General features: G+C 65.6%; 56 protein-coding genes and 1 pseudogene (1 of these 57 only partly in view). 38 read left to right on the forward strand and 19 right to left on the reverse strand.

Features of this window, described 5'->3' with window-relative positions:
- Window positions 1-426: PLP-dependent transferase (locus ACFTWF_RS21035; protein WP_378463120.1), on the forward strand; the 426-nt coding region annotated here is incomplete at its 5' end.
- Between the two features lie 97 nt (window positions 427-523).
- Here ACFTWF_RS21035 and ACFTWF_RS21040 read toward each other — a convergent pair.
- The 5 genes from ACFTWF_RS21040 to ACFTWF_RS21060 all read right to left on the reverse strand — a co-directional run bounded on the left by ACFTWF_RS21040 (window position 524) and on the right by ACFTWF_RS21060 (window position 7,133).
- The gene (locus ACFTWF_RS21040; protein WP_378463121.1) at window positions 524-1,291 is read right to left on the reverse strand and encodes a DeoR/GlpR family DNA-binding transcription regulator; all 768 of its coding nucleotides are present in this window, start codon (window positions 1,289-1,291) and stop codon (window positions 524-526) included.
- An 11-nt stretch (window positions 1,292-1,302) separates the two neighbouring features.
- On the reverse strand, window positions 1,303-3,531 hold the full coding sequence (gene pdxA / locus ACFTWF_RS21045) for a 4-hydroxythreonine-4-phosphate dehydrogenase PdxA (RefSeq protein ID WP_378463122.1): 2,229 nt from the start codon (window positions 3,529-3,531) through the stop codon (window positions 1,303-1,305).
- 76 nt (window positions 3,532-3,607) lie between these two features.
- Window positions 3,608-4,294, reverse strand: coding sequence for an SDR family NAD(P)-dependent oxidoreductase (locus tag ACFTWF_RS21050; protein WP_378463123.1), 687 nt, complete (start codon window positions 4,292-4,294; stop codon window positions 3,608-3,610).
- Window positions 4,291-5,517, reverse strand: a complete 1,227-nt coding sequence (locus tag ACFTWF_RS21055; protein WP_378463124.1) for an exo-alpha-sialidase — start codon at window positions 5,515-5,517, stop codon at window positions 4,291-4,293. The genes ACFTWF_RS21050 and ACFTWF_RS21055 overlap by 4 nt, the downstream gene beginning before the upstream one ends.
- A 41-nt stretch (window positions 5,518-5,558) precedes the next feature.
- On the reverse strand, window positions 5,559-7,133 hold the full coding sequence (locus ACFTWF_RS21060) for an ABC transporter substrate-binding protein (RefSeq protein ID WP_378463125.1): 1,575 nt from the start codon (window positions 7,131-7,133) through the stop codon (window positions 5,559-5,561).
- A gap of 289 nt (window positions 7,134-7,422) precedes the next feature.
- Here ACFTWF_RS21060 and ACFTWF_RS21065 point away from each other — a divergent pair, with 289 nt between their 5' ends.
- From ACFTWF_RS21065 to ACFTWF_RS21090, 6 genes are read left to right on the forward strand one after another with little or no spacing between them, the layout of a single operon-like run.
- Window positions 7,423-8,463, forward strand: coding sequence for an ABC transporter permease (locus tag ACFTWF_RS21065; protein WP_378463126.1), 1,041 nt, complete (start codon window positions 7,423-7,425; stop codon window positions 8,461-8,463).
- Entirely contained in the window at window positions 8,460-9,404 is a 945-nt protein-coding gene (locus tag ACFTWF_RS21070; protein ID WP_144285097.1) for an ABC transporter permease, read from the forward strand. Before ACFTWF_RS21065 ends, ACFTWF_RS21070 begins: the two co-directional genes overlap by 4 nt.
- A gap of 1 nt (window position 9,405) precedes the next feature.
- Complete coding sequence (locus ACFTWF_RS21075) at window positions 9,406-10,221, forward strand: ABC transporter ATP-binding protein (RefSeq protein ID WP_378463127.1); 816 nt, start codon at window positions 9,406-9,408, stop codon at window positions 10,219-10,221.
- Window positions 10,218-11,075 carry an ATP-binding cassette domain-containing protein gene (locus tag ACFTWF_RS21080; RefSeq protein ID WP_378463128.1) on the forward strand — a complete coding sequence of 286 codons (858 nt, stop codon included), beginning with the start codon at window positions 10,218-10,220 and terminating at the stop codon, window positions 11,073-11,075. The genes ACFTWF_RS21075 and ACFTWF_RS21080 overlap by 4 nt, the downstream gene beginning before the upstream one ends.
- Window positions 11,075-12,031: an aldo/keto reductase gene (locus ACFTWF_RS21085; RefSeq protein ID WP_378463129.1), complete on the forward strand. Its 957-nt coding sequence runs from the start codon at window positions 11,075-11,077 to the stop codon at window positions 12,029-12,031. Before ACFTWF_RS21080 ends, ACFTWF_RS21085 begins: the two co-directional genes overlap by 1 nt.
- Before the next feature lie 15 nt (window positions 12,032-12,046).
- Window positions 12,047-12,811, forward strand: coding sequence for an HpcH/HpaI aldolase/citrate lyase family protein (locus tag ACFTWF_RS21090; RefSeq protein ID WP_378463130.1), 765 nt, complete (start codon window positions 12,047-12,049; stop codon window positions 12,809-12,811).
- A gap of 94 nt (window positions 12,812-12,905) precedes the next feature.
- Here ACFTWF_RS21090 and ACFTWF_RS21095 read toward each other — a convergent pair.
- Window positions 12,906-13,289, reverse strand: a pseudogene (locus tag ACFTWF_RS21095) (zinc-binding dehydrogenase); the annotation flags it as partial.
- Window positions 13,290-13,603: 314 nt separating this feature from the next.
- Between ACFTWF_RS21095 and ACFTWF_RS21100 the strand changes: the two are divergent.
- Genes ACFTWF_RS21100 through ACFTWF_RS21110 form a run of 3 tightly spaced genes read left to right on the forward strand, consistent with a single transcriptional unit; the run spans window position 13,604 to window position 15,679 of the window.
- A complete protein-coding gene (locus ACFTWF_RS21100) occupies window positions 13,604-14,926 on the forward strand; it encodes a cytochrome P450 (RefSeq protein ID WP_378463131.1) in 1,323 nt (440 codons plus the stop codon).
- 5 nt (window positions 14,927-14,931) lie between these two features.
- Window positions 14,932-15,249, forward strand: coding sequence for a 2Fe-2S iron-sulfur cluster-binding protein (locus tag ACFTWF_RS21105; protein ID WP_378463132.1), 318 nt, complete (start codon window positions 14,932-14,934; stop codon window positions 15,247-15,249).
- A gap of 1 nt (window position 15,250) precedes the next feature.
- Window positions 15,251-15,679: a DUF2834 domain-containing protein gene (locus tag ACFTWF_RS21110; protein ID WP_378463133.1), complete on the forward strand. Its 429-nt coding sequence runs from the start codon at window positions 15,251-15,253 to the stop codon at window positions 15,677-15,679.
- 53 nt (window positions 15,680-15,732) lie between these two features.
- On the opposite strand, the gene ACFTWF_RS21115 is transcribed toward ACFTWF_RS21110, so the two are convergent.
- Window positions 15,733-17,121: an NlpC/P60 family protein gene (locus ACFTWF_RS21115; protein WP_378463134.1), complete on the reverse strand. Its 1,389-nt coding sequence runs from the start codon at window positions 17,119-17,121 to the stop codon at window positions 15,733-15,735.
- Between the two features lie 308 nt (window positions 17,122-17,429).
- Here ACFTWF_RS21115 and ACFTWF_RS21120 point away from each other — a divergent pair, with 308 nt between their 5' ends.
- The 15 genes from ACFTWF_RS21120 (at window position 17,430) to ACFTWF_RS21190 (ending at window position 33,271) form a co-directional block, all read left to right on the forward strand.
- On the forward strand, window positions 17,430-18,533 hold the full coding sequence (locus tag ACFTWF_RS21120; protein ID WP_378463135.1) for an NAD(P)-dependent alcohol dehydrogenase: 1,104 nt from the start codon (window positions 17,430-17,432) through the stop codon (window positions 18,531-18,533).
- Between the two features lie 55 nt (window positions 18,534-18,588).
- Window positions 18,589-19,383 carry an MlaE family ABC transporter permease gene (locus ACFTWF_RS21125; RefSeq protein ID WP_378463136.1) on the forward strand — a complete coding sequence of 265 codons (795 nt, stop codon included), beginning with the start codon at window positions 18,589-18,591 and terminating at the stop codon, window positions 19,381-19,383.
- A 132-nt stretch (window positions 19,384-19,515) separates the two neighbouring features.
- Window positions 19,516-20,301, forward strand: a complete 786-nt coding sequence (locus ACFTWF_RS21130; protein ID WP_252190200.1) for an ABC transporter permease — start codon at window positions 19,516-19,518, stop codon at window positions 20,299-20,301.
- Window position 20,302: 1 nt separating this feature from the next.
- On the forward strand, window positions 20,303-21,466 hold the full coding sequence (locus ACFTWF_RS21135; protein WP_378463137.1) for an MCE family protein: 1,164 nt from the start codon (window positions 20,303-20,305) through the stop codon (window positions 21,464-21,466).
- Entirely contained in the window at window positions 21,466-22,473 is a 1,008-nt protein-coding gene (locus ACFTWF_RS21140) for an MCE family protein (RefSeq protein WP_378463138.1), read from the forward strand. Before ACFTWF_RS21135 ends, ACFTWF_RS21140 begins: the two co-directional genes overlap by 1 nt.
- Window positions 22,473-23,474: an MCE family protein gene (locus ACFTWF_RS21145; RefSeq protein WP_378463139.1), complete on the forward strand. Its 1,002-nt coding sequence runs from the start codon at window positions 22,473-22,475 to the stop codon at window positions 23,472-23,474. The genes ACFTWF_RS21140 and ACFTWF_RS21145 overlap by 1 nt, the downstream gene beginning before the upstream one ends.
- Window positions 23,475-23,491: 17 nt before the next feature.
- A complete protein-coding gene (locus ACFTWF_RS21150) occupies window positions 23,492-24,688 on the forward strand; it encodes an MCE family protein (protein ID WP_378463140.1) in 1,197 nt (398 codons plus the stop codon).
- A complete protein-coding gene (locus tag ACFTWF_RS21155; RefSeq protein WP_378463141.1) occupies window positions 24,685-25,824 on the forward strand; it encodes an MCE family protein in 1,140 nt (379 codons plus the stop codon). The genes ACFTWF_RS21150 and ACFTWF_RS21155 overlap by 4 nt, the downstream gene beginning before the upstream one ends.
- Complete coding sequence (locus tag ACFTWF_RS21160; RefSeq protein ID WP_378463142.1) at window positions 25,824-27,311, forward strand: MCE family protein; 1,488 nt, start codon at window positions 25,824-25,826, stop codon at window positions 27,309-27,311. Before ACFTWF_RS21155 ends, ACFTWF_RS21160 begins: the two co-directional genes overlap by 1 nt.
- Window positions 27,287-27,868, forward strand: a complete 582-nt coding sequence (locus tag ACFTWF_RS21165; protein ID WP_378463143.1) for a hypothetical protein — start codon at window positions 27,287-27,289, stop codon at window positions 27,866-27,868. The genes ACFTWF_RS21160 and ACFTWF_RS21165 overlap by 25 nt, the downstream gene beginning before the upstream one ends.
- Complete coding sequence (locus tag ACFTWF_RS21170) at window positions 27,865-28,395, forward strand: hypothetical protein (RefSeq protein ID WP_378463144.1); 531 nt, start codon at window positions 27,865-27,867, stop codon at window positions 28,393-28,395. The genes ACFTWF_RS21165 and ACFTWF_RS21170 overlap by 4 nt, the downstream gene beginning before the upstream one ends.
- 56 nt (window positions 28,396-28,451) lie before the next feature.
- Window positions 28,452-29,492: an ABC transporter ATP-binding protein gene (locus tag ACFTWF_RS21175; protein ID WP_378463145.1), complete on the forward strand. Its 1,041-nt coding sequence runs from the start codon at window positions 28,452-28,454 to the stop codon at window positions 29,490-29,492.
- 66 nt (window positions 29,493-29,558) lie between these two features.
- Window positions 29,559-31,004: an aldehyde dehydrogenase gene (locus ACFTWF_RS21180; RefSeq protein ID WP_378463146.1), complete on the forward strand. Its 1,446-nt coding sequence runs from the start codon at window positions 29,559-29,561 to the stop codon at window positions 31,002-31,004.
- A 200-nt stretch (window positions 31,005-31,204) separates the two neighbouring features.
- A complete protein-coding gene (locus ACFTWF_RS21185; protein WP_378463147.1) occupies window positions 31,205-32,872 on the forward strand; it encodes an AMP-binding protein in 1,668 nt (555 codons plus the stop codon).
- Window positions 32,873-32,950: 78 nt separating this feature from the next.
- Window positions 32,951-33,271 carry a 2Fe-2S iron-sulfur cluster-binding protein gene (locus ACFTWF_RS21190; protein ID WP_378463370.1) on the forward strand — a complete coding sequence of 107 codons (321 nt, stop codon included), beginning with the start codon at window positions 32,951-32,953 and terminating at the stop codon, window positions 33,269-33,271.
- A gap of 1 nt (window position 33,272) precedes the next feature.
- Here the strand turns inward: ACFTWF_RS21190 and ACFTWF_RS21195 are convergent, their stop codons facing one another.
- A complete protein-coding gene (locus ACFTWF_RS21195) occupies window positions 33,273-34,397 on the reverse strand; it encodes a response regulator transcription factor (RefSeq protein ID WP_378463148.1) in 1,125 nt (374 codons plus the stop codon).
- Window positions 34,398-34,441: 44 nt separating this feature from the next.
- On the reverse strand, window positions 34,442-35,296 hold the full coding sequence (locus ACFTWF_RS21200) for a response regulator transcription factor (RefSeq protein ID WP_378463149.1): 855 nt from the start codon (window positions 35,294-35,296) through the stop codon (window positions 34,442-34,444).
- On the opposite strand from ACFTWF_RS21200, the gene ACFTWF_RS21205 reads away from it, so the two are divergent.
- The 5 genes from ACFTWF_RS21205 (at window position 35,282) to ACFTWF_RS21225 (ending at window position 39,613) form a co-directional block, all read left to right on the forward strand.
- Window positions 35,282-35,563, forward strand: a complete 282-nt coding sequence (locus ACFTWF_RS21205) for a hypothetical protein (protein WP_378463150.1) — start codon at window positions 35,282-35,284, stop codon at window positions 35,561-35,563. The genes ACFTWF_RS21200 and ACFTWF_RS21205 overlap by 15 nt on opposite strands.
- A 298-nt stretch (window positions 35,564-35,861) precedes the next feature.
- Window positions 35,862-36,842 (forward strand): zinc-binding alcohol dehydrogenase family protein, encoded by a 981-nt coding sequence (locus tag ACFTWF_RS21210; protein WP_378463151.1) that lies wholly within the window; start codon window positions 35,862-35,864, stop codon window positions 36,840-36,842.
- A 55-nt stretch (window positions 36,843-36,897) separates the two neighbouring features.
- On the forward strand, window positions 36,898-37,428 hold the full coding sequence (locus tag ACFTWF_RS21215) for a MarR family winged helix-turn-helix transcriptional regulator (RefSeq protein WP_378463152.1): 531 nt from the start codon (window positions 36,898-36,900) through the stop codon (window positions 37,426-37,428).
- Between the two features lie 205 nt (window positions 37,429-37,633).
- Window positions 37,634-38,788 (forward strand): acyl-CoA dehydrogenase family protein, encoded by a 1,155-nt coding sequence (locus tag ACFTWF_RS21220; protein WP_378463153.1) that lies wholly within the window; start codon window positions 37,634-37,636, stop codon window positions 38,786-38,788.
- 27 nt (window positions 38,789-38,815) lie between these two features.
- Window positions 38,816-39,613 carry an SDR family NAD(P)-dependent oxidoreductase gene (locus tag ACFTWF_RS21225; protein WP_378463154.1) on the forward strand — a complete coding sequence of 266 codons (798 nt, stop codon included), beginning with the start codon at window positions 38,816-38,818 and terminating at the stop codon, window positions 39,611-39,613.
- 66 nt (window positions 39,614-39,679) lie between these two features.
- Here the strand turns inward: ACFTWF_RS21225 and ACFTWF_RS21230 are convergent, their stop codons facing one another.
- Together ACFTWF_RS21230 and ACFTWF_RS21235 are read right to left on the reverse strand one after the other, a co-directional pair.
- The gene (locus tag ACFTWF_RS21230; RefSeq protein ID WP_378463155.1) at window positions 39,680-40,741 is read right to left on the reverse strand and encodes an extradiol ring-cleavage dioxygenase; all 1,062 of its coding nucleotides are present in this window, start codon (window positions 40,739-40,741) and stop codon (window positions 39,680-39,682) included.
- 120 nt (window positions 40,742-40,861) lie between these two features.
- On the reverse strand, window positions 40,862-41,677 hold the full coding sequence (locus ACFTWF_RS21235; RefSeq protein WP_378463156.1) for an IclR family transcriptional regulator: 816 nt from the start codon (window positions 41,675-41,677) through the stop codon (window positions 40,862-40,864).
- 195 nt (window positions 41,678-41,872) lie between these two features.
- On the opposite strand from ACFTWF_RS21235, the gene ACFTWF_RS21240 reads away from it, so the two are divergent.
- From ACFTWF_RS21240 to ACFTWF_RS21275, 8 genes are all read left to right on the forward strand, one after another.
- Entirely contained in the window at window positions 41,873-42,967 is a 1,095-nt protein-coding gene (locus ACFTWF_RS21240; protein ID WP_378463157.1) for an amidohydrolase family protein, read from the forward strand.
- Window positions 42,954-43,937 (forward strand): alpha/beta fold hydrolase, encoded by a 984-nt coding sequence (locus tag ACFTWF_RS21245; RefSeq protein WP_185727638.1) that lies wholly within the window; start codon window positions 42,954-42,956, stop codon window positions 43,935-43,937. Before ACFTWF_RS21240 ends, ACFTWF_RS21245 begins: the two co-directional genes overlap by 14 nt.
- Before the next feature lie 137 nt (window positions 43,938-44,074).
- Window positions 44,075-45,271, forward strand: coding sequence for an NAD(P)/FAD-dependent oxidoreductase (locus ACFTWF_RS21250; protein ID WP_378463158.1), 1,197 nt, complete (start codon window positions 44,075-44,077; stop codon window positions 45,269-45,271).
- A 10-nt stretch (window positions 45,272-45,281) separates the two neighbouring features.
- On the forward strand, window positions 45,282-45,569 hold the full coding sequence (locus tag ACFTWF_RS21255; protein WP_185727636.1) for a hypothetical protein: 288 nt from the start codon (window positions 45,282-45,284) through the stop codon (window positions 45,567-45,569).
- Complete coding sequence (locus tag ACFTWF_RS21260; RefSeq protein ID WP_378463159.1) at window positions 45,566-46,879, forward strand: Rieske 2Fe-2S domain-containing protein; 1,314 nt, start codon at window positions 45,566-45,568, stop codon at window positions 46,877-46,879. Before ACFTWF_RS21255 ends, ACFTWF_RS21260 begins: the two co-directional genes overlap by 4 nt.
- 60 nt (window positions 46,880-46,939) lie before the next feature.
- Window positions 46,940-47,443: an aromatic-ring-hydroxylating dioxygenase subunit beta gene (locus tag ACFTWF_RS21265; RefSeq protein WP_378463160.1), complete on the forward strand. Its 504-nt coding sequence runs from the start codon at window positions 46,940-46,942 to the stop codon at window positions 47,441-47,443.
- A gap of 41 nt (window positions 47,444-47,484) precedes the next feature.
- On the forward strand, window positions 47,485-47,808 hold the full coding sequence (locus tag ACFTWF_RS21270; protein WP_378463161.1) for a non-heme iron oxygenase ferredoxin subunit: 324 nt from the start codon (window positions 47,485-47,487) through the stop codon (window positions 47,806-47,808).
- A 45-nt stretch (window positions 47,809-47,853) separates the two neighbouring features.
- A complete protein-coding gene (locus tag ACFTWF_RS21275; protein ID WP_378463162.1) occupies window positions 47,854-48,636 on the forward strand; it encodes an SDR family NAD(P)-dependent oxidoreductase in 783 nt (260 codons plus the stop codon).
- Window positions 48,637-48,797: 161 nt separating this feature from the next.
- Here ACFTWF_RS21275 and ACFTWF_RS21280 read toward each other — a convergent pair whose 3' ends face one another.
- From ACFTWF_RS21280 to ACFTWF_RS21315, 8 genes are all read right to left on the reverse strand, one after another.
- Window positions 48,798-49,766, reverse strand: a complete 969-nt coding sequence (locus ACFTWF_RS21280) for a zinc-binding dehydrogenase (RefSeq protein ID WP_378463163.1) — start codon at window positions 49,764-49,766, stop codon at window positions 48,798-48,800.
- A gap of 45 nt (window positions 49,767-49,811) precedes the next feature.
- Window positions 49,812-50,651, reverse strand: a complete 840-nt coding sequence (locus tag ACFTWF_RS21285) for a mycofactocin-coupled SDR family oxidoreductase (protein ID WP_378463164.1) — start codon at window positions 50,649-50,651, stop codon at window positions 49,812-49,814.
- Window positions 50,652-50,702: 51 nt separating this feature from the next.
- Window positions 50,703-51,080, reverse strand: a complete 378-nt coding sequence (locus ACFTWF_RS21290) for a nuclear transport factor 2 family protein (RefSeq protein ID WP_378463165.1) — start codon at window positions 51,078-51,080, stop codon at window positions 50,703-50,705.
- Between the two features lie 22 nt (window positions 51,081-51,102).
- Window positions 51,103-52,695, reverse strand: a complete 1,593-nt coding sequence (locus ACFTWF_RS21295; RefSeq protein WP_378463166.1) for an FAD-dependent oxidoreductase — start codon at window positions 52,693-52,695, stop codon at window positions 51,103-51,105.
- Between the two features lie 555 nt (window positions 52,696-53,250).
- Window positions 53,251-53,847 carry a hypothetical protein gene (locus tag ACFTWF_RS21300; RefSeq protein ID WP_378463167.1) on the reverse strand — a complete coding sequence of 199 codons (597 nt, stop codon included), beginning with the start codon at window positions 53,845-53,847 and terminating at the stop codon, window positions 53,251-53,253.
- A 504-nt stretch (window positions 53,848-54,351) separates the two neighbouring features.
- Window positions 54,352-54,624 carry a nuclear transport factor 2 family protein gene (locus ACFTWF_RS21305; protein ID WP_378463168.1) on the reverse strand — a complete coding sequence of 91 codons (273 nt, stop codon included), beginning with the start codon at window positions 54,622-54,624 and terminating at the stop codon, window positions 54,352-54,354.
- Between the two features lie 669 nt (window positions 54,625-55,293).
- On the reverse strand, window positions 55,294-56,457 hold the full coding sequence (locus tag ACFTWF_RS21310) for an acyl-CoA dehydrogenase family protein (protein WP_378463169.1): 1,164 nt from the start codon (window positions 56,455-56,457) through the stop codon (window positions 55,294-55,296).
- Window positions 56,458-56,593: 136 nt separating this feature from the next.
- Window positions 56,594-56,841, reverse strand: the 3' portion of a protein-coding gene (locus ACFTWF_RS21315; protein ID WP_378463170.1) for a 3,4-dihydroxy-2-butanone-4-phosphate synthase. The gene runs 394 nt beyond the window's last position; only the last 248 of its 642 coding nucleotides appear in the window; its start codon lies beyond the right edge, outside the window — the gene reads right to left on this strand; it ends in the stop codon at window positions 56,594-56,596.

Consider the following 56,841-nt stretch of genomic DNA (forward strand, 5'->3'; position numbering starts at 1 on the left):
GCCTTCCTCACCCTCCGCGGCATCAAGACGCTGTCCCTGCGCATGGAGCGGCACAGCGACAACGCGGAGAAGGTCGTCGAACTGCTCAGCGGGCATTCCGCGGTGTCGCAGGTGATCTACCCCGGGCTCGAGTCGCACCCCGGCCACAAGGTCGCCGAGAAGCAGATGCGTCGCTTCGGCGGCATGATCTCGGTCCGTCTCGCCGGTGGCAAGCAGGCCGCGCTGGACTTCTGCTCGCGCACCGAGATCTTCACCCTCGCCGAGTCCCTCGGCGGCGTCGAGTCGCTGATCGAGCACCCGGGCGCGATGACCCACGCCTCCACCGCCGGTTCGCTGCTCGAGGTCCCGGACGACCTGGTGCGCCTGTCCGTCGGCATCGAGGACGCCGCCGACCTCGTGGGCGACATCGAGCAAGCGCTCAAGTAGCAGGCGGCTCCGCCGCCCGTGCGTGGTTAACGAGTCTCTGGACTCGCCAACCACGCACGGGGCGCGGATCACCCTGCGGTGGTGCGGGTTTGAGCCCTCAGACCCGCACGACCCGCATTCCGGCGGAGTCGAAGGGTGCCGTCTGTTCGTGATCGGCCGAGTCGTCGGTGACGATCGTCGTTCCCGGTGGGATCGGCGCCCACGCATGGAACGGGCGGCGCCCGAGTTTGGCCGCGTGCGCGAGCACGTACACCTCGTCGGCGCGTTCGATCATGATCTCCTTGAGGCGGGTCTGTTCGAGTTCGGCCTCGCAGATGCCCAGATCCGCGGTGACGGCGTCCGCTCCGAGGAACGCGCGGTCGAAGGTGACGCGCTGGAGCGCGGCCTCGGCGAGCGGGCCGACGAACCCCTGGCTGAGGTGGCGGAGGGTGCCGCCGATGCACTCGACGCGCACGGAGTCGGCGTCGGCGAGCGACTCGAGGGCCGTGAGTCCGGCCGCGATGACGGTGATGTTCTCGATCTCGCGCAGGAACTCCCCCATCGCGCCCACCGTGGTGCCGGCGTCGAGGAGGATCGTCTCCCCCGGGCGCACCTGGTTCGCGGCCCATTCGGCGATCGCGCGCTTCGCGTCGAAACCCTCGAGGGCACGCTGGCGGAGTGACGACTCCTGCTGAGGATCGAGCGCGATCGCACCGCCGTACGTCCGGGCGATCAGCCCCTGAGACGTGAGCTGGCTCAGGTCCCGCCGGATGGTGGAGGCCGTGACACCGAACTGCGCCGACAGGTCCTCGACGCTGGCCAGCCCGATCGACCGGGCCAGTCGCACGATCTCGGACCGGCGTGCTTCCGACTCACGAACCGCCATGTTTCGTCCCCCTACTTCACAACCGCTGTGCTGGTTGCCAATTCGGCAGCCTGACGAAGAGCTTCGACCATACTACCGGCCTCCGCAATACCCTTGCCCGCGATGTCGAACGCGGTGCCGTGGTCGACGGAGGTCCGGATGACGGGCAGTCCCACCGTGATGTTGACGCCCGCCTCGATGCCGAGGACCTTCACCGGCCCGTGCCCCTGGTCGTGATACATCGCGACGATGAGGTCGTAGTCGCCGCGTCCCGCGAGGAAGAACGCCGTGTCCGCGGGCAACGGTCCGTGGACGTCGATGCCGTCCGCCTTCAGCAGCTCGACCGCGGGAATGATCTTCTGCTCTTCCTCGCCGTAGCCGAACAGTCCGTGCTCGCCGGCGTGCGGGTTGATGCCGCACACCCCGATCTTCGGTTCCGCGATCCCGGAGCGCACCAGCGCCTCGTGTCCCCGCCGGATGGTCCTTTCGACCAGGCCGGGTTCGATCTTGGCGACGGCGTCGAGCAGACCGATGTGGGTGGTCACGTGGATCACCTTGAGTTTCGGCGTCGACAGCATCATCGACACCTCCTCGGTGCCGGTGAGATGCGCGAGGAGTTCGGTGTGCCCCGGGAAGATGTGGCCTGCGGCGTGCAGCGCCTCCTTGTTGAGCGGGGCGGTGCAGATCGCCTGAACCTCCCCGCGCACGGCCAGTTCGCTGGCGACGCGGATGTACTCGTACGCGGCGTGACCGGCGACCGGCGACAGTTCGCCCCACGGCAGGTCGTCGGGCAGGAGGTCGAGATCGATGACGTTGACGCGGCCGGGCACCGACTGTGCGTCGGCGATCGACTCGACGGTCACGATGTCGGCGTCGATGCCGAGGACGTTCGCCGCGAGACGCAACCGCTTGGCGTCACCGATGACGACGGGGTTGCACCATGATCGGGTGGCCTCGTCCAGCAGTGCGGGGACGATCACCTCGGGGCCGATTCCGGCACCGTCGCCCATGGTGACGGCGACGGCGGGAAGGTTGGCGGTATCGGTTGACGCGCTCATGTGGGGTCCTCGCTGTGTGGGAGTGGGGGTGGGCGGCTGACCGCCGCGCAGGTAGGCCGCGATCGCGGAGAGGCTGGTGGCGTCGCCGAAGCTGCCGGGTCTGGTGACGACTCGCCGTCCGTCGGACGCGACGGAGGCGACGGCGCCGTGGTGGACTTCGTGGACCGGGCGAAGGGACGTGATTCCCAGCGCGTCGACGACGGCCCGCGCCGTCTCTCCGCCGGTGAGCACGAGATCGGATCGGCGGCCGTGTTGCACGGCGGCGACGAGCCTGCCCAGGGCGGCCGACAGACTCCGGGAGTTCGACGGGTCCACGTCACCGGTCACCGTCACCACGGCCTGACCGCTGTCGAGGGCGCGGCGCAGGGGCGCGGTGTCGACGGCGCCGAGCACAAGCGTCCGGGCGTCGAGGGGAACGTGCCGGGCTCCGTCGGCGACGAGTACGGCGACCTGTTGCACGGCAACGGGTTCCGCCGTCCCGACGACGGTGAGCACGGATTCGGGGTGGGCGGTCGCCGGGGCGGGAACGTCGCGGCGGGGCAGTGTGCGCGCCACGGCGGCGGCGAGGGCGGACGTCCCGATCAGTCGCACCCCGGGGAGCGCGCGGCAGGCCAGGACGATCGAGTCGAGGTCGGCATCCGTCTCGACGTCGCAGATCGCGAGGGCGCCGTCGGACGCCGCGCGGGCCAGCGTCTCGGCGACATCGCCACCGCGGGGCACGTTCCGGACGGGTCGGCCCGGGAAGAGAGCCGCGATCGACTCCGGGGGCGGCGCGGATTCCGCCGACCAGGCGCCGGCGGCGTGGAGCGGTGTCGAACCGAGGTGCACGATGCCGCCGCGCACGGTCCGGTCGACCGCAGGCAGGCCGGCGGCGACAACCACCGGACCGGTGTCGGCGAGGACACCCACCTCGGCGCCGATGTTGCCGCGCAGAAGTGAGTCGATCTTCTTCACCACGAGCGTGCCCACGGGAAGGCCGGCGAGTGCGTGCCGCGTCGCCCGGGCCGCCTCCGCCCCGCTCATCGACCGCGTGTCGAGATCCGCGACCACGACCCCGCCCGGTTCGTGCGCCTCGGCGGCGCCGAGAAGCAGCGAGACGGCCGCGCTCCGGCCGAGGAAGGCGCTCGCCACTTCGGCCGCGCCGGACAGGTCGTCGGCGAGGACCGCGACGGTCGGATCGGATCCGATCGATTTCGGTCTCATCGTGCCGCCTCTGCCCGATTGTATGCGCGTTTCGTGCACGTAATACTAGCAAAATTGCGCGTTGCGCGCAGCGCGTTCACAGGGACGCCCCCGCGCACTGCACGATCGCCTGACCCGTGATGCTCCCGCCGTGCGGACCGAGGAGGAAGCCGATCAGTCCCGCCACCTCGTCCGGTGCGATGAAGCGGCCGAGCGGCGGAACCTTCGGCGGGGTCGACGTGCGTGCCGGATCGTTCAGCATCGGAGTGTCCGTCGGGCCCGGCGCGACCACGTTGACCGTGATCGCCCGGTCCACCAACTCGGCGGCCCAGGACCGGGACATCCCCACGAGGGCCGACTTGGTGGCGGCGTATTGGCTCTTGCCCGCCGCTCCCGACATCGTGCGGCTCCCGACCAGGACCACCCGGCCGCCGTCGCGGATCGACGGCGCGAGCGTGTTGACGAGGACCTCGGCGGCGGCGACGTGGATGCGCCACATGTCCAGGCCGTCCTCCACCCGCAGTTTGCCCAGGGGCGCGGACGACTGCAGGCCGGCGGCGTGCACGACGGCGTCCACCGCACCGACCGCCGTCGCCTGCTCGGCCACCGCGTCGAGATCGCTGAGGTCGACGGGCACCCAGTCGAATCGGTCGTGTTCGATGCCGGGGTCGCGCCGGCTGAACCCGGTGACCGACCATCCGTCGTCCAGAAGCCGCTGCGCGGCGGCGGCGCCGATGCCGGAGCTGACTCCGGTCACGACCGCCCGCTTCGAATCCCCCGTCACGACCGGCCCCCGTCGGCAATCCAGCCCGCTTCGAGTTCGACGTATTCGATCGCCTGACGGAACCGGGTGAACGCCACGTGCAGGCGGCCGTCGTTCCCGCTGGTGATGCTGGGGTACGAGTACTCGCGGTTCAGGCCGTCGCGGGAGTTGTTGGACAGGCAGTACCCGTCCCCGGTCTCGAGGTCCCTGCGAAGCGGCCACGTCCGGCCGCCGTCCTCGGAGATCGCCAGCGTCATCGGCGCGCGGGGCGCGCCCCAGAACGCGCTGCGGCTGTCGCCGTCGTCGAGGGGTTCCGGTTCCGCGTCCGCCGCGGGCGCGGCGTCGGCGAGTCCGTCGTCGTCGATCTCGTCGTAGAGGGAGGTGCGCCGGGCGGTGGCGTCGGCGGCGCTGGACTCGTTGAACACCAGGGCGAGCCGGTCGCCGGGCAGGACGACGAACTGGACGGACGAGTTGTTGTTGGGAAGTTCGGTGGCCACCGGCTCGGTCCACGTGTCACCGTCGTCGGTGGAGGTGCTGCGGTAGATCGAGTCCGCCCAGCGGCTGCGGTACAGGGCGACGAGCGTGCCGTCGGCGAGGCGGCCGATGTTCATGTGCACACAGCCGACGCTGCCCGGCACGACCACCTCGCGCCAGGAGTCGCCGTCGTCGTCGGAGATCATCACGCTGCTGTAGTCGCGATCGCCCACCCATTTGCGGCCCTCGATGCGGACGCAGTGGAACACGGGAAGTAGGAGCCGTCCGGTGGGGAGCGCGGTCACCGGTTGGCGGACGAACACGCCCCCGGCCTCGGTCTCCGGCAGCAGCACGTGCGCCTCACCCCACGTCCGGCCGCCGTCGGCGGAGATGCGCCGCATGACCCGCGCCGTGTCCTGGTTGCCGGCGTGCTGCGAGGTCCACAGCAACCAGACCGCCCCCGACTTCGCCACGTGGAGAACGGGATTCTGCTCCGACCTCGTCGGATCATGGGACAGCTGCACGGGTTCCGACCAGGTGCCCGCGCCCTGCGCGAGCCGGGAGAACCACACGCTGATGTCCGGCACACCCTCCTGGGTACCCGCGAACCACACACAGGCGAGGGATCCGTCCGGCAGGACCGTGAGATTGGCGGCGTGATTCTGCACCTGCGGTGCGGGAAGCAGGGCGTCGCGGCGGCCACTCTCCGCGGCGGGACGAACGACGCCGTCGGCGGATCGGGTGTCGGTTGCGGGACTCGGTGTGGTCATCTGCGTCTCCAGTGCGTCGAATGGGCGGGGCGAGTCGTCGGTCAGGCGTGCAGCGCCGCGACGCTCAGGTCGTAGGAGTTGGTGGGGCGCAGCGCGACGCCGTCGATCCGCGAGCGCCGCGCGAGAACGGCTTTCGGGACGAACGACCACAGGCACGGGCACGTGTCCCAGATCTGCCGTTGCGCGTCGGCGAGGAGTGCGGCCCGCCGGGCGGCGTCGGCCTCCTCGGAGGCCTGGGTGATGATCCGGGTGATCTCGGGAAAGATGTACCCGTGGTAGGTGTCCCGCGTCGTTTCCTTCTCCGCGGTGCCCGCATACATGCCCTGCATGATGGTGAGGGCCAGACCCGTCGGGCTCGGGAAGCCGTTGCCCAGCACGTCCCAGTCGCCCGCCTTGCCCTGACGCCACTGCGAGATGTCGCCGCCGGGTTCGAACTGCTGCAGACTGGTGCGCACGCCGACCGCAGACAGCATCTGCAGCACCGATTCCATGATGTCGGTGTCGGCAGCGAATTCGCCCGTCTCCCAAATGATTTTCAGCTGGAGGTCGCGGACCCCGAGTGCGTCGAGTTCGCCGCGGGCCCGGGCCGGGTCGTAGGTGTACTCGCCGGTCTCGACGGCGCCGTCGAGGGTGAGGGGGATGACGCCGCGCGAGGGGGTGGCGGAGCCCTGGAGAACCTGGGCGGCGAGGGCGTGCCCGTCGATGGCGTAGGTCAGGGCCCGGCGCACCCGCGCATCGGCCAGCGGGTGTCCCTGCGGTTTCCGGAAATTGAAGAACAGCTGATTCAGCCGCACTCCGTCGATCCGGTCGATCGAGACACCCGACAGTCCGGCGAGCTGATCGGCGGCATCCGGGGTGATGGAGTCGATGACGTCGACCTCGCCGCTGCGCAACGTCACCACGCGGTTCGACTCGTCGGGCACGAAGCGGACGCGCACCGATTCGATCTGCGCCGGCGTTCCCCAGTAGTTCTCGTTGCGCACCAGGGTGTAGTTTCCGGTGCCGCGGTCGCTTTCCGTCACGACGTACGGTCCGGTCCCCACACCGGACTGCAGCTCTTCGGGGACGTTCGCGGCCGCCGGGGTGACGAGGATGTTCGACATGAGGTAGTCGAGCACCGGGACGGGGCGTTCGGTGTTCAGCGTGAAGCTGGTGTCGTCGATCTGGTCGACCGTGGGCCATTCGGGGAAGAAGCCGCCGACGAAGGATCCGTCGACCTGGCTGTACATCTGCAGGGCGGTCGCGACGTCCCGGACCTGCACCGGGCTGCCGTCCGAATAGCGGATTCCGGGACGCAGGTGCACGAACCACTGGGTGGGCGAGACGAGCTCGAACCGGTCGGCCAGGACCAGCTGGGGCCGCAGGTTCCGATCGATCTCGGTGAGGGCCTGCCGCACGCCGCGTTGCACGGTGAGAGCGGCGTCGAACTGGTTCAGCTTGTTGTCGAGGCTCACGAGCGATCGGTTCAGGGCCAGGCTCACGGTCCTCGGTCCGGGCGTTCCGGTCGGGGTCGCGCATCCAGCGGCGGATCCGAGCGTGAGGCCGGCACCGAGGAGCAGACCCGACCGGAGCAGCGTTCTCCTCGAAAAACGCTGTTCGAAAAGAGAATTGGTCATCGTCGACCTCTCGGGACTCAGGGTGTGGGGCGCGGCGATCCGGTACGGCGCGAGATGGTTGCCCACCACGCGATGTGATCGCCGGCACATCAGAACTCTACTCAGAGTTGCTTGAGATGCGCAAGATGAGGTCGAGACTTGCGCACAACGCGCATTAGTGCGATTGTGAGCTGAGTTACAAACGAAGCTGCTGTACCCGACACGCCGCGGTGTCGACACCTCCCATCGCCGGCGTTATCGAAAGGTCGACGATGACCCCTCACGCAGACACCGAACGGCCGGTGACCGAATGACGCAGCACGCCGCCGACACGGCATTTGCATCCCAGCCCCCGGGGTCGGCCTCCTCGGCGCCCCGCCGGACCTCCCATGTCCCGAGAGTGCTGACGGCGGCCATGCCCCGCTACGTCGCAAAACGACTCGGACAGAGCGCGCTGGCCGTCTTCCTGACCCTGACCACCGTGTTCGTCCTCATCCGGATGGCGCCCGGCGACCCCGCCTACTCGATGGCCGGGCCGCTGGCCACCACCGACGATCTCGCCCGCATCCGAGCGGACATGGGCCTCGACCAATCCGTGTTCACCCAGTACCTGCTGTATCTGCGCGGCCTGCTCCACCTCGATCTCGGGACGTCGTACTCGTTCCAGGCGCCCGCCTTCGACGTCGTCCTCGCCCGACTCCCCTACACGATCACCCTCGCCGTCTCGGCGATCGTGCTCACCACCCTGGTGTCCATTCCGCTCGGTGTGTGGATGGCCCGCCGCGCCGACACGAGACGCGAGCTCGGTGCCAACGTCGTCACCATCGCCGGTCAGTCCATGCCCGACTTCTGGACCGGCCTCATGCTCATCACCCTGTTCGCCGTCCTGATCCCGGTGTTTCCCGCCGCCGGCTTCACCACCTGGTCGAGCCTGGTGCTGCCGACGGTGACCGTGGCGGTGCTGCAGATCGCCCTCATCTCCCGCATGGTGCGCCGCGAAATGGTCGGCGCGTTCTCCTCCCCGTACATGACCGTCGCCCGCGCCCGAGGCGTCTCGGAACGCGAACTGATCTGGCGGTACGCCCTGCGGAACTCGGCGATCCCGGTGCTGACCGCGCTGGGCACGCGGTTCGCGTCCATGCTCAACGGTGTCGTCGTGGTCGAGGTCGTCTTCGCGTGGCCGGGCGTCGGCTCGCTGGTGGTGCGGGCACTCGAGACCCGGGACTACCCCCTCATCCAGGCCACCGTTCTGGTGACCGCGGTGCTCGCCGTCCTCGTGCAGCTCGTCGTCGATCTCTGTTACCCGCTTCTCGACCCGCGCGTCCGCCTCGGAAAGGGAACGAACAAATGACCACCGTCATCGATCCCCCGGCACAGGCGCGGCCGAGCGCCGTCACCGCCCGGGACATCGCCCGGGCCGGCGCCACCCGCCGGGCCCGCGACAGTCGCGTGAAGATCTGGGTGGGCAGCATCTGCGCCCTCGCCGTCATCGCGCCCGTCGCACTGGCGCAACTGCTTCCGCTTCCGTCGCCGGACGCCACCGACCTCTCCCAGCGCCGCCTTCCGCCGCTGACGGACGGGCACCTGTTCGGCACCGATCAACTCGGCCGCGACCTGCTCTCCCGCGTCCTCTACGGCGGTCAGGTGTCGCTGACGATCGGCATCCTCGCGGTCGTCGTGTCCGGGCTGATCGGACTGTGCTTCGGTGCCCTCGCCGGGTACCTCGGCGGCTGGACCGACACCGTCGTGAGCCGGCTCCTCGAGGCGCAGCTGTCGCTGCCGCTGCTCATGATGCTGCTGCTCGTCGTGGCCCTGTTCGGCCCGTCGATCCCCGTCATCACGTTCGTCATCGCGATCGCCCAGTGGCCGGAGATCGCCCGGCTGACCCGCTCACTCGTCCTCGTCGAACGCGAGAAACCGTATGTGGCGGCGTCCCGGGTGCTCGGGCTCGGACGCACCGCCATCCTGTTGCGCCACGTCGTCCCCAACGTCATCAAGCAGGCCTCGCTCGTCGTGCTGCTGCTCCTCGCGCAGGCCGTGCTCCTCGAGAGCGCGCTGAGCTACCTCGGGGCCGGGCCGCAACGCCCGTTCGCCACCTGGGGCCGGATCATCTCCGACGGCCAGGACTACATCACCACCTCCTGGTGGCTCGTCACCCTGCCCGGTCTCGTCATCGTGCTCCTCGTGATCGGGGTGAACCTGCTCGGCGACGGACTCCGCGACCGGCCGAAGTCGGTGCGACTGCAACCGGGTGTGCTGCACAAACTCCGGACGCGGAAGGGACGTGCCTGACATGGACAACCTCCTCAGGGTCGACGAACTGCAGATCGAACTCATCACCGCGCGCGGTGTCATCCGCGCCGTCGACGGCGTCTCCTTCGCCATCGACGCCGGTGAAACCGTGACGATCATCGGCGAATCCGGGTCGGGCAAATCGACCACCGCGATGGGCATCCTCGGTCTGCTCCCCGATGACCTCGCCGTCCTCTCGGGCGCGGTGCGGTTCAAGGACTGCGACCTCCTCGGGAAACCGAAGGCGCTCGCCAAGGTCCGGGGCCGGCACATCGCCCTGATCCCCCAGGACCCGATGACCGCGTTGAGCCCGGTGCACACCATCGGATCCCAGCTGCGGGAGGCCGTCCGCCACAGCGGCATCACCGGCCGGTCGAAGGAAACCGCGCGAGCCGTGGAACTTCTCGAGCAGGTGCGGATCCAGGACCCGGCGGGACAACTCGGGAAGTACCCGCACCAACTGTCCGGTGGGATGCTGCAGCGCGTGCTGATCGCCTGCTCGCTCGCGTCGAGCCCGGAACTGATCGTCGCCGACGAACCCACCAGCGCCCTCGACGTCACCGTGCAGGCGAGCATCCTCGATCTGCTCCTCGAACTGCAGGAGCGCACCGGCGTCGGCATGCTCGTCATCACCCACGACCTCGGTGTCGCCCGGCTGATGTCGGACCGCATCTACGTCATGAAGGACGGCCGCTTCGTCGAGAACGGCGACGCCGAAGACCTCGTTCGCCATCCCGGCAGCGCCTACACCAAGAAACTGCTCGACGCCGTCCCCCGGCTCGGCGACTACACCACGACCGTAGGAGCGTCGACATGAGTGCACCTCTGCTGTCCGTCGAAGATCTCGTCGTCGAATACCCGGTCCCCGACGGGGTGTTCCGTGCGGTCGACACCGTCAGCTTCTCGGTGGACAAGGGGGCGACGCTGGCCGTGGTCGGGGAATCCGGGTGCGGCAAGTCGACCATCGCGAAGTCGATCGTCCGGCTGCTCACCCCCACGTCCGGCCGCATCCTGGTGGACGGGACCGACATCGCGCAGCTCTCCGAGAAGGCGCTGCGTCCCTTCCGTTCTCGCGTGCAGATGGTCTTCCAGGATCCGTACGGGTCGCTCGATCCGCATCTGACGGCCGTCGACATCGTGGGCGAACCGCTACGCCTGCAGGGCGTCCGGAGCAAATCCGAGCGGGCCCGCCGGGCGGCGGCGCTGATCGACCGGGTCGGTCTGCCCGCGTCCGCGCTCCACCGCAGGCCCGCCGAGTTCTCCGGCGGTCAGCGGCAACGCATCGGCATCGCCCGGGCCCTGGCCAGCGACCCGGAACTGCTCGTGTGCGACGAGGCCACCAGCGCGCTCGACGTGTCGGTGCAGGCGCAGGTCCTCGACCTCCTCCGCGAGATCCAGCAGGACACCGGCCTGACCTACGTCTTCATCTCCCACAATCTCGGCGTGGTCCGCGAGATCAGCGACACCGTGATCGTCATGTCGCGCGGACAGGTGGTCGAAAGCGGTTCCACCACAGACGTTCTCGAACACCCCGCCGAGCCGTACACCCAGGCCCTGCGCGCCGCCGCGCTCGACCCCACCACCATGGTCGGGATCAAACCCCGCCACCTCGTCTCGCGCCTGTCCGGCGCGACCGAGGGTCCCCGCACCGCATCCCGAGGAGTAGCTTGATGCCCGAACTCGACCTGACCTCACTCGTGCTCGGCACGATGACCTTCGGCGACACCGTCGACTTCGACGGCGCCGCAGCCATGGTCGACGCCGCGCTCGATGCGGGAATCACCCACATCGACACCGCCAACGGGTACGCCGGCGGGGAATCCGAACGGATCCTCGCCCGGCTGCTGGCCGGCCGGCGCGACCGCGTCACCCTCGCCACCAAGGCGGGGATGCCCCACCCGGACGCGGGCGACAACTCCCCGCTCTCGCCCGCAGGCCTCCGGTCGAGCGTCGAGGCGAGCCTGAAGAGGCTGGACACCGATTACGTCGACCTGTTCTATCTGCATCAGCCCGACCGGGCCACACCACTCGCCGACACCCTGTCCACCGTCGCGGATCTGGTGTCGGAGGGCAAGATTCGCGCCCTCGGCGTCTCCAACTTCGCGGCCTGGCAGATCGCGGAGGTGAATCACACCGCCGACACCGTCGGCGCACCCCGCCCGATCGTGGCGCAGCAGCTCTACAACCTCCTGGCCCGGCGGATCGAGGAGGAGTACGTCGAGTTCGCGGCGGTCACCGGCCTGATCACGATGGTCTACAACCCCCTCGGTGGCGGTCTGCTCACCGGACGGCACTCGTTCGACACGAATCCCGCCGACGGCCGTTTCGGTGATTCGCGGCTCGCGCAGATGTACAAGGAGCGGTACTGGAACACCGCGATCTTCGACGCCATCACCCAGCTGTCCGTGATCGCGGACAAGGCCGGCATCCCCCTCACCGAACTCGCCCTCCGCTGGCTGGTGTCCAAGCCCGCCGCCGGCCCCGTCCTCCTCGGCGGATCGAAGGTCGCGCACCTGCAGTCGAACATCGCCGCCGTCGCGAAGGGCAGACTCGACGACGAACTGATCGACGCGTGCGACGAAGTGGGCAGCGCCCTGCGCGGACCCATGCCCAACTACAACCGCTAGGAGAAACACCCCCTCATGAGCGCCCAGGAATTCGCGGCCCGACTCCGCGGCCGGGAACGGATCGTCGGCTACTGGTCCGTCATCGACAGCCCGGTCTCGACCGAATGGCTCGCCCACGTCGGCTGGGACTACATCGCCCTCGACCTCCAGCACGGCCTGATCGGGTACTCCGGGATGGTCGCGGGACTCACCGCGATCGACGCGTCCGGCTCCTCCGTGGGAATGGTCCGCGTCGAGTCGAACGATCCGACACCGATCGGCCGAGCGCTCGACGCCGGTGCGGCGGGAGTGATCGTTCCACTGGTGAACACGGCCGAGGAGGCCGCCCGCGCCGTCGCGTCGGCCACCTACCCGCCGGCCGGAATCCGCTCGTACGGTCCGATGCGCTCCCAACTGCGGATCGGCCCGACACCGGCGGACGCCAACCGCGACACGGTGCTCGTCGTGATGATCGAGACCCCGCAGGGCCTCGCGAACGTCGAGGAGATCTGCGCCGTCCCCGGACTCGACGGCGTCTACGTCGGACCGTCCGACCTGCGCCTCGCCGTCGGCGGCGCCCACCCGAACGATCCGAGCGTCGACAACGAATTCGAGGCCGCCCTCGTCCGGGTCCGGGAAGCCGCCGCCGCAGCCGGCATCGCGGCGGGCATCCACACCCCCGACGGATCCGTCGCGGCACGCCGACTCGCCGAGGGCTACACCTTCGCCACCGTCGCCTCCGACCTCACCCACCTCAAGGCCGTCTCCGCCGCGCACCTCAAAGCAGCGACCGGGGGGTAGATCGGTCACCAACGGTCGACGCGCCGTCCGCATCGCCCCTCGAGGTGATGCGGGCGGCGCAACTACTCGTGCACCAGTGGCACACGTGCGCGGGTCAGAACCGAAGGAGGACCTTGCTCGACGAGGACGCATCCTTGGCCAGCGCGAAGGCGGTGAGCGCATCCGCGACGCCGTACTCGGCCGTGACGATCGGATCGACCACCAGCGAGCGGTCGGCCAGCGCGGCCACGACCTCGTCGTTGAACCGGAACGAGCCGACCAGGTCCAGTTCCCGGGTGATTGCAATCGACACGGGTACCGGCTGATCCCCGGAGGAGAGCAACCCGACCATGACGACGCGGCCGCCGCGTGCCGTCCCGTGGATCGCCGACGTCAGACCGCGATGGTTGCCGGAGCATTCGATGGTGACATCTGCCGCAACCGCTGCGATCCCGTCGGCGTCGGTGGCGGTGAGTGTCCGGTCCGCGCCGACTTCACGCAGGCAGTCGTCGACAGCAGGCACACAGGCGAAACGTGCTGCGAGGAAGTCGATCGCACCCTGTCGCTTCCGTCAGTGAGCATTCTGCCACCAAATACGGTCGAAGTATAGATATTGTCTGACCAAAATAGGCGCGTGTCGACTCACGCGCATTCAGCACCGCTCAACCCCTCCGAAGCGGGATCAAAACACCTCATCCGGGTGACGCACCAGCCTCCGGCATGCGTGAGACTCGAGTCACAGAGCATCAGGACGTCGAGGGTGACACTCGAGCGTCCGACTCTCTTCAGCCCACACCAGAGAGAAGGTTGATCATGACGACGGTCGAATCCGCCGACACCACAACAATTCCCGACGACATAGGCAGGCAGATCGTTCTCCCCGAGGGACACAGCGACGACGCGAAACTGCACGAGGCCTACCGGTGGCTTCGCGAGAACCAGCCCCTCGGGCAGGCGCGGGTCGAGGGGTACGACCCTCTCTGGCTGGTCAGCAAGCACGCCGACCTGATGGAAATCGAGCGACAGCCAGAGATTTTCAGCGCCGGCGGTGGCGAGAACAAGGGCTCGCACAACCCGATTCTCAGCAATCAGGCCGGTGACGAGTTCACGAAGACACTCACCGGAGGCAGTCTCCGCATTCTCGACGCGCTGCCCTACCTCGACCCGCCGGAACACACCACGATCAAAGATGTTGCGTTCGACTGGTTCCGCCCGGCGAACCTCAAGAAGTGGGAAGACCGCATTCGCGAGACCGCGCGTGAATCCGTCACGCGCCTCGTGTCCGGAAAGCAAGACCTGGATGCCGTGCACGAGTTCGCCGTGTTCTTTCCGCTGCACGTCATCATGTCACTCTTCGGTGTTCCTGTGGAAGACGAACCACGCATGATGGCGCTGACGCAGGACCTCTTCGGGGTCGCCGACCCGGATGCGAAGCGCGACGACATCGAAACCCTGTCCCCCGACGCCGCGGCACAGCAGTGGGCGGCAGCGATCGCGGACTTCTACGCCTATTTCGATGTTCTCGTCGAGAGCAGACGCGCCGAACCGCGCGATGACCTGGCTACTCTCATCGCCGTCGCGAAGGACGCGAGCGGGGAATACTTCCCCAAGACCTTCGCCTACGGATGGTTCGTGGCCATCGCCACCGCCGGCCACGACACCACGGCCAGCACCCTCGCGGGATGCCTGCAACAGCTGGCTGCGCGTCCCGACATCCTCGAGCGCGTCCAGGGCGACCTCACCCTGGTTCCGCACCTCGTGAACGAGGCACTGCGGATCGTGTCGCCGGTGAAGCAGTTCACCCGTGTCGCTCTCAGCGATTACGAACTTCGGGGACGCACCATCAAGGCCGGTGACCGCCTGATGCTCCTGTTCCAATCCGGCAACCGCGATGCCGAGGTATTCGACAATCCGGACACCTTCGACGTCGACCGACGCCCCAACAAGCAGATCGCCTTCGGCTACGGTCCGCACATGTGCATCGGACAGCATCTCGCCAAGCTCGAGATGAAGGTCATGCTCGAGGAGCTGCTGCCCGCACTCCGGCGTGTGGAGGTGACCGGCGATCCCAAGATGATCCAGACGAACTTCGTCGGCGGACTCCGGCGTCTCCCTGTCCACCTGACGTTCGCGTGAGAATCATGAGCAAAGTTACGTACCATCTTCCCGACGGGACGACCGAGCGGGTCGACGTCGAACCCGGCGAGACGCTCATGAACGCATCGCTCCGCAACAATCTCCCCGGCATCGTCGCCGAATGCGCCGGCAGCTGCGCCTGTGCCACGTGCCACGTTCATCTCCCGAAGGAGTACACCCACTTCTTCGCCGAACCGAGCGACGAGGAGTTGGATCTGATCGCATATCTGGATGCGGCGGACGGCGATTCCCGCCTGTCCTGCCAACTCGTCGTCGGTGACAGCGACGCCGAGATCCACGTCCGAGTCGCAGACAGCAGGTGACATGGTGACGACGCCACTACACGGCAGCACGGCGATGAACGTGCGGCATGCGTGCTACCTCGTCGCCGGGATCGCGGCACTACTCCTGACGTGGCCGTTCGCGTTCGACTGGATCGGCGACGGCGGCAACATCATGAACCCGGTCGCGTTCTTCGGAGACGGCATCGAACCGGGCGGCACGGCAGCATTCCTGAGCATCGACATGCTGATCGCGTGGGCGGTCTTCATCGTGTGGGTTCTCACCGACACCGTGCGGATCGGAATGGGCCGCAAATGGGGCGTGGTCTTCGTTCTGTTGTCCTACATCGGCGTCTCGATGGCCTTTCCGTTCTATCTCATTGCTCGCGAGCGGTTCCTGTCGAGTCACGCTCCCGGACAGCCGGTGTCGGCGTCGAACGGCCGCGAATCGAGTGCGTCGACGAGCACGTAACAGCTGTAGTTGCCCGACACGCTAAGTGCGCCAGGACCTCGGTCCTGGCGCACTTAGCGTTCCGTCACGATGCCGAGGTGCCGTTCACACAGCCGGCGGGCCTTCATTCCCTCGAATACCGGCGCGACGCGGACCACGTCGCCGGTTGTCGGGGCGTGGACCATCTGCCCGTTTCCCACGTAGATCGCGACATGCCCGGGTCCCGACGGGCCCCAGTTCCCGAACAACAGATCTCCCGGCCTCGCGTCAGCGAGCGGTACCTCCACACCGACATTCCATTGCATCTCGGAAGTGCGTGGAAGGGACAACCCCGCTGTGGCCGCGTGGACGGCATAGGACGTCAGCACGGAACAGTCGAAACCTCCCGCCGAGGGACCGTCGACGTCCCCGCCGCCCCATACGTATGGGAGACCGAGGTACCGGACAGCGGCTTCGACGATCTTGCCGCCGATGCCGTCGGCCCCGCCTCCGAAAATTCCGAGTAGGGAGGCATATCGCGACTCGGATGCGCGGATCTTCGCGACGTAGGGCTTCGTCTGATTCTCGTAATCTGCCGCACCTGAGGGCATACCGCGACTGTTTCGGACTGCGCCCACACCTGCGTTGTACCCCGCGATCGTGAGGTCGAGCGTGTCGCCGACCACCTCTCCCTGCGATTTCCACTGTTCGATCTGGTCGTACATGTCGCAGAGCAGGTGACCGGACGCCATGACCGAGTCTGCGACGTCGAGGATGTCGGCCTTCCCGTCCCCGTCGGCGTCCTTGCCATATCTCGCCCAGGTGGCGGGCATGAACTGCCCCGGACCGCGAGCGCCGGACGGTGACACCGGAGCGGCTGCGCCGTAGCGAAACCCGTTCTCCGCCGAGTACAGCGCAGCGAGAACGGGTGCCTTCACGCCGTCGCAGATGGCGCCCGCCTTCTGGAACCACGGAACGAAGACGGCGATCGAACCGATAGCCGACGAAGTTGCTGCGGAAGAATCGAGCACCGACGGCACCCATTGCGACAGCGCGCCGTCACTCTCCCCCTGCGCAAGTGCATCATCCATCGTCCGTGACGGCCACCACGACGGGGAATACGGCTCCGTCGCGACCGGCCCGGCGGACTGCGAACTCGAGTCGGCCTCAGCGCGGGGATCCCGAGGCGGCAACGGGTCCTGCGGGAACGCGGGTTCGGGCACGGGCGGCAGATAGGGTGCTACTGCATCCTGCACTGCAACGGCCGCGGCATCGACTGCTCGACGAACCGAATCCTGAGCTTCTCGGGGCAGGTTCGCGATGGACTCGTCGATCTGCGTGTCCAACTCCGGCGCGGCCTCCACGATCGATTGAACCTGTTGCGTCGCAATGCCTTGCGCGGGCTCTGGCAAATCGGCGCCATGCACGAAGCCCCCGATTGCCGCGGCTACCCCGACGATGATCGCCGAAGGGTCAACAGACATTGTTTCCTCCTGAAGTATGAGCCAGGCCAACGAAACTCATGAGATGTGACTCGAGTCTCTCCCGCGCGCTTTCCTCGCCGCGTCGCACCAGAGGGTGGTTCGGGTACTTCATCAGAGCTACGGACCGACCCGCAGCGACAGGGCCGCCGATCGCCATCTCCCCCCACCGGGGGAGCGAAGGGGGAGATTCGAGCGAACTTGCCCTTTTCCCCTACTTTTCGGCCTTGTGACCTACATAACATCACCTGTGCGCAAGTGATGCCCGACAACGGGCACATCCGGCAATACATTCGAAGCTAGGAGCAACCGTGCAGATCAGCGCCGCCGTAGTCCACGACGTCTCGGGTGACTTCGCGATCGAGACCGTGTCTCTGAGCGAACCGACCGAACACGAAGTCCTCGTCGAGATCGCCGGCGTCGGTCTCTGCCATACCGACGTGGCCGTCAAGGAGGGCCACCTCCCATTCCCCCTCCCGGGCGTCGTCGGCCACGAAGGCAGCGGCACCGTCGTGAGGGTCGGGTCCGGTGTCACAAAGGTGGCAGAGGGCGACAGGGTTGCCATCAGCTTCAACAGTTGTGGCGAGTGTGCCCACTGCGGCAAGGGCGAGCCTGCCTACTGTCACAATTTCATGGCGTTCAACTTCGGGGGCGTACGTCCGGACGGCAGTTCGGCGCTCACCGTTGGTGATACGCCGCTCGGCGGCAACTTCTTCGGCCAGTCCTCCCTTGCGACACATGCCATCGCTCACGAGCGCAACGTCGTGAAGGTTGCGGACGACGCCCCGCTCGAACTCGTCGGTCCGCTCGGCTGCGGAATCCAGACCGGCGCGGGCGCGGTGTTGAACTCACTCGACGTCGCTCCGGGTTCGTCACTGGTCGTCGTCGGGGCAGGTTCGGTCGGCCTTGCCGCCGTGCTCGCCGCAGTGGTCCGCGAGGTCGGCGCGATCATCGTCGTCGAACCTCATCAGTCGCGGCGCGATCTCGCGCTCTCCGTAGGCGCGACTCACGTCATCGATCCCGCGACGGGTGCCCTCTCCGAACAGATCCGGGCAATCGTGCCCGACGGCGTCGACTACGCCATCGATACGACAGCCCTACTTCCCGTGCTGGACCAGATCCTGCAGTCACTGGGTGTCCGGGGCTCCCTCGGCCTCATCGGAGTCCCCGCCGACCCGACTGCCACGATCCCCCTCGGCATGATGTCGACGCAGCTCTTCGGTCACACGATTCGCGGGATCGTCGAGGGAGATGCCGACCCCGACACGTTCATTCCTTACCTTCTAGATCTCCACCGTCAGGGCAAGTTCCCGTTCGACAAGTTGATCACGACGATGCCGTTCTCACAGATCAACGAGGCTGTGGCCGTGCAGCATCGAGGTGAGGCGGTGAAGGTCGTCCTCGTTCACGAGTGATGGCCAACCCTGCTTGCCCGTCGGATGCTCCGGATACAGTGAGAAAGGCTGTTCGATGTCAGTAGATCTGAAAGCACGCCCGCCGAAGGCGAGCGCTGTCCGGAAGGCCGTCCAGGTCGCGCCGACGGCCGTCGGCGCGTTCTACGCGACGTCGATGGAGACCTTCCGATGCATGTTCAAGCGCCCCTTCCACGCTCGCGAGTTCATTCAGCAGGCGTGGTTCATCGCCGGTGTATCGATCATGCCGGCGCTGCTGATGGCGATTCCCTTCTGCATGATGTTCGTCTACCAGATCAACATCCTGCTGGCCGAGATCGGCGCCGTCGACCTCAGTGGCGCCGGCGCCGGCGTCGCGATCATCCGGGAAATCGGCCCGGTTGTCACGGTTCTCGTCGTGGCAGGCGCCGGCTCGACCGCGATCTGCGCCGACCTGGGTTCACGGACGATTCGTGAAGAGATCGACGCGATGAAAGTGCTGGGGATCGATCCGATTCAACGCCTCGTTGTGCCGAGGGTGCTGGCGTCGACTTTGATCGGGATGTTCCTGAACGGCCTCGTTTCGGCGGTCGGCCTGGTGGGCGGCTATATCGCGACGGTGTACATGCAGGGTGCGTCGCCGGGCCAGTACGTCACGGCGATCTCGATCCTGACCAAACTGCCCGACTTCCTCGTCAGCGAGGTGAAAGCGGCGGTGTTCGGTCTGCTTGCAGGACTCGTCGCGTGCCATTTGGGACTCAACGCGAAGGGCGGACCCAAGGGCGTGGGAGACGCAGTGAACCAGACCGTCGTGTTCAGCTTTCTGCTGCTTTTCCTCGCCAACTCGGTTATCACGACTCTCGCGCTGCACTGACAGCGCTCCACCTCTGGCCGCGAAGACGGCTGTCAACGGGAGAATTCTGTGTCGAAAGCTACTCGGGCCACCGGCGCGAGACCCAGGGTTGCCACGGTCGCGCTCAGCGTGGTCGATGCACCGATCGGCCACATGGAGGAGATGGGGCGACAGCTCCACTTCTACAGCCATGCTGTCACCGCGATTCCGCGCACTTTCCGGCGGTACCGGAAGGAAACGCTTCGGCTACTCGCCGAGGTCAGCATGGGCACCGGCGCCCTCGCGGTCATCGGGGGAACTCTCGTCGTCATCTCTCTGCTCACCACCGCGGTCGGATACGAAGTGGGCCAGCAGGGTGCTACCTCGATGGGGCGCATCGGGATCGGCGCGCTGTCCGGATTCATCTCGGCGTTCTTCAATACCCGGGAGGCCATTCCGGTCATCGCGGGTATTGCGCTGACGGCGACGGTCGGTGCGGGTTTCACCGCGCAACTCGGCGCGATGCGCGTGAGCGAAGAGATCGATGCCATGGAGACCATGTCGATTCCGTCGCTCCCCTACCTGGTGACGACCCGGGTGATGGCCGGAATCATCGCGGTGATTCCGCTGTATGCGGTGGCGTTGTTCGTCGGATACGTCGCCACCCAGCTTGTTACCGAATACCTCGGCGAGGCGAGCGGAACGTACCAGCACTACTTCAACGTATTCCTCGTGCCCAGCGACGTCGCGTGGTCGATGGTGAAGGTCCTCGCGATGTCGGTGGTGGTGATGTGTGTGCACTGCTACCACGGTTACAACGCGAAGGGCGGGCCGGCGGGAGTCGGCGTCGCCGTCGGTCGGGCCGTGCGCACCTCCTTGATCGCGATCATGGTCATCGACCTGCTCGTCGGAATCGCCGTCTACGGTGGCTCCGCCGGCGCCGTGAAAGTGGCGGGCTGACATGGGTGGCCATATCGAAGAGCGAAGCCGCCTGGTGTACGTGCTCCTGGGTGTGTGTCTGGTGACGCTGTTCGCGATCGCGACCGCGGTATCCGTCGGCATCTATCGCGGATCGTTCGCCTCGACCGTCCCGGTGACGTTGTATTCGGCGCGGTCGGGTCTCATGCTCGAACCCGGATCCGATATCAAGATGAGAGACGTCGTCGTCGGCCGGGTCTCGAAGGTGCAGCTGGTGGACGACCAGGCCCAGATCACCATGGACATCGACGAGAGCCGGACGTCGGCGATACCGGAGAACATCACGGCCGTGATCGATCCGACCACGTTGTTCGGCCGCAAGTTCGTCACGCTCGTGCAGCCGGAACATCCCTCGGCGACCACTGTGTCGGCGGGCTCGGTGGTTCGGGGCACCGGCGTGGCCACCGAGGTGAACGACCTCCTCGACTCGCTGGTGACGGTGCTGCGCACCGTGGAACCGCAGAAGGTCAACGCGACGCTGAGTGCGTTGTCCACGTCGCTGCAGGGCCGCGGCGACCAACTCGGCGACATGATGGTCGAGCTCGACACTTACCTGTCCGAGTTCAACGGCAGCCTTCCCACGTTGCAGCGCGATCTGGTCAAGGGTGCGGAGGTCTCCGACGTCCTCGCCGACGCCGCTCCGGACCTCCTTCGAACCGTGGACCATGTCATCACCACCGGAGACACGGTGACCGAGAAGAAGGATCAGTTCAGCGCGTTCCTGCTCAGTTTCAGCAGCTTCGGCAACAGCGGACGGAGTTTCTTCGAGGCCTCCGGTGAACCGTTGGAGAAGTCGTTGGATGTGCTGGAGCCGACGACCGCACTACTCGCGCAGAATGCGCCGATGTATCCGTGCTTCCTGGCGAGCATGGACCAGACCAACAAATATCTCGAGCGCACCGTCGGTGGTTCTGATCAGGCCGGGTTGAACATCCTCGGCACCCTGTTGATGGGCGATCCGCCGTACACGTACCCGAAGAACGCGCCGAAGAACGGTGCCGACGGCGCACCGCGGTGTTACGACCCCGCGCAGGCACCGGGACACACCGATTTCGACGACGGCAGCCACGCCTACCAACCCGCGCGCGGCATCGAGGATCTGATCGGCAACCCGTTCGCGCAGTTCATGTTCGGAGGTGGACGCTGATGACGAAGGCACCCGGAATCAAGTTGCTGATCTTCGTCCTGGTCACCTCGCTGACGGGGTTCGGTGTGGCGACGGTGGTGGGCAACATGCGCTTCGGTAGCACGAACACCTATCAGGCCGTCTTCGCGAACGCGTCCGGACTGGGCAACGGCGAGGACGTCAAGGTCGGCGGTGTGCCGATGGGCAAGGTACAAGGGGTGGAGTTGGCCGCGGACGGTACCGCGGTGGTGTCGTTCTCCCTGTCCACCGAGCGCCCTCTGACGGAGGGGACCATGGCGCGGATCAAGTACAAGAACCTGATCGGTGACCGTTACGTGGAGTTGTCGAACGGACCGGGTGCCATCGGTCCGCTCGACGGCCCGATTCCACTCCAGCAGACCACCCCGGCACTCGACCTCGACCAGGTGGTCAACGGGTTCCGGCCGCTCCTGCAGGGACTCGACCCGGATCAAACCAATCAACTGTCCGCCTCCCTGATCGAGGTACTCAACGGCCAGGAAGCAAGCATCGGGCGTCTCGTGGCTCAAATCGGAACCCTGAGCAACACACTGGCGGACCGGGATCAGGCGATCGGTCAGGTGGTCAGCAACTTCAATACGGTCGTCGGGACCGTCAACGATCGCGGTGACCAGTTCTCGACGCTCATCGATCAGCTGCAGCAGCTGGTCGCGGGCCTCGACGGTGACCGTGATCTGATCACCAACTCCCTGGTGAACATCGACCATGTCACCGACAGTCTCGCAAGTGTGCTCGACCAGAACCGGCCTGCGATCGCGCAGGACGTCGTCGCATTGGGTGATCTCGCGGGCAACCTCGACGCCAATACCGACACCCTGAACATGGTGCTGTCCACATTGCCCGAGAACTACCGCCTCATCAGCCGCGTCGCGGGCTACGGCAGTTTCGTGAACTTCTTCGTCTGCGGTCTCGCGATCAAGTACGCGTCCGGGCCGGGTCCCGGTGGCGTCACACCGATGTTCAAGGCTCCCGCAGAAAGGTGCCAGTGATGGCTCAGAAGTCCTTCCTCGAGCGGGATGCGTTCCGCATGGGCCTCATCGGAACAGCGGTGTTGATCGGGGTCCTGTTCCTTGCGCTCAATTTCAAGTCCATTCCCGGAATCAGCGGGGCCACCACCTACCATGCCGAGTTCGCTGATGCCAGTGGCCTCGCCGTCGGTGACACCACGCAAATCGCCGGGGTGAAAGTCGGTGAGGTGAAAAAGCTTTCGATCAGCGACGGAAAGGTCGACGTCGAGTTCGACGTGGACAGTGGCGCGGTCGGGCTCGGTGACGACACGACGGCAGCGATCAAGGTCGAAACTGCTCTCGGTCGGCGGTACGTGGAGATCACACCGGGGCGTCACGGCGAACTCGCCGACAACGCGACCATCCCCCTGGCACAGACCAGCTCGGGATACGACATCACCCGGGCGCTCGAGGAAGTCACCGACAAGGTGTCCGAGACCGACACCGTCAACCTGTCCGGCGCACTCGAGCAGGTCTCCTCGGTCGAAGACGAGCTTCCGCCAGACCTGCAGTCCTCTCTCGACGGCCTGTCCCGCCTGTCCGAGACGGTATCGAGCCGGGACGAGGAACTGCGTCGGTTGCTCGCGGGTGCGGCCGACGTGTCCAAGATCCTCGCGGATCGGGACGGCCAGGTCTCGGCGCTGTTCGGCCAAGGCCAGTCGCTGTTCGCCGCCCTGAACAACCGGGCGGACACCATCCATCACGTCCTCGTGCAGTCCCGTCAGGTGGCCGACGCGCTCACCGGGCTGTCCCGCGACAACGCGGCAACACTCGGACCCACTCTCGATCAGATGAAGACCCTGGTGGCCACATTGAACAGCAATTACGACAACATCAACGCCTCGCTGACCGGCCTCGAACGGTTCGCGAGGCAGGTCGGTGAGGCGGTGGGCAGCGGACCGTTCTTCGGGGTGCTGCTGCACAACATCGTCCCGGCCAATCTCTCCGGGCAGCTTCCCGGAAGTTTCGGGGGGCCGCGCTGATGGCATCGGTACGTGAGATGGCACGGGCACTGCCGGCGAGACTGCTCGCCGTGGTGATCGCGGTCGCGCTCGTCGGGTTGCTGACCGCCGCCTGGATCGAAAACCACTCTGTCAACCACGTCACGGCCTACTTCCGGAACACCACCGGCATGTACGTCGGAGACCGGGTGATGATTCTCGGCGTCGAGGTCGGCCGCATCACGACGATCGAACCGGACGGCGAACGGGTTCGGGTGGAGTTCGATTACGACAACGAGTACGACGTCCCGGCCGACGCGAAGGCGGCAGTCGTCGCCCCGACCCTGGTGACCGGCCGCTACATCCAGCTGGCACCGGCGTACTCGGGTGGACCGACCCTGTCCGACGGCGACGAAATTCCGCTCGACCGGACCGCCGTCCCGGTGGAGTTCGACGAGATCAAGAAGCAGGTGGTCAAGCTCAGCGAGGATGCGGGCCGCACCCCGGAGCACCCGGACGGTTCACTCAATCGCTTCGTGAGCAGCACTGCCCACACCCTGGACGGGACGGGTACCGCACTGCACGATTCCCTCACCCACCTCTCCGACGCCGCCACCACACTGAATGCGAGCGGCGAGGATCTGTTCGGCACTGTCGAGAACCTGCAGAAGTTCACCACCGCCCTCGCCGCCAGCGACCAGCAGATTCGGGCGTTCAGCGGTGAACTGGCCAACGTGTCGGGGCTGCTCAACGCCAATCGGACCGAACTCGACGCACTGCTCAGCAGCATGCTGACCACGTTCCAGGAAGTCACGAAGTTCGTCGAAGACAACCGTGGGGCGCTGGTCGAGAATACCGGGCAGCTCGAAACCATCACCCGGTTGCTCGTCGACCGGCAGGACACCCTGATGTCGATCCTGCACGCCGGACCGACGGCTCTGTCGGACTTCTACAACATCTACGATCCCGATGCCAACTCACTCACTGGCGCCCTCGCCGTACCCGAGATGCCGGACCCACGCTCGCTCATCTGCGCGCTTTTGACCACCGTCGACGCCCCGCAAGATGAATGCGCCACAGCTGCTGGAGTTTTCGCCGCACCTTTGGCCAACGCGGCCGTGAAACAGGCAACGTCAGCACCCGTCGCCAATCCGACTCCGCCGGCAGGCGCGCCGGGTTCCCCCGGCCCGAGCGATCCCGTCGCCTCCATCACCCAGAGTCTCCAGAACCTCATTCTTCCGGAGGGACCACGATGACAACCACTTTGCGCAGGTCGGCGCTCACCGCGACCATGCTCGTCGGCGTCGTGGCCGTGGCGGCCGGGTGCCGATTCGACGGGATCAATTCGATCGGACTGCCCGGCAACGTGGTCGGAGGTGACGCACACGAGGTAACGGTCGAGCTGGCGGACATCCAGAATCTGGTGGGCAACTCGCCGGTGAAGGCCAACAACGTCATCGTGGGGAATATCAGCCACATCACGGGTGACAACTGGGGCGCGAAACTGACACTCGAAATCGATCCCGAGGCCGAGATCCCGGCGAACGTCAGCGCCAAGCTCGCGCAAACCAGCGTGCTCGGCTCCCAGTACCTCGAGCTGACGGTGCCGCCCGGTGTCGAGGCGGTCGGCGCACTCGCCGACGGCGACGTGATCCCCCTCGACCGCACCAGTCAGTACCCGTCGACCGAAGAGGTGCTTTCGGCGCTGGCCCTCGTACTCAACGGCAGTGGTTTACAACAGATCCGCACCGTGACCTCCGAGCTGAACCGCGTTCTGGGTGGCCGCGAGGAATCGTTGCGCAGCCTCTTCGGCAACCTCGAAGAGTTCGTCGGCGGTGTCGACCAACAGCGCGACGACATCGTCCGCGCGATAGACGGGCTCGACCGTCTCGGCGCGGAACTCGCCAGCCAGAATCAGACGATCGATCGAGGCATCACCTCGATCCAGCCGGCGATGCAGATCCTGGACGAGCAGCAGAAGCAACTCACGACGATGCTGAACGACGTCGGGCGGTTCGGCGAGATCGCCACCGAGGTTCTCGAGAGCAGCCGCGAAGACCTCGACGCGAATCTGCGGTCGCTGCAGCCGGTGCTCTCGCAGCTCGCCGCGGCCGGTGATCACCTTCCGGAAGCATTGAAGATCGCGGCGACGGTCCCGTTCCCGGTGACCACGACTCAGCGCGCCATCAAGGGTGACTACATGAATCTCTTCCTCACGCTCGACGTCAGCGCCGAGACAGTAGGCGGCAAGGTTCTCGGCAGCATCCCCCTCGACGAGTTGGCGGGACTGAACCCGGCTCGTCAAGCAGTGAATCCGCTGTTGGCACCCACCGGGGCAACGAAATCCGGCGGACCCGCAACCTCCGCACCGAAGAACGGAGTACCGCGCTGATGAGATCGAACCTCGTTCGCTTCCAGCTCATCGTCTTCAGCGTGGTGGCAGTTCTCGCTGTCGGCAACGCCGCGGTCAACTACCTCGGGCTGAAAAGGGTCACCGGTATCGGCATGTACACGATCACGGCGGAGTTCGACCGCGCCGGAGGACTCTATGCGAACTCCCTGGTGACGTACCGCGGCGTCGACGTCGGCGTCGTGAAGTCGATCGACGTTCGCCCTGATCGGGCGTCCGCAGAATTGCAGCTCGATTCGGACTTCGCTGTTCCCGCGAACAGCCAGGCATTCGTCCGCAGCGTGTCAGCCATCGGCGAGCAGTATCTGGACCTCGTTCCGGCGTCATCGGAGGGCCCCTTCCTCGAGGACGGTGACGTGATCACCGAGCAGAACACCGAGATCCCGGTGCCCGCCTCCGAGGTCGTCGACAAGGTGAACGTGCTCCTGTCGGAGCTGCCCAAGGACGATCTCCGGGTCACCGTCGACGAGGCCTACACCGCCTTCGACGGGGCTGGACCGGCCCTCTCGCGGCTCATCGACTCCTCGCGTCCACTGATCGAACTCGCGCAGGCCAAGATCGGTTCTACCCGAACCCTTCTCGACGACGCCGAACCTGTCCTCGAGGCCGGTGTCGACTCCCGGGCCGATATCGCGAGCTTCTCCCGCGATCTGTCGTCGTTCTCCGAGCAGTTGGTGATGAGCGACGCGCAGGTTCGCGGTGTCCTCGACAACGGTTCCCAGTTCTTCGACACGGTCAGCGGCACCCTCGACGACCTTCGCCCCACCGTTCCGCTGTTGCTGGCGAACCTCCAGACCGTGGGAGAGGTCGCCCGCGTCAACATCCCCGGAATTCAGCAGATCCTCGTGATCTACCCGGCGGTGTCCGCGTCGATCAACTACATGCACCGCGGAGTCCAAACGGACGACCGGGTGTACGGCCAGGGCGCCCTGGACGTCAAACTCGGCAACTCTGCGAACCCGCTCCCCTGCACCGAGGGTTACCAGGAAACGCAGCGCCGCGACCCCAGCGACGTCAGCTCGGCTCCGGCGCCGGAAAATTCCTACTGCAAGCTCCCGCAGGCAGATCCGCGGGTCGCACGAGGGGTACGGAACATCCCCTGCGCGACGAATCCCGCGGTGCGCACCGCCGAGATCGCGAACTGCCCCGGCGGCCTGCCGTCCACCTGGCCGGAAATGCTGGCCCGGCCAGGACAACCGTATGCTCCCCCGTCGACCGGCACCGGCGCACCGAACACGGGACCGATCGCGAGCCAACCTGCTCCCGACACTCCGGAACCTCTGACCGTCACGCCGGCTTCATGGACGAATTCGCAGGATCTTGCCGGCGGAGGCGGCACCACCAGCGTCCCGTACGACCCGATCACCGGGAACTTCCGGGCACCGAACGGCGATCAGTACTCGATCGCCAGCGTTTCTGCACCAAAGCTAGAGGAGGAATTGACATGGCAGGCACTACTGCTCCGGTAGAGGTCGAACCGGACCTCGATCACGCCGGAAACGATGCCGCGGCCGCGACAGCCGACTCCGAGGTGCATAAAAGTACCCGTGGTTTCATCGCGTCGATGGCGGTAATCGCACTCGTCGTCCTCGCCGCCCTCGTCGTCGGCGGCGTCTCGTGGACGAACCTGCGAGCGGAGCAAGCAGCACAGTCACGAGACGAACAGATACTGGAGACGGCCCGCCAAGTGGTCGTCGATCTGGTCACGCTGAGGCATCAGAGCGTGGACGAGGACATCCAGCGCGTCGCCGACGGCACCACCGGGCCGTTCCGGGACCAGTTCACCAGTGCGTCCGGCAGCTTCGGTGATGTGCTGAACCAGGGCCAGGTGGAGTCGACCGGCGAAGTGAAGGAAGCCGGGCTCGTCACGTCCGACGACGAGCATGCCGTCGTCCTCGCCGCCGTGACGTCGACGGTGAAGAACACGGAGGCACCCGACGGAGAGATCCGGGTCTACCGCATGAAGGTCTCGCTCGATTCGGTGGACGGCCGCTGGCTCGTCTCGGATGTGGAGTTCGTAGCATGAGAAATACATTCGCCCGGATACCCGAAGCGGTCGCATCCTGGTCCTTCGCGCGGCGGCGGGCCACCCGCTACCTCGCCGTGCTCCTCGCCGGTGGGCTCGTCGCGGCGACCGTCGCCATCGCTCTCCAGGTGCACGATCGCCACCAGGTCGACACCGCGGAGGGACAGGCCCGCGACCGCGCCACCCAACTGGTCGCCGACGTGCTGTCATACGACTTCAACACTGTCGACGCCCACTTCGCCGACATCCTTCCCAGTCTCGGCGGCGACCTCCGCGACCAGTTCGACAGCGTCGGCAAGGACGTCATCATCCCGTCGGCGAAACAGCGCCAGGTCGTCACCTCGGCGACCGTCGTCGAATCCTCCGTCGTCTCCGCGTCGGAACACGCGGTGACACTGCTGTTCTTCGTCAACCAGTCGACCACCAGCACCGATAGCACCGCACCGAAATTGGACGGAAGCCGCGTCCGAGTCGGCATGACCGAGCAGGAGGGTGCGTGGGTCATGACGGAAATGACCCCGGTCTGACCAGTTCCCCGAAACACGGGGATCAGCCGATGTTTTCGAAATTGTAGGAGGTAGTCGTGGGTGTCGAGGTATCCGTCGAGGGACTGACCAAGTCGTTCGGCTCACAGAAGATTTGGCAGGACGTCTCATTGACCCTTCCCACCGGCGAGGTCAGCGCCCTGCTCGGACCGTCGGGTACGGGCAAATCGGTGTTCCTGAAATCGCTGATCGGGTTGCTCCGCCCGGAGCAGGGGTCGATCGTGATCGACGGCACCAACATTCTGGAGTGCTCGTCGAAGGAGCTGTACGAGATCCGCAAACTGTTCGGTGTCCTTTTCCAGGACGGCGCCCTGTTCGGGTCGATGAACCTGTACGACAACGTCGCATTCCCGCTGCGGGAGCACACCAAGAAGTCCGAGGCCGACGTCCGCAAGATCGTCATGGAAAAGATGGAACTCGTCGGCCTCCTCGGGGCCGAGGACAAACTGCCCGGCGAGATCTCCGGTGGTATGCGCAAACGCGCCGGCCTCGCCCGCGCCCTGGTCCTCGACCCGCAGATCATCCTCGTCGACGAACCCGACTCCGGTCTCGACCCCGTCCGTACCACCTACATCTCCCAGACGCTGATCGACATCAACGCCGAGATCGACGCGACGATCCTGATCGTCTCGCACAACATCAACCTCGCCCGCACCGTTCCCGACAACATCGGCATGCTCTTCCGCCGCAAACTGGTGATGTTCGGCCCGCGGGAGGTACTGCTCACCTCGGACGAACCGGTGGTCAAGCAGTTCCTCAACGGCACCATGATCGGCCCGATCGGCATGTCCGAGGAGAAGGACGAGGCCACCATGGCCGCCGAGCAGGCAATGGTAGACGCCGGTCACCACGCCGGCGGTGTCGACGACGTCGAGGGCATCGTCCCGCAGATGAAGGCCACCCCGGGAATGCCGTTCCGCCAGGCGGTCGCCCGCCGCCAGGAACGTGTCCGCGAGATCATGCACACCCTGCCCGAGAGCGCCCAGATCGCCATCCAGGAAAGCTTCGAGGACAGCTTCGGGACCTACGACGACACCGAGGAATTCCCGCTGTACGAGGAACCCCTCGAATCCGTGTAATCCGCCGTCCCAGCAAATGACTCGGCAAGAAGAGCAACACAACTCAGATCAATGAGAGGAACCATCATGACGACGAACAACAACGCCTTCTTCATCGGGGGCGAGTGGCACGCGCCCACTTCCAGTGGCGTGATCACGGTCGTGTCTCCCAACGACGAGCAGGTGGTCGGTCACGCCCCCGACGGGGCCGAGGCCGATATGGACGCCGCTGTCGATGCAGCGCGCCGGGCCTTCGACGATCCGACCGGGTGGTCGCAGTGGGAGCCGGCGCGGCGAGCACAGGCACTGAACCGGCTGGCTGATGCGCTCGACAAGCGCGCACCCGACATGGTCCAGGCTGTGAGCTCTCAGAACGGCATGCCCGTCGCCGTCGCGGAGAAGCTGGAAGCGGTCTTCCCTCAGATCCTGCTCCGCTATTACGCGGGCCTGGTCGAGAACGACGGCTTCGAGGAAACGCGGCCGGGCCTGCTGGGCGGATCGACTCTGGTGACCAAGACCCCGATCGGTGTGGTCGGCGCCATCGTCCCGTGGAACTTCCCGCAGGCGCTCGCCGCATTCAAGTACGCGCCGGCTCTCGCCGCTGGGTGCACGATCGTCATCAAGCCGTCCCCCGAAACGGTCCTCGACAGCTACGTCCTCGCGGAAGCCATCGAAGAGGCAGACCTTCCGGCGGGCGTGATCAACATCGTGCCCGGTGGCCGCGAACTGGGCGCGTACCTCGTCTCACACCCCGGCATCGACAAGGTGGCGTTCACCGGGTCGTCGGCTGCCGGTCGTACCATCGCCGAGGCCTGCGGCCGCCTGCTGAGGCCGGTCACGCTGGAACTGGGTGGAAAATCGGCCGCCATCATCCTCGACGACGCGAATCTGGATCTCGCCACCGTCGGTGAGCAGCTGTTCGGCGCGACCATGTTGAACAATGGGCAGGTCTGCTACCTCGGCACCCGCATTCTGGCACCGCAGTCGCGTTATCAGGAGGTGGTCGACACGTTCAGCGCCCTAGCGGGGTCGCTGACGGTGGGAAGCTCCCTCGACCCCGCCACGATGATCGGCCCCATGGCGAGCGCCCGGCAGCGCGACCGCGTGGAGTCCTACATCGCGAAGGGCAAGGGCGACGGTGCCCGCATCACGGTGGGCGGTGGACGTCCCGCGGCCCTCGACAAGGGGTGGTTCGTCGAACCGACCATTTTCGCGGACGTCGACAACAACTACACCATCGCCCAGGAGGAGATCTTCGGCCCGGTGCTCTCGATCATTTCGTACCGCGACGACGAGGAGGCCGTCCGCGTCGCGAACGACAGCGACTTCGGACTCGGCGGCACCGTCTTCACCGCCGATCACGACCACGGGGTCGCTGTCGCTCGGCGCATCCAAACGGGAACTGTAGGTATCAATGGCTACCTTCCCGACCCGACGGCGCCCTTCGGTGGTGTGAAAGCCAGTGGTCTCGGACGCGAACTGGGTCCGGAGGCCCTGTCGGCCTACCTCGTGTCAAAGTCGATCTACCTGTGACAGTGCGGGTGTGGGTGTGGCACGAGCCGCGCCCACACCTCCACGCTCATCTCATTCCAATGAGGTATTTCACTCACCCCGCAGGGTGAGAATGCGTCCGTTTCATACCTTTTAACTCCACCCGGTCGGCACTATGGTTAGACCAATCACTCTGGCCTGTCTCCTGTCGAGGAGAGGCACCTGACAGCAAGGATCCGCGCATGGACGTCATGGAACACGCGGGAGCCATTCTCCCCGAGGACCGCTACAGTGCGAGCACCCTCGAGGCGTTCCGATCGAATGGCTACTGGCGCGACGAGAGCCTGGCCGAACACCTGGATCGATGGGCCACCATCGACCCGGACTTCGTCGCCGTCACAGACGGCTACGGATCCCTCACCCGAGGCGAGCTTCGGGCGCAGGCGTACCGCCTCGCGGCGTCATTGAAGAAACTCGGCGTCGTCAGCGGTGACCGCGTCCAGGTCCAGTTGCCGAACTGGAACGAATTCGTCGTCATCTACGTGGCACTCGCCAGGATCGGCGCCGTGCTCGTGCCGACGATGCCCGTCTATCGACACGACGAAGTCCGCTACGTTCTCGAGCACTCCGGTGCCAAGATCTCTTTTGTCACAGAAGAATTCCGGAAGTTCCGCTACACCGACATGCTGGCCGATGTCCGCCCCGAGGTTCCCGGACTCGAGCATGTCGTCGTCGTGCGCGGGGATGCGAGGGCCGGCGAGATCGCGTTCGACTCACTCACCGCCGGCGACCGCGTCCCCGGTGACGACGAACTCGGGCCGCCGCCGTCGGCCGATGCGGCCCACGCCATCATCTACACCTCGGGAACGGAGTCGCGACCGAAAGGCTGCCAGCACACCTTCAACACGCTCTCCTTCACCGTCCACGGACTCGGTGGACAGGTGATCGGCCTGAACCCCGACGACGTCATGTTCATGCCCTCCCCCGTCACCCACGCAACCGGACTCGCGGTGGGGGTCGCAACACCGCTGATCCTAGGCAGTGGGATCCACCTCCTCGACGTGTGGGAACCGGGCGAGGGTCTCCGGCGTATCGCGGAGTACAAGGCGACGGTCAGCATGGCCGCGACACCGTTCCTCCAGATGGCACTCGGGGCGATCGATGCCGGCGCCGATCACGACGTCAGCTCGATGCGAATGTGGGTCAGCGCAGGCGCTCCCATCCCGGAAAACCTTCTGCAGGAGTGGAAGACAGCTCTGCCCGCCTGCACACTGCTCCCGGTGTACGGCAGCAGCGAGGGTCTCCTGGTCACCGCGGTCCGCGAGGACGATCCCCTCGACAAGGTGCTCTCCTCCGACGGGCGGGCCTTCGACGGGGTCGATCTCGAGATCCGCGACGAGGGCGACGCCGTCGTGACGGCCGGCGAGGAAGGCCAGATCTTCTACGGTGGACCGGGCATCTTCCTCGGCTACTGGCGCGATCCCCAACGCACCGCCGCGTCGGTCGACGCGCGCGGCTTCCTGGCTTCCGGAGATCTCGGTCGCGTCGACGAGGACGGCTTTCTGCGCGTCACGGGACGGATCAAGGACCTGATCATCCGCGGCGGTATGAATATCTCCGCGCGGGAGGTGGAAGAACACCTTCTGGCACATCCGCGCATCTCGGGCGCGGCCGCGGTGTCCATGCCGGATCCCCGACTCGGCGAGAAGGTGTGCGCCTTCATCGAGGTGAACGGTCCCGCGCCGACCTTGGACGAACTGGCCGATTTCCTCCGAAACGAGCGGAAGGCCATGATGCAGAAGATTCCCGAGAAAGTGGTCGTCGTCGATCAGCTTCCCACCACCGCCACCGGAAAGATTCAGAAGTTCTTGCTTCGCCAGCAGGCTGCCGAACTGACCGGCAACGAGTAAGGCCACCAACACTTTCGGATACCACGAGCAGGGCTGTCGCAACGATGTTGCAGCAGCCCCCCGTTTCGTTCCCCCGACATCCGACGAATCACCTACGTGCTGCCCGACGGAAGTGAGTCGACGATCGACGTCCCGACCGGCCAGAGCATCATGGACGGCTCGGTCCGTAACAACCTCCCGGGGATCATCGCCGAATGCGGGGGAAGTTGCTCGTGCGCCACGTGTCACGTCATTCTCGACGAAGACTCCACGGGCCTGTTCGACGAGGCCACCGACGAGGAGCGTGATATGCTCGAATACCTCGAAGGGGTGCAGTCACATTCACGCCTGTCGTGCCAATTGATCGTCAACGGGCAGTGCGACGGTGTCCGAGTCGTCGTACCGGACACCAACGGCTGACTCAGGTGGTGCGGCGGGACGAGGTGTCGGAGTCGGTCATCTCGAGGTATCGGTAGATCGCCTCCGACCGGTTCATCGCCCCCAGCTTCCGCAGGATCTTCTTGACATGCGATTTCACGGTGAACACACTGATCACAAGTTCATCCGCAATTTCCGTGTTGGATTTTCCCGCTGCCAAGAGCTGGAAGACTTCGCGCTCGCGCCTCGTCAGTTCCGCCAGGCCCGGTGCGCGGCAATGGGAAGGCAGTGGCACCGGCGACAACGACGCAGCACCGGATCCACTCGGCTTTCCGAAGACGACTTCGGCGTTCGACAGTCCCTCGGCCTCACGACTTTCCTCTTGCAGGCGTTCGACGATCAATCGTTTCTGCTCGGTCAGTCGTTCGGACACCAGTGCCCGTTCGAAGAGGGTCCCGAAGCTGACGACGAAAGCATCGAGTAGATCCCGCTCGGAGATACTCGGGTTTCGTTCGTCGGCGCGACTGGCGTGAATCAGGCCGATGACCCCGGTGGAGACGGCGATCGGGGCCACGACATACCCTCCGGCACCGAAGACCGAGACACCTGCGACGGCCGAGGAATTCCCCGCCGAAAGCTGCGGATTCGGCAGTACGAGGACTGCAGCGCGCTTCTGGACTGCCTCGTCCTCCGGCGACCCCGGCGCTATCGCCGTCGACGCCAGTGCATTCACGTCGGGCGCAGAGCCCTTCTCGAACTGTGTCTCCACGATCGTCCACGCGTTGTCGTGGACCTCCGAGAGCAGCACACAGCCGAGGCCGGTCATCACGGCGGCCTCGGAGCACACGCTCCTGGACAACCCGGCCACTGTTTCGGCACCGCGCAGACGGCGGACGGCGCCTGCGAAGTCGGCGGCACCGACAACTCCGGACGAGGACGGTGCCGCGTGCAGACGGCGGCGGACATCTCGAATCTCGACGAGGAGCCGCCCGAGGAGCACCTTTTTGTCCGCTGGGATCGACGACAGTCCCCGAAGTCCTGCCTCCGTCGCCTCGTCCAGCATGGCGAGCACGAGGCCCGGTGACGCCTTCCGCGTCTCCGTCGGCGCCTCTGGCCCGAAACCGAATTCGTGACGCAAGCGACCGAGTAGCGAGACGGCGGTCGTCATGACTTCGGCGTCGCCTCGCGACCGTGCAGAACTCTGTGCCGGGGTCATCGTCGAGTCTGGTGGGAATAGAGCACTGCCGCCGCCGCCCGGGTCGGCACGCGCAGCTTCTTGAGGATGTGCTTGACGTGTGACTTCACCGTTCCCTCGGAAATCACGAGCATTTGCGCAATCTGATTGTTGGTGGCTCCGGTCGCGATGTGCGACAGGATCTCGCGCTCGCGGAATGTCAACACCGCATCGACCTCGACCGTGGACATCTCGTCGACGGCCCGCAGAGGGCTGCGAGGATGCTCATTCAGGCGAGGACGCAAGGCCAGTTCCGTCTTCTGCATGCGTTCGAGCATCGTATCGGTGGCATCGAAGGAGGCCGCGAGTCGCGACCTCTGCGCGTGGATCCGTTCCCGCAGTACCGCTTGCTCGTACACGAGAGCGAAGAATGTTGCGAAAGCGTCCAATCGGTCGCGGTCGTCCGGGTCGAGCGACTCCCGCAAGCCAGGACGATCGGCATGAACTAGGCCTATCACTCGGCCTTTGGAGACAATCGGTGCGGCGACATAGCTGGAGCATTGTGAGGCAATCACGATCTCTTTGAATGTCCGGTCGTCGTCTGCCGGTGTCGGGACGAGGGCGGGCACTCGCCTGCGAACGAGTTCCGTCTCCAGCCGCGCCTCCGACAACGAAAATTCCGCGCAATCCACGAAGTCCGAGAAATCCATCGGTGACCCGTCGAACTCGGGCTGCACGTGAAGTCTCTGCGGCCGCCACAGCGATCCACTGATCGCCGAGATCATGGCGCGCGCGAACGGGAGCGCCGAACAGATCGCCAGAGGTGCCGCCTGGACGATGTCGTCGGATGCGAGATCACGTAGCCCGGCCGCGGCGTCGTGGACGGCACGCAACTCGGCGGCACGGCTGATGGCCGCGCTCTCGGCACACCGCTCCTGGTGTTCTTCGATCCGGACCAGGAGGAAGCATGCCTCCTCGATGTCGGCCTCGGGCAGGCTTCCCTCGGTCAGCGCCTGTCCGAGTTGATGTCGGGCGGCGGCAAGTGCGGGGTAGACATCATCGAGACTCTGAGCACGGAAGGCCGGCCCGAGGATCTTCTGTGCCAGCTCTACGTACTCGTGTGCATGCTGGACAAGCTCCTCGTCTCGCACTGCGACTGACTGCTCGGTCCGAATCATTGCGCTCCGTAGTTCGGTCGCCTCACGACGTGGATTGCGTCACGGGGCAGACGTTCCTCACCCGGCAACCATTATATGTGACTGCCATCACTAAACACGATGCGTGCGCTGGAGGCAAGACGCGAAACGGGCACACCGCGCACAAGGAATCATTGCCCAATCACGTTGGGCAAGCGCGAGTTCTAGAGATCACTCCGAAGCGCCTCGGGGATGACCGCTCGCACAGAGCGCTCCTCCGGAACAATGATACCATTCAAAAGGTACGACCGAAAGGATTGCTGTGGACGCGGTGGTTTTGCGAGAGTTCGGTGCACCGGACGTCTTGACGCTGGAGTCGGTTGCCGACCCCGTCGCCGACCCGGGCTGGGTTACCGTCCGAGTGAAGGCGGCTGCACTGAACTGGCACGACGTACTCGTCCGCCAGGGCAGGTACTCGTCCCCATTACCCCACGTACCCGGAGCCGACGGCGCGGGAATTCGCACGGACACCGGCGAGGAGGTCCTCGTCCTCCCGTCGCTGTGGTGGGGCGATCGAGAAGCCGCTCCGAGCGCACGCTGGGAAATCCTCGGTGATCACCAGCGGGGCACGTACGCCGAACTGGTCCGTGTCCCGCAGGACTGCGTCGCCCCCAAACCCCGCGGCCTCAGCTGGGAACAGGCAGCCGCGCTGCCCCTCGTCGGACTCACGACGTATCGGGCTCTCTTCACCCGCGGCCGCCTCCGCGCCGGCGAGAATCTTCTCGTCCTGGGCGCCGGCGGCGGCGTCGCGACCATGGCGGTGATGCTGGCATCCGCGGTGGGAGCGCACGTGACCGTCACCTCGTCGTCGACGTCCAAGATCGCGCAGGCCAAGGAACTCGGCGCCGCGAACGGTGTGCTCTACACCGACCCCGAGTGGCCGGACGCCGCGCGAGCGCTGACCCCGGACGAGCAGGGGTTCGATCTCGTTCTGGACTCGGTGGGAACGTGGGAACAGTCCATCGCCGCGCTGCGACCGGGCGGCCGGTTGGTCGTGCTCGGGGCGTCACGCAGCGAGCTCGCCAGCCTCGACGTCCGGCCGTTCTACTTCGGCCAGTACGAACTGATCGGAACCACGATGGGCAGCCCGCAGGACTTCGCCGGACTTCTCACACTTCTCGACGCGAAGACCGTCGCGCCGGTTCCCATCAGCGCGGTATTCCCGCTCGCGGAGGCGGCGGCCGCGCACAAGCATCTCGAACAGGGAGGCGGATTCGGCAAGGTCGTCTTGTCACTCGCCTGAGAGCGGTGTCTATCATCGACCGCGACGTGGTTCGGTGACGAGGAGAGGACGCGCAGTGGCGAGTGAACTGCCGACGCCCGCCGACGACGATCGCGGTGATGTGGTCGACTGGATGCGCACCGAATGGGCGGGGTCGCAGGATTCGGCCGAACTGGAGTTCGCCACCACGATGGCGTTGCTGCGCACCCACCAATGGGTGGTCCGGGCCATGGACCAGGAGTTGCGCTCACTTCGGTTGTCGCGCAATGCCTACCTCATTCTGACGTCGCTGCAACTCTCCGAGGGCCGAACCCGCACGCTCGGCAAACTGAGCAAGTACCTGATGGTTCATCCCACCACGGTGTCGATGGCGGTCGACCAACTCGTGAAGGCCGGCCTCGTCGAACGGCGCGCGCACGCGACGGATCGCCGCACCGTCCTCGCCACGCTCACCCCGGCCGGTGTGGACGTGGTCGAGGATGCCAACACTCGGCTGGCAGGGGTCCGCTTCGGCCTGGCCTCGGTCGATACCGAGACGCTCGAATCCCTGGTCGAACAACTGCAACTCGTCCGTCGCGCCGTCGGCGACGTCGAAACCGGGCACTGAGACCCGCACCTCTTCTCTGCCGACAGGCCGACCGTGACGGCCTGCAGCGACCCGTCGGACACCTCTTGCCTCAAATGCTTTGGCGACCTACTATTCAAACCTAGAATACTTCTCATGGGGACGGACGGACCGCCCGGCATCCACTGCACGCCGGCGCTTCCTCTCCCACATCCCCGGCCAAAGCAACGCACAGGAGCACATTCCGATGGTTTCTTTCGCTTTCACCGACGAACACGAAGAGTTTCGAAAGACGCTGGCAGCGTTCAGCGATCGCGTCCTCCTCCCCGGTTACCGCGACCGAGCGGCATCAACCGAGTTCCCCTTCGACATCATGAAGAAAATCGGCGACCTCGGCCTGCTCGGCATCGGCCTGCCCGAGCAGTACGGCGGAACCGGCGCCGAAGATCCGGTTCTGCTCGGAATCGCGACCGAAACACTGGCATACGGCGACGTGAACATGGCGTCGGCGCCCGTCCAGATCGGCCTCGTCGCCTCGCAGTTGGCGCTGTGCCGGGACGAAATCCAGGAACGCTACCTTCCTCCCCTCATCAGCGGTGAGCAGACCATCGCCATCGCCCTGACGGAACCCGGGTCGGGTTCCGACGCGAGCGCGCTGACGACCACGGCAACAGCAGTCGACGGCGGATGGCGGTTGAACGGCGAGAAGACTGCGATCTCCTGGGCCATGAATGCCACCGCCGCACTCGTCTATGCGCGAGAGCCAGGATCCAGCCGTTCTCGCGGCGTCAGTTGCTTCGTCGTGCCACTCGACGCGGACGGCGTCACCGTCAGCCACATGCCGGGCATGGGCTGCCTCCCCTTGGGATGGGGCAGCATCCACCTGTCCGACGTCTTCATTCCCGAATCGCACCTCGTCGGTGAACTCGGTAAGGGATTCCACTCGGTCATGGAACACTTCGACTTCAGCCGCGCCGCACTCGGTCTGATGTGCCTCGGGGCCGCGAAACAAAGCCTGGAGGAAGCCGCCGCCTACGCCCAGCACCGGGAGACGTTCGGACAGCCCCTGTCCGAGCACCAGGGACTCGCGTTCCAATTCGCCGAGCACGCCACCTATCTGGAAGGCGCACGCTGGATCTGCTACCGGGCGCTGTGGCTTCGTGAGACCTCCCAGCCGCACACTGCCCTCGCCTCGATGAGCAAGTGGTGGCCGCCTGTCGTGGCCAAGAACGCCATCGAATTCGCCATGCGCGTCCACGGCAACCTCGGCTACTCGACGGAATCACCCCTGCAGCAACGCTACCGCGACGTCACCGCGTACCTCGTCGCGGATGGCACCGCCGAGATCCAGAAACGCATCATCGCCAAGGACATCTTTGCCCGCGGCACCGTCTCCCTCTGACCCACATCACTTGAACGGAGCACACCAATGACTACATCCGACATCGCCCCGCCGAAGGATCTGAAGGACTGCGGCGCCCTCGTCGTGGGCGGCACGGCCGGTATCGGTCTGGCGACCGCCGTGGGCCTCGCCGAGGCCGGCGCTCCGCGCGTGATGATCGTCGGCCGCAGCGCAGAGCGCGGAAGGGCAGCGCAGGAACGCATTTCGTCCGTCAATCCGTCGTGCGCCGTCACCTTCCTGTCTGCGGACGCGACGACCCTCGACGGCGCCGTATACATCGCGTCCGCAGCCGAGCGAATCCTGGGCGGCGTCGACATCCTGGTCTCGACGACCGCCCCCGATGTCCGGCCGGAACTCTTCGCGAACATTCCCACCGACGACATCGCACGGACCTTCAACCAACTGGCGCTGCCGAGCATGTATCTCGCGAGCGAGATCGTCCCGCACATGACGGCTCGAAAGGGCGGCGTGATCATCAACGTCGCGTCGGACGCGGCCAAGACCGCCACGCCGGGCGAGTCCGTGATCGGTGCCGCAAAGGCGGCCATTGTCATGTTCAGCCGCACTCTGGCCATCGAAGCCAAGCGCAACGGAATCCGCGTGAACGTCCTGACTCCGTCGCTCGTCAACGGAACCGGATCGACCGAACGGATCACCTCCGACGGATTCAGTGCAAAACTGTTCGCCAAGGCCGCACAGCAGGCGCATCTCGGCGTTCCGGAGTCGGAAGACCTCGCGGCCCTCGCCGTCTTCCTCACCTCCCCCGCCGCGCGGCGGCTCACCGGACAGGCCATCAGCGTCAACGGGGGTATCTCGGCGGCCTGAGTCCGCTCTGCGTCGCGTTGGCCGAGAAGTGGCCGGTGGTTCGAAAACCACCGGCCCACGGCCGCCCTATTGGTACACGGCGAATGCCTTGTTGGAGTTGAAGACGTCGGTCACCACGAGGTCCGACCATTCCCGGCGCAAGCCGAGTTCCTCGACCGCCCCGAGCATGCAGAACCAGTTCAGGATCTCGTGCTGGCCGGCGTCGACGACCTCTGCGCTGGTGTAGCTACGCATCAGCGCGAAGTCGTCTTCGAGCAGGGCCTTGTAGATGCGCATGTCGGCGTCGGTGTCGGGGCGCATGTGCCACAGCTTGTCTGCGAGGAAGGCGTGGGACCAGCTCGAGGAGGCGACGAACGCCACGCGGAGGTCGCGGTCGCGGAAATGCTGCGCGACCGCTCGACCCACTTGGAAACACCGCGCCGGCGTCGGGCCCGCCGGGTCGAGAACCTCCGACTCGATGTCGGCGAATCTGGCCAATCCACCCTTTCGCGCGATGGCGTGCTGCCCATAACAATTGACGGTCATCGGGATGAAGGGGTACGACATCTCCGCGCCGGCGTTCTCGTAGTCGAGGAATAGCTGTGTGTTGAGGATGGCGTGCGGAAAGTGTGCGCCGGCACGCTTCTTGTACGAGTAGGCCATGTCGAATCCGCGCTCGATCAGACCGTCCGTGAGTTGCCTGGCTCCAGCAACGTCACCGTGCATCACGATCTCGAAGTCGTCCGGCTTGCCCCAGACGTTCGGGCTACCCCTCTCATTCATCACCTCGAACGCGGGAACCTCGAGGTCGCCGTAGGCGAGCACACAGAACGGTGGCACCACCTCTTCGCGGAAGTTCTCGTACTGGTCGTCACCCCACACCACGACGACGTCGGGGGCGAATTCGTCGATTGCTTCACGGACCCGAGTCAGATCCGCCACCAGCTCCGCACGATGTGCGGCCGCAGCGGCCGTACCACCGTCGTCGGACCACTCGCGGCGCATGCGGTCCGGCCAATTGGCGGGATCCTTCTCCTCGGCCGGGATGTCCGGGTCGGTGAGGGTCCATCGCAGCAGGCCTGCCATGTGCTCGTCGGTGCCCGCCAGCAACGGGTAATGGGTCATGCCGCAAGCGAGGAATTCTGCCATGGGCCGTCCTTTCTGAGGTGACGCCTCGGGCGCCGTCAAACGCGCCGGGCGGGTCGCTCCCCCATCGTGTGACGCGCCGATACCGCACGCACCACAAGTTCCACTGCCCGGAACGCGGCGTCAGTCGTCGAACGGAAAGAGATCTCCTCTGCCCTGGGAAAGCATCTGGGCTGTGTCGCGGCTGATGCGGTGGGCGGTCAACTTGACGGCGTTGATCATCGACTCGGCGACCTGCTTCGACGAGTCGAACTGGACGGCGATCGCCCCCATCGGCCGGCCTTTGATCAGGACGGGCGCAGCGATGTTTCCCAGGCCCAGGACCACACCGTCCTTCTGGATCGCCGCCCCCGACACCCGTACGCGCTTCAGTTCGTCGGAGATCTGCACCGGATCCGTCACGGACTTGGGCGTCATTCCGAGAAGCGGGCCCGCCAGCAGTTCGGTGAGTTCGTCCTCGGGGAGGTAGGCCATCATCGCCCGGCCCATCGCGGACAGGTGCGCGGGGATCCGGGTGCCGACCTCACCGATGGGTCGCGTGTGATCCACGGCGAAGAGCGCCTGCAGCACGACGACCTCGTTGCCCCTGAGGACGCCGAAGTGCACGGATTCCTTCGACCACGCCTGCAACTGTGCCAAGTGCGGCAACGCGACCTCGCGCATTCCGTCCACCGGCATGGAGGAAACCAGCTGCAGCAGGCGGATACCGAGTCGGTACCCCGCACCGTGTTCCTCGATCACATCCAGCTCACCCAATCGCTGCAGCAATCGGTGGACCGTCGACTTGGGCAAACCTGTCTTACGGCTGATCTGAGTCAGGGTCAGAACCCGATCACGCTCGTTGAACGCTCCGATCACCGAGAACGCTTTCGCCAGGATGGAGGGAGGCGTGCTCTCCGCGCCACCGACGTCGTGCTTGTCCTCTGCCATGTGCACCATCCGGGCCTCCGCACTCTCCGCTCCGCCGACCCACGGGGAAAACCCACTGTAACGGCGGTCACAACGCGCCTGTTTTCAGGGTACGGGTTTCAGCGACCGGTTCCAGCCCCCGGAACAGCCGCGGCGGCCACCGTGCGGAGGCCCCTAACGTTCCCTCCGATCCGGCTTGCTCGACGACGTGGGTGAATCGGCGAAATGAACGGATGCACGCGACAGGAGGCCCTCGTGGTTCCACCCGGCACCATCGATGTGCATGCTCACTACTTCCCGCGAGACGCTCCTCCCCCCGAGGTCATCGCGGGATTCCCGCGAGCACCTCGATTGGTGGTCGACTCTCCGACGGAGGGAAGGCTGGTCCGCGGGTCCGACGATTTCCGCACCGTCCGGAGCGCCCTGTGGGATGTGCCGGCACGATTGGCGGACATGGACCGTGCAGGCGTGGCGGTGCAGGCGATCTCCCCGGTTCCTGTCATGCTGGAATACGACGCTCCAGCAGCGCCATTCGCCGGCTACTGCCGCTGGGTCAACGAATCCGTCGCCCGTGCGGTGGACGACGGCGGCGGCAGGCTCGTCGGGATCGGCACGGTCCCCGTTGCTTCGCCTCGTGAATGCCTGGCCGAATTGCGTTATCTTTCGGAAGTTCTGGGGCTTCGTGGGATCGAGATCGGCACCCACATCGGGGGAATGGAACTGGACGATCCAGAGTTGGAGTACTTCTTCGACGCCGTCGACGGCCTCGGACTCGCGGTCCTGGTCCATCCCGTCGACGGTGGCGGCGGCGCGGTCCGCCGTTCCGGATTCACCTACGACTTCGGACTGGGGATGCCGTCGGACACCGCGTTGGCGGCGACGGCCCTCGTCTTCGGAGGAGTCCTGGACCGCCACCGTGGCCTCCGCATCGCCATGGTCCATGGATGCGGCACCTTCCCCTGGGCATACCCGAGACTGCGCCTCGGCGCACAGATCGCCGGCACTCACACACCGGAGGAGCTGGACCACCTCGTATCGCGGCTGTATGCAGACACATTGGTGTTCGATGCGGCCCACCTGCCGGCCTTGGTGCATCGCTTCGGCCCGAACAGGGTGCTGCTCGGCAGCGATCACCCGTTCATCCCGGGCCAACCCGACGGCGGCCTGGCGGACTTGGATTCTGCGGCAGAGCATTTGCCTCCCGGAGCGGTGCCGAGAATCCTGCGCGACAACGCGCTCGAGTTCCTCGGTCTGTCTTCCGGCGAGCTCGTCACCGATCACTTCTCACCGATAAAGGAAGATCACTATGGCACTCACTGATGAAAATCTCGTCGACGTTCCCGGGCTCGCCAGCCGCTGGGTACGACTGGCGAACGGCGCCCGCGCGCATTACATGACTGCCGGCACGTCAGGCCCCGCCGTGGTCCTGCTCCACGGCGGTCTGCCCGGGTCGTCCGGCCTGGCGGGGTGGCGCTTCATGGCGCCCTACCTCGCGGAGCACGGTTTCCGCGTCTACTGCCCCGACATGCCCGGCTTCGGCCTGTCTGACACGCGGGAAGAGTATTGGCCGGACGGCATGGAGTCGTTCGTCGACTTCATCGACCAGTTCGCCACCGCTCTGTGCCTCGACGAGTTCCATCTCGCCGGAAATTCCATGGGCTGCATGAACACGGTCAACTACACGGTTGCACACCCGGACAAGGTCAAGAGTTTCATCCTGATCGCGGGAGATGTCGGCGACGTGGTTCCGGAGCACCTGACCCCACCGGCCGGCGAGTTCCGCCTCACCGCCTACGACGGCACCCGTGACGGAATGCGCACGATGATGGAGGCGATCATCCATCGAGGCGAGGCGATCAGCGAAGATCTGATCGACATGCGTTACCTTTCGGCGAGGGACCGGATGGATGCACACGCGAAGTTCTGGCCCACTCTCCTGCAGTACCGCCGGATCACCGATTGGACGGACGAGAATCGCGCCGCCCGTCTGGTGACGAAGGGGCGTCTGGACCGGTTGAGCACGCCCGGGCTCTACCTCTACGGCCGACAGGACATCCTGACTCCGGTCGAGTGGGGGTATGTCCAGGAAGATCACCTGCCCAACGTCCAGTTCTTCTATCCCGACGAGTGCGGTCACCAGGGTCAGACCGACCGACCCGATTTGTTCAACCCGGTCTTCCTGGAGTTCTTCCGGGACGGCAAGGTGTCCGGGGATCTGGCCGACGCCGCGGGCGTCTCGGATCGCCGCCCCGAGTTGCCGCTGATCGATCGCTCCCTCGTTACTGCCTGACTGTCCCACCCGAAAGGCCGACACCGGATCTCAGGATCCGGTGTCGGCCTTTCGGCCGTTTCTGTCCATCGCCGTGAGGTGTTCCAGCCGCCGGAACCATGCACACTCCGGACGCGGCGGGTGGCTACGTTTCGACTATGTCCTTCCTGATCGTCGGCGCCTCGGTTGCAGGCACCAGAACAGCAATCGCTCTGCGGCAGCGTGGTTTCGCCGGGCGCATCGTGCTCGTGGAGAGCGAGGAGCACTGGCCGTACGACAAGCCCCCGCTGTCCAAGGATCTCCTGGCCGAGGGAGATGTTCCGGACGTCCCGCGCCTCCTCACCCCCGAACTCGCAGCGGAGTTCGACCTCGACGTCCGGCTCGGTGTACGCGCCACCGCCCTGGACCCCGAACGGCAGGTGGTGGTCACCCACACCGGCGAGGAGTTCTCGTACGAGCGGTTGGTGATCGCGACCGGCGCCCGAGCCCGGACCCTGCCGATTCCCGCCGAACTGGCCGGGGTTCACACATTGCGCACGCTCGACGACGCGACCGCGCTACGAGACGCTCTCGCCGGCGGGCCACGGGTGGCCGTCGTCGGGGCCGGGTTCATCGGCGCCGAATTTGCCTCCGCGGCACGAGGGCGTGGGCTCGACGTCACCCTGATCGAGGCACTCGAGGTCCCGATGAGCCACATCTTCGGCGACGAGGTCGGCCACGAGATCTCCTCGCTCCACACCCTGGGCGGGGCCCGGCTCGTCACCGGAGCGCGGGTCGAGCGGTTCCTCGGCAGCGAGCGGGTCGAGGGGGTCGTCCTCGCCGACGGAACGGAAGTTCCCGCCGACCTCGTCGTCGTCGGCGTCGGTGCTGAACCGAATACGCGGTGGCTCGCGGGCAGTGGGCTTCCCATCGACGGCGGGGTGCAGTGCAACGACCGCTTCGAGGTCGACGGCTTCCCGTCGATCTTCGCCATCGGCGACCTCGCCCTGCGTCGGCATCCTCTGTTGGGTGTGACTGCTCGGATCGAGCATTGGACCAGTGCCGGCGAGCAAGCCGACGCCGTCGCGGCGATCGTCACCGGTGCCGAGCCCTCTTCAGCGCAGCTTCCGTACGTATGGTCCGACCAGTACGGCTCCCGGATCCAGATTGTCGGGATGCCCTCGCTCGGCGCACTCGCCCATCGTGAGGGGTCGATGTCGGAGGGCCGGTTCCGTGCCGTCTACACCGACGCCGACGGCAACCCGGTAGCGCAGGTCAGCGTCAACGACGCCCGAGTCGTCGCTGCATTTCGCAAGAACCACCGTCGCGGCGGGAGTCTCGTGGACCTCGTCGGCGAACAGACTCCCGCCCGATAAGGAAGGCACCATGCGCCAAATTCAGCATTTCAAAGGTGGCCCGGACAAGATCCTTCACATCGAGACCGAGGGCTGCAAGGTCAACGTGATCATCGGGACCCACGACCTGAGCAACGAGGTCTTCACGACCGTGGAGATTCTGCCCGCCGAACCGGACGACGACGGACGGAACTGGATGGCAATCGGTCCCACCGCCGTGCTGGTCGTCCCGGCCACCGGCTCCGATCCCGACAGTTGGCTCTTCCGAGATATCGCCGCAGCCAACCCGACACCGCACCAGAACGGATCCTCCTCATGACCGCAGAGCAATTCATCATCGACGACCGCGAGAACAACCTGTTCCGGGTCAACCGCGAAGCCTTCACGTCGGACGACGTGTTGCAGCGCGAGCGAGAAGAGATCTTCGGCAAGACGTGGCTGTATGTGGGTCACGAGTCCGAGATTCCCGGCAAGAACGATTTCCAGACCCGCGACGTCGGCGGCCGGCCGGTGATCTTCAACCGCGACCGCAACGGTGACGTGCGGGTGCTGCTCAACACCTGTCTGCACCGCGGGTCCTCCGTCTGCCGGCACTCCTCGGGTAACGCCAAGATCTTCACGTGCTTCTATCACGGCTGGGCGTACCGGAATTCGGGTGAGCTGGTCAACGTGCCCGGCAACGAGGACTACAAGAGCGACCCGGCAGCGGTGTACAAGGGTCTGCAGTCCCCCGCACAGGTCGACTCCTACCGCGGACTCTACTTCGTGAACTTCGATCCCGACGCACCCGACCTCTTGACCTTCCTCGGTGAAGCCCGCTACTTCATCGACCTCGCAGCCGATCAGTCCCCCGAAGGCGTCGCCATCCTCGAGGGCACCCACAAGTATTCGCTGAAGGCAAACTGGAAGCTTCTCGTCGAGAACAGCATCGACGGATATCACGCCAAGTCCGTGCATCACACCTATTTCGAGATGATGATGGAACTGGGTGCCACACCCCCGATGCTGGGCCAGGACACCGTCAACGGTGTGGCACCGGCCGGCATGGGCACCGAATTCCCGAACGGTCACGCCACGTTGATGTATCCGGCAAACGGCCTCCCCCTGGCCACCGACAGTGTCAAGCAGACCCTCGCCGGCCTGCGATCACAGGCAGAACAGGCCTTCGGTGAAAACTACGCCAACGCGATGTTCGGACTTGCACGAAATTCGGTGTTCTTTCCCAGCCTCATTCTGATCGACCTCAGCTTCGGACTGACGCTGCGCACGTTCTACCCGGTCAGCGCATCGGAAACCCTCGTCACCGGCTGGCAGATCATCCCCAAGGGTGTCGACGAAGAGTTCGTCAGATATCGCATCGACAACGCGCTCACGTTCTGGGGACCGGCGGGGCTCGCAACCCCGGACGACGTCGAGGCGCTCGAGCAGGCCCAGAAGGGGTTCGGCGCACGCGGCGAGGTCGGCTGGTCCGACGTGTCGAAGGGAATGGGCAAGCCGGTGCCGGCGGCCAACGACGAACTGCAGATGCGGTCGTGGTGGCGAGAATGGAACAGGCGCATCACCGGAGAACAGCTCCCCACCGAGGGCACGTCCTTCGTTCCCTTCGACAAGCAGGGTGTCGATGCCTGACCTCGCTCGATCATGCCGAATCGTCAACAACGCAGCTCGTCATCTCAGAAGGACATCCCTATGACTTCCGTGTCGGAAACCCCGTCCATCACCACTCGTCATGCAGTCGAGGAGTTCCTCTTCCACGAGGCCGGCCTGATCGATCAATGGCGGCTCGAGGAGTGGCTCGACCTGTTCACCCTGGACTGCACGTACGAAGTGCCCGCCACGGACCGTCCGGACGCGGACCCCGGTCTCACCTGGTCGCTCATCCACGACGGCCGGACCATGCTCGAACAGCGCGTGATCCGGCTCAAGAAGCCGGAAGCGCACGCGGAGTTCCCGCATTCCCAGACGAGCCGGATCGTCGGTAACGTGCGAATCCTGACCGAATCCGAGGACAGCGTCTCCGTCACCGCGAATTTCATCATCAACCGCGCCAAGGCCGGGAAATTCGACACATACGTGGGCCGCTACGACTACGACTTGGTTCCCCGGAATTCGTCGTTCATGATCCGCCGGAAACGGGCCGTCCTTGCCCACGACATGCTCGATCCCCAGGGCAAGATCAGCTTCATCATCTGAACGCATCCGCGCTGTACGAAAGGCCGACCATGGCACCAGAAATGTCCACCGAAGCTCTGATCTTCGCTTGCAACGCGGACGATCTGACCGACGGTGAAAACCTTCGGTTGGAGGCGGACGGCGGGATCGCCGTCTTTCGCGTCGACGGCGAATTCTTTGCCACGTCTGATTCCTGCAGCCACGAGAAGTGGTCGCTGGGCGAGGAGGGCGAACTCGAGGGGCACGAGGTGCTCTGCACGCTCCACATGGCCCGCTTCGACGTCCGCACCGGGGCGCCTCTGTGCTTTCCCGCGGTGCTGGCGCTGAAGAAGTACCGCACCGTGGTGACCGACGGCCGGGTGTACGTCGCACCGAGCGAAGACTGAACACCCTCGCGCCCAGTGCATTCCAGCGGAAGGTAGTACTACCACATGAACAGGTTCAAAGGCCGGACCGCGATCGTCACCGGGGCCGGCAGCGGAATCGGACGCGCCATCGCCGTGCGGCTCGCGGATGAGGGCGCGGACCTCGTCCTCGGAGATCTCAGTGCGGACGCGGTAGAGGCGGTGGCCGAACACCTTCGGCCCGGCAACGCGGCGTCGGTGACCACGGTGGTCGGGGACCTCTCGCGACGGGAGGACGCCGCCGAACTCGTCCGGCGGACGGTCACCGAGCGCGGCGCGGTCGACGTGCTGGTGAACTGTGCGGGCGGCGGTGTCATCCTCCCGACGTTCGACCACACCGAGGAGACGCTGCGGGCCACCATCGACCGCAATCTCTGGACGACCCTCTACACCACGCTCGAAGCACTCCCCCACATGGTCGACGCCGGGTACGGCCGGATCGTCCACATCGGGGCGGAATCCGTGCGCAACGGGCTGTACCGTCACGCGATCTACAACGCCGCGAAGGGCGGGGTTCACGCCTTCGGAACGGGGCTCGCCCGCGAGTTCGCGGATTCCGGCATCACCGTGAACACGGTCGCTCCGGCGTGGATCGAGACGCCGGAGGCGGCCGCGAAGCTGGCGTCCGCGGCCCCCGAGGTGAAAGAGGACATGGCGGTCTTCGGCGCGCAGATGCGCAACCTCATCCCGATGGATCGACCGGGAACAGTCGAAGAGGTCGCTGCCGCGGTCGCCTTCGTCGCCTCGGAGGAGGCCTCCTACGTCACCGGTCAGGTGATCAGCGTGAACGGTGGGTGCTCGATGCTGTGACCCGCGAGACGACGTCGAGGCGACGGAACTCCGCCACCTCGACGTCGTGGTCTCGAACGTCTACAGCGTTTCGACCAGCCCACCGTCCACCGGCAGGGTCACGGCATGAATGAAGTCGGCATCATCGCTGACGAGGAACCTCTGGGCCCGCACTCCGGCTCTCAGTCGAACAGTGCGACGAGCCGCTGCCCACCGACTTCACCGCGGGCCAACTGCTCCAGGCCGGAACCGATGTCAGCGAAACCGATCGACTTCGTCGAGATCGTCAGATCTCCGGACGAGATGAACTTCAAGACCTCGACCGTGTCGGCGGGTGTTCCCCCGATCGACCCCCGCAACTCCACCTCTTTCATGGTCAGAAGATGCGTGTTGATGGTTGCTTCCGACCGTCCGAGGCCGACCTGGACCACACGTCCACCATTGTTGACAACTTCGATTGCACCGGCAGTTGTCGTGCCGAATCCTGCGAAGTCGACAATCAGGTCGAGTTCGAACTCGGCAAGTTCCTTGACATCGCCGACAACCTGCTTGACGCCGCGTTCGATTCCGGCCGCGTGGACGCGGGGATTGATCTCGGCTGCGTACACCTCACCGCCGCCGAGCACTGCCAACCGCGCGGCAGTCATCCCGAGTCCACCGAGGCCGATGATCCCCACCTTCGTTCCGGGACGCAGTCCACCGCGAACGAATACCGCGTGGTATGAGGTCATCCCGGCGTCGGTTGCCGCGGCCGCCTGTTCGAACGGAACCTCGTCTGGAAGGGCGATGATCTCACTCGCAGGCGCCAGAGTCTTTTCGGCGTACGCGCCGTGGCGGCCGACTCCGATGTTCTTCTGTCCGAGAACTCCGCTCTTCCCGTCTCCCATGGCGCTGACTGCGACACGCTTGCCGACCGACACGTTGTCGACCCCGTCACCGACGGCGGAGACGATTCCGGCGGCTTCGTGACCGAGGATGATGGGGGTGAAGCCGAGGATCTCAGCCATCGTCCCGTCGGTGATGCCGACGTCCGTGTGACAGAGACCGGCCGCCGCAAGATCGACGACGACCTCGCCGGGACCCGGGGTAGGATCGGGGACATCGACAAGCTCGATCGGCGACCCGACACCGTTGAAAACCCACGCTTTCACGTTGAACTCCTTGACTTCTGGCTCGTACCGTCTTGGCCGATGCTGCTACTTGATCAGGAAGCCTGCATCGACCGGCAATGCAATTCCTGTGACGTACCGGGACTCGTCCGAGGCGAGGTAGAGAACGGCGTTGCTGATGTCGATCGAATCGACCCACGGGATGGGAAGAACGTTCGCGGCGCGGTAATTGGAATCGGGCTTCTCTGCGTCGGCACGGCTCGGGTGCTCGAGATGGGGCATGAAGAGCTTCATGACGGTCTCGTTCTGGATCATCGGAGTGTCGACGTTGGTCGGAAGCACCGAATTGACTCGGATGAATTGCGGTCCGAGTTCGAGTGCCAGTGACTTCATCAGTCCCAGGACACCGTGTTTGGCAGCGACATAGTGACCGAGGTTCTGCACGCCGGCCGCTCCGGCGGCGGATGAAGTCAGAACGATGGACCCTCCGCGTCCACCCGCCACGATGTGCGGGACTGCAGCGTTCACCGTGTGAAACACCCCGGTCAGGTCGATATCGATCACGTCCTGCCAAGTTTGTTCGGGCAGACCGACGATCGGCCCGGTCGACGCGATCCCGGCGTTCGCGGAGACGATGTCGAGTCGTCCGAGTTCGGCGACGCCTTCGGCCACGGCGCTCTCGAGTGCAGAACGATCCCGGACGTCAGCCTTGATCGCGACGATGCGTCGGTCGAGTTTCTCGACCAGGACGACAGTCTCCTGCAAGTCCTCTTCCGTGCCCATCGTATGATCGGCGCTCGCAACCTGGTCGCAGATGTCGATCGCGATGATGTCCGCGCCCTCTTCGGCCAGCCGGATCGCATGGCTGCGGCCCTGTCCCCGCGCCGCTCCGGTGATCAGCGCGACCTTGCCTTCTACTCGTCCCATCGTGGGCTCCTGTCAATGCTCGGGTTATTGGTTGTGAACGTCGGGATCGGGTCAGCTCAATCGGCTGGTGTCGACGTATACCCGCCAGCTGATGATGTCGGAGCCGGCGAGCTCCACGAACGACGAGCCTTTGACCTTGACCTCGTTATCTTCGGAAAAGAGGTAGGACACTGTGATTTCGACGGCGACGGTGTTCTTCGCCGAGTCGACGACCAGGAGGTCAAGTTGATGGAGAACGGCGTGGAAGTTGCCCTTCCACGCCGACACGAATGCATCGATCGCCTCGACTCCCGCGACGGGGTCGACGTCGTTGAAGGCGAAGACTGCATCAGCGGCAAGCCGGCGCCGGAACACCTCCGGGTCGTTGGCATCCACCTCCCGGTAGAACGCGCGGATGGTCGACTCCAGGTCGATCGTCGTCTGAGTCATGTTCTTTCCTCTCTACGGCCGGTCACGCTCGAGTGATGTGCTGTGCCGCGAGGTACGCGGCGCATTGGATGAATCCGATGGTGTGCCCGCCGGCCCAGTAGGCCTCGCCGGACGGTGTTGCAGCGCAGTTTCCGACGGCGTAGAGCCCCGCGATGGGTGTGCCGTCGGGGCGAACCACCTGACTGTTCCTGTCGACGCGGGGACCGCCGGCGGTGTCGATGAGTGCCGGCCCCAGAATCGTGGCGTAGTACGGTCCCCGGGCGGTCAGCGGAGCCATCATCGGGTTGGGCCCTTCCCCGACGCCGAAGTAGGCGCTGAGGGCCTGCTCGATCGGCGTGGATCCCCGGGCGAAATCGTGGTCGACACCTTCGGCGGACATCTCTGCCCACCGATCGACCGTCGCGGTGAGGGTGGTACCGAAATCCGCATCCAACTCCACCTGGCCGGTGTATTCGCGGAGGCTCCCGAGCCGCTCGGCGATTCCCTTCTCGAGGTCCGTCAGCGAATCGGCGCGAATGACCCAGTAGTCGTCCGCGCCCTGCGGCGGGATCGGGTTGCCGAAACCTTCCCCGCCGAAACGCCGGGCCCGATCGTCCCAGATCGCGATGAGCGGGTTGTTGGGATAAGTGCCTCGCTGACTGTCCCAATCGAAGAACACCCGTGCAAAGTCGTGGTAGGGCACCTTCTCGCTGACGACACGCTTACCGAACCGGTTGACGATGATCATCGAGTCGCCCGGGATCATGAACGAGCCGCGGACCGCCGCCGGATCGCGCTGAAGGCGCTCGAGAACCATCGGCGCACGCATGCCCACGTTGAGGTTGGCAAGGTCTGCGCCGACATCGCGCGCGATCGAGAGGAGGTCTCCGGTGTTCGTCCGGGCCGCGCAACCGCCGACGTAGGAATGGTCCAGGAATCGCAATCGCAGTTGTGGGTCCTGTGTGAAGCCGCCCGTCGCGAAGATCACGCCACGGCGTGTCCGGATACGACTCGTTCGGTCCGCCGTCTCGACGACGGCACCGCTGATCGCGCCGTTCGAGTCCTGGACGAGGTCGATCACGCGGGACTCGGTACGAATAGGAACGTCGGCGTTGCGGCACGCTCGGGCCAACGTATCGATCAGGATGGATCCACCCGCGGGACCACCCTCGCTCTCCTCGGGAAAGAGGACGCGTCCTGTCGGCGCCGCGTCCTCGGCAAGGTGCGCGTAGTAGTCCGGGAAGTCCGCGGCATGTCCGAACTTCAGCCCAGCGACGTTTTCGTACGCTTCGGCCGCATCGGAGGCGTTGTCGTAGAAGGCCGCCAAGCCCTCGAACTCCCACTCGGGCAGACCCAGAGTCGGGTGGTCGGGGTTGTACAGACGCGGTCGGGACAGCTTCGCCATATACCGGAGGGCGTCGTCCCGTGGATCGGTCCTACCGCTGGCACGCAGATACTTGTTGTTCGGAATCCACATATAAGCCGCGGATTTCGCGGTGGTGCCGCCGATCGTGGCAGCCTTCTCGACGACGGTGACGTCGGCACCGTTCGCCGCAGCGATCACGGCAGATCCTAAACCTCCAATTCCACTTCCCGCGATCAGAATATCGACGGTCTCGTCCCACTCTCGAGTCATAACCAGCCTTTCACAGCATCAGTTCCGGAACGGAATTGCCCGGCCACCCTCAGCGCGACAACACAAGGGAAGGCGTTCCGATGTCTACCTGAACTACGTTCAACGAAAGTTGTTTCAATACAACAATATTCAGAGGCCACGCGGCGCTGCAGAACGTACTCGCGTGGATGATCGGCCGAGCTCATCCTGGAGAAGGCTGGACGCACTGCGCATCGCAAAGCTCCTTCTACCGTCAGCGATCTCGTCGAACAGAACCCGGTCAACCGAGATGCCGGCCCGCTCAGGTTCCTTCCGACGACCCACCGTGTGGCGTGTGCCACAATTACAGCTCAACGATGGCGAAGTACGCACTGGGATAGAACCCAGGGTTATCGCCCAGGATTGGTCCAGAAACCAACGGCGGCGCGAAGACCAACGCCCTGTACCGCCGACCCTCGCCAGACTGGCGGTATCGCGGCACTTCGAGCCAGTCGCGGACCGTGAGTGCGGGGATTGCGGGAGGTGCCCGAGTCGGCGCGCGCGTGAGACCGCCTCGACCCGGGTGCGGGCATCCAGCTAGCCCATGGCTCCACGCAGATAGCGCTTCACCGTTTCCAATTTGATCGATAGTCGCTGCGCAACCATCGCGTTGGTGCATCCGAGTCCAACATGGGTGAGGACGTCGATCTCACGACCGGCCGAGGTGATCTCGGTGGCGGGAAGGTCGACGCAGGACAGGCCGACGAGTGTGTCGGCGAGAGCGAGCAGGCTTGTCGCGACTGCCGAGTCCGGGGCGGTGCGCATCAGTGCCCGCAGCTCGGTGTGGACTTCGCGGACACCTTCGATCAATTCGGTTGTTGTCGGTGCGTGCCCACCATCGACAGGTGTGTCGATCCACTCGACCCGTCGATCGACTTCATCTCGAATTGTGAACTCGGTCGCGAATCGGTCCCCGGCGCCGGCCAGCATATCGAGAGTTCGCCCCCTGATCGGGGTGGACTGCCGAAGTGCGGCGTACATGATGGCCGGCGATTGGCCGCCGACCACCACCGGTATCGCAATGACAGATCGCAGTCCTTCGTTGATGACCGGCCGGTCGTCGTCGTGGGTGATGGACGGTGCCGTCGCGTAGTCGAGACCACTGGCGCCGAAGCGGGGTGATCGCGCGCCCACCCCGTCCCAACCTCGGCGCAATCAGTAGGCCGCGCAGTCCGGCAGTCCTGATTCCGAGTGTCTCGGAGATCTTCGGGATTCCTCGGAGACAGGGCCGCCGAATTACCGCGGGAGTCTCAAACCCCGCTGCGATGAGGCGTGGCTCGGCGCGCAGGGCATCGGCATCTCGAGGTCGGAGCAACCGCGCCGGAACTTCGGCCTCTGAAACCGGTACCACGACCTCCTCCGGGCAGGCGCCCAGTACCCGTTATACGAAAAGATAGTGATCCAACATGATTCACCCTTGCCAGAATTGGATACTCGAGGTTGTCGGGTCCCGAGCAGTCCTCCCGCCGTCGGCAGACAGTCGCGGGCGCTGAGACGCTCACGTTTCCCGGCTGAGCGATAGCTGCCCGGTGCGCTGAGTCGATGTCGGCGTGGAGGCCGATCCCGGCCGGCGCAAGATGTGCAGTGTGTGGCTCGACGAGGAGCAGACCCCCGGAGGCAGGGTCTGCTGTGGACGGTCTATTGCGTGGTGCCAGAGACAACGGGGCTGGGGTCCATGAAGATCAGGTATTCGGTCACTTGGTTCTGCTCGACGCGGGTGCGCGTCACGGCCGGGAGTGTGAAGGATTCACCGTTCAGCAAGGTGTAGGTCACCTCCACCCGGAGGGCGGCCACGTTGCCTTCCGACCATTCTTCGACGATCTCGTGGCGCATCGCCGCCACCGAGGTCAGGTACTGCGCTACCCAGGATTGAATCGCGTTCTTGCCGATGACGGAGACGTTGTTGCCCATGCGGAAGACGCAGTCGTCGGAAAGAATTCGAAGAATGCTGCGATGTCGGAGTCGGCGGCTTGGAGAAGTTTGCGGGTGGTCTCGACCTCGGTTGTAACTGTGGTCATCGCGGACTCTCTTTCTCTGTTGATGTGACGTATGGGGCCCGGCAGTGCGGGGTCGATCTGAATACGAGACGGGCACGACCTGGGGAGCGTCTGCAGCACTCAGGCCCAGTGCACAGTCTCGGTGGGGTCGATTCTCACCGGGGTGTCCGGATGTTGACGACGAGGATGGATCTCCAGGTTGTTCCGGAGAAAAATACGGTGTCCATTCCTGCGGAGTCGAAGCCGGTCATCGGACCGGCCGCCACGCCCGCGGCACGGATGACGAGAATGAAGTATCCCGCCGGAAGATCCGCGTTGAAGCCGCCGGTTCGCTCCCGATGTCGTCTTCGCGCGGTTACCCTCGTCCAGGTGCTCGAGCAGTCTGCGTCGGCCGTCGTCGCTGCGCACGAACTGCACGAGCATCGGTTGGGAGTTCGCGCCCCATGAACAGTAGGTGTTTGGCTGCGTCGTCGAGAAATTCGAACGTCGGGTTACTGCGCACCACTGTTGTCTTCTCTGGATTCTTGGGGTCGATGCCGATTCACCCTGTGATCGACTCGGATGCGGTGGCAGCAACAGCTCGTCAGAGGAGCGGATCGGTCACGGGCAGGTCGAGGGTGAACCGGCCGATCGTCTCCGAGGCCGTGTCGATGTCGAGGAAGGCGTGCACCGACAGGACGGACAGGTCGCGGAAGAACCGCTGGATTGGTGCGGAGTTCCGGTACCCGTCGCCACCGATGCCGCGAACCATGTCGTTGAGGGCGTTACGGGCCAGGTCTGCCAGATAGGCTGCCTTCAGCTTCATTTCGGCACGATTGCGGGGATCGGACTGCTCGGGTCGCTGCGCGGTGAGGCGCTCGAAGAAGGCGTCGAGGAGTGATTCGGCTGCGTCCGCGGCGGCCAGCGCCCGACCGAGCCGCATCTGGGCGGCTTGCTTACCGGAGGCCTTCTCCTGACTGATGGTTCCCTGACGATCCCGGGTGCGCTGAACGAACGCGTCCGCCGCGCCCCGCAGTGCACCGACGACCACAGGGGTAACCTCGGCCATCGCGAACGGCAGGAACGGCAGGTGGTACATGGGGTTGGGGTGGATCAGCTGTCCGGGAGCGGTACCGGCGAGGGCGAGGGCGAACGGTCCGGTGCGGTAGTCCGGGACGAAGACGTCGTCGACGCTGATGTCGTTGCTGCCGGTTCCGGACATGCCGGCTATGTACCAGGTGTCGAGGATCTTGACATCCTCGCGGGGCACGAGGAACCACAATGGGGTGGGGGCACTGCCTTCCTCGAACACGACTCCGGCGAAGGTGAACCATTCGGCGTGCACCGAGCCGGAGTTCCATGCCGTCTGCCCGGTGATGCGGTAGCCGCCGTCGACCTTCTGCACCTGCCCGAGAGGGGCGGCGGTGCCGGCAGTGAGGGTGTAGGGCTTGTCGGCGAACACTTCCCGTTGGGCCTGTTCGGTGAAGATGTTCACCCGCCAGGCCGCTCCGATGTAGAAGGAGGTGACCCATCCGGTCGACGGGCAGGCCGCGCTGATGGTGCGGACGATCTCGGCGGCGACGTCGAGTCCGAGTTCGAGTCCGCCATAGGCCTTCGGCGTCAACGTTGCCAGGATTCCCGAGTCGATGAGGTCGGTGATCGTCTCGTCGAGGGGAGCGCGATTCTCCTCGGTCTTCTGGGCACGTTCGGCGAAGGCTGGTGCCAGGGCGTGCACTCGGTCCATGAGCTCGGTGCGGGTGATGTCCATTGTTTCCTCCGGTGTGGGTGGGTGACTGTTTCGTGTGGCCGGGGTGCGCACAGCTCAGCGCAGGCGAGGACCGAGCCGGTGGTGTGGGGGTGCTGGTGAGTTTGGGCGTGCGGGTCGCTGCGGCCTCGCGGAGGGTTCAGTGGACGTCGTTCTCCAGGTCCGGACCGGCGACCAGTGTGAGCCCGTAGCGGTCGGCAAGGTTCTCGGCATCGCTTCGATCGCCGACACTGGTTGGGTCGGCGATGCCGTCGAGGTCGGCGAACACCGCGCCCGAGTACTGGGTTGCCGCCGCGTCGGTGAGCGCGAGGGCAAGGGAGGCAGCGGTCAGACGCGCTCGAAACTCCGCTGGTGTCACGCGAACCGGGACCAGGTGCCCGGGCCTGG

This window comes from Rhodococcus sp. NPDC056960 (assembly GCF_042674125.1).
GTDB lineage: Bacteria > Actinomycetota > Actinomycetes > Mycobacteriales > Mycobacteriaceae > Rhodococcus_F.

Coding starts and splice junctions, on each gene's coding strand:
- ACFTWF_RS21150 (WP_378463140.1), top strand. CDS start 23,492: ATGGCACGGGCACTGCCGGCGAGACTGCTCGCCGTGGTGATCGCGGTC.
- ACFTWF_RS21060 (WP_378463125.1), bottom strand. CDS start 7,133: ATGACCAATTCTCTTTTCGAACAGCGTTTTTCGAGGAGAACGCTGCTC.
- ACFTWF_RS21290 (WP_378463165.1), bottom strand. CDS start 51,080: ATGACTCAGACGACGATCGACCTGGAGTCGACCATCCGCGCGTTCTAC.
- ACFTWF_RS21225 (WP_378463154.1), top strand. CDS start 38,816: ATGACTACATCCGACATCGCCCCGCCGAAGGATCTGAAGGACTGCGGC.
- ACFTWF_RS21115 (WP_378463134.1), bottom strand. CDS start 17,121: ATGTCTGTTGACCCTTCGGCGATCATCGTCGGGGTAGCCGCGGCAATC.
- ACFTWF_RS21165 (WP_378463143.1), top strand. CDS start 27,287: ATGGCAGGCACTACTGCTCCGGTAGAGGTCGAACCGGACCTCGATCAC.
- ACFTWF_RS21055 (WP_378463124.1), bottom strand. CDS start 5,517: ATGACCACACCGAGTCCCGCAACCGACACCCGATCCGCCGACGGCGTC.
- ACFTWF_RS21085 (WP_378463129.1), top strand. CDS start 11,075: ATGCCCGAACTCGACCTGACCTCACTCGTGCTCGGCACGATGACCTTC.
- ACFTWF_RS21185 (WP_378463147.1), top strand. CDS start 31,205: ATGGACGTCATGGAACACGCGGGAGCCATTCTCCCCGAGGACCGCTAC.
- ACFTWF_RS21155 (WP_378463141.1), top strand. CDS start 24,685: ATGACAACCACTTTGCGCAGGTCGGCGCTCACCGCGACCATGCTCGTC.
- ACFTWF_RS21235 (WP_378463156.1), bottom strand. CDS start 41,677: ATGGTGCACATGGCAGAGGACAAGCACGACGTCGGTGGCGCGGAGAGC.
- ACFTWF_RS21245 (WP_185727638.1), top strand. CDS start 42,954: ATGGCACTCACTGATGAAAATCTCGTCGACGTTCCCGGGCTCGCCAGC.
- ACFTWF_RS21305 (WP_378463168.1), bottom strand. CDS start 54,624: ATGGGCAACAACGTCTCCGTCATCGGCAAGAACGCGATTCAATCCTGG.
- ACFTWF_RS21105 (WP_378463132.1), top strand. CDS start 14,932: ATGAGCAAAGTTACGTACCATCTTCCCGACGGGACGACCGAGCGGGTC.
- pdxA (WP_378463122.1), bottom strand. CDS start 3,531: ATGAGACCGAAATCGATCGGATCCGATCCGACCGTCGCGGTCCTCGCC.
- ACFTWF_RS21110 (WP_378463133.1), top strand. CDS start 15,251: ATGGTGACGACGCCACTACACGGCAGCACGGCGATGAACGTGCGGCAT.
- ACFTWF_RS21310 (WP_378463169.1), bottom strand. CDS start 56,457: ATGGACATCACCCGCACCGAGCTCATGGACCGAGTGCACGCCCTGGCA.
- ACFTWF_RS21220 (WP_378463153.1), top strand. CDS start 37,634: ATGGTTTCTTTCGCTTTCACCGACGAACACGAAGAGTTTCGAAAGACG.
- ACFTWF_RS21180 (WP_378463146.1), top strand. CDS start 29,559: ATGACGACGAACAACAACGCCTTCTTCATCGGGGGCGAGTGGCACGCG.
- ACFTWF_RS21285 (WP_378463164.1), bottom strand. CDS start 50,651: ATGGGACGAGTAGAAGGCAAGGTCGCGCTGATCACCGGAGCGGCGCGG.
- ACFTWF_RS21195 (WP_378463148.1), bottom strand. CDS start 34,397: ATGACGACCGCCGTCTCGCTACTCGGTCGCTTGCGTCACGAATTCGGT.
- ACFTWF_RS21125 (WP_378463136.1), top strand. CDS start 18,589: ATGTCAGTAGATCTGAAAGCACGCCCGCCGAAGGCGAGCGCTGTCCGG.
- ACFTWF_RS21135 (WP_378463137.1), top strand. CDS start 20,303: ATGGGTGGCCATATCGAAGAGCGAAGCCGCCTGGTGTACGTGCTCCTG.
- ACFTWF_RS21160 (WP_378463142.1), top strand. CDS start 25,824: ATGAGATCGAACCTCGTTCGCTTCCAGCTCATCGTCTTCAGCGTGGTG.
- ACFTWF_RS21170 (WP_378463144.1), top strand. CDS start 27,865: ATGAGAAATACATTCGCCCGGATACCCGAAGCGGTCGCATCCTGGTCC.
- ACFTWF_RS21295 (WP_378463166.1), bottom strand. CDS start 52,695: ATGACTCGAGAGTGGGACGAGACCGTCGATATTCTGATCGCGGGAAGT.
- ACFTWF_RS21080 (WP_378463128.1), top strand. CDS start 10,218: ATGAGTGCACCTCTGCTGTCCGTCGAAGATCTCGTCGTCGAATACCCG.
- ACFTWF_RS21145 (WP_378463139.1), top strand. CDS start 22,473: ATGGCTCAGAAGTCCTTCCTCGAGCGGGATGCGTTCCGCATGGGCCTC.
- ACFTWF_RS21250 (WP_378463158.1), top strand. CDS start 44,075: ATGTCCTTCCTGATCGTCGGCGCCTCGGTTGCAGGCACCAGAACAGCA.
- ACFTWF_RS21270 (WP_378463161.1), top strand. CDS start 47,485: ATGTCCACCGAAGCTCTGATCTTCGCTTGCAACGCGGACGATCTGACC.
- ACFTWF_RS21070 (WP_144285097.1), top strand. CDS start 8,460: ATGACCACCGTCATCGATCCCCCGGCACAGGCGCGGCCGAGCGCCGTC.
- ACFTWF_RS21130 (WP_252190200.1), top strand. CDS start 19,516: ATGGAGGAGATGGGGCGACAGCTCCACTTCTACAGCCATGCTGTCACC.
- ACFTWF_RS21140 (WP_378463138.1), top strand. CDS start 21,466: ATGACGAAGGCACCCGGAATCAAGTTGCTGATCTTCGTCCTGGTCACC.
- ACFTWF_RS21265 (WP_378463160.1), top strand. CDS start 46,940: ATGACTTCCGTGTCGGAAACCCCGTCCATCACCACTCGTCATGCAGTC.
- ACFTWF_RS21075 (WP_378463127.1), top strand. CDS start 9,406: ATGGACAACCTCCTCAGGGTCGACGAACTGCAGATCGAACTCATCACC.
- ACFTWF_RS21255 (WP_185727636.1), top strand. CDS start 45,282: ATGCGCCAAATTCAGCATTTCAAAGGTGGCCCGGACAAGATCCTTCAC.
- ACFTWF_RS21230 (WP_378463155.1), bottom strand. CDS start 40,741: ATGGCAGAATTCCTCGCTTGCGGCATGACCCATTACCCGTTGCTGGCG.
- ACFTWF_RS21275 (WP_378463162.1), top strand. CDS start 47,854: ATGAACAGGTTCAAAGGCCGGACCGCGATCGTCACCGGGGCCGGCAGC.
- ACFTWF_RS21040 (WP_378463121.1), bottom strand. CDS start 1,291: ATGGCGGTTCGTGAGTCGGAAGCACGCCGGTCCGAGATCGTGCGACTG.
- ACFTWF_RS21100 (WP_378463131.1), top strand. CDS start 13,604: ATGACGACGGTCGAATCCGCCGACACCACAACAATTCCCGACGACATA.
- ACFTWF_RS21065 (WP_378463126.1), top strand. CDS start 7,423: ATGACGCAGCACGCCGCCGACACGGCATTTGCATCCCAGCCCCCGGGG.
- ACFTWF_RS21240 (WP_378463157.1), top strand. CDS start 41,873: ATGAACGGATGCACGCGACAGGAGGCCCTCGTGGTTCCACCCGGCACC.
- ACFTWF_RS21260 (WP_378463159.1), top strand. CDS start 45,566: ATGACCGCAGAGCAATTCATCATCGACGACCGCGAGAACAACCTGTTC.
- ACFTWF_RS21090 (WP_378463130.1), top strand. CDS start 12,047: ATGAGCGCCCAGGAATTCGCGGCCCGACTCCGCGGCCGGGAACGGATC.